The sequence below is a fragment of the Streptomyces sp. P17 genome, assembly GCF_032436805.1.
Taxonomy (GTDB): Bacteria; Actinomycetota; Actinomycetes; order Streptomycetales; family Streptomycetaceae; genus Streptomyces.
This window is the reverse complement of record NZ_JAVRBF010000010.1, coordinates 1-55,792: the sequence shown is the minus strand read 5'-3', so window position 1 is coordinate 55,792 and position 55,792 is coordinate 1. Positions and strand designations below refer to the sequence as shown.

The 55,792-nt window shown below is 70.4% G+C and carries 52 protein-coding genes and 7 pseudogenes (1 of these 59 cut by a window edge); 24 read left to right on the top strand and 35 right to left on the bottom strand.

The window, feature by feature from the left end:
• The 4 genes and pseudogenes from RMT89_RS08765 to RMT89_RS08750 all read right to left on the bottom strand — a co-directional run.
• Positions 1–156 carry the 5' end (the start) of a dihydrodipicolinate synthase family protein gene (locus RMT89_RS08765; RefSeq protein WP_315883221.1) on the bottom strand. 756 nt of this gene lie to the left of the window's left edge, so only the first 156 of its 912 coding nucleotides appear in the window; its start codon is at positions 154–156; its stop codon lies beyond the left edge, outside the window.
• Positions 153–809: a GntR family transcriptional regulator gene (locus RMT89_RS08760; protein ID WP_315883220.1), complete on the bottom strand. Its 657-nt coding sequence runs from the start codon at positions 807–809 to the stop codon at positions 153–155. Before RMT89_RS08760 ends, RMT89_RS08765 begins: the two co-directional genes overlap by 4 nt.
• Positions 810–931: 122 nt before the next feature.
• Positions 932–1,716: pseudogene (locus RMT89_RS08755) on the bottom strand (MBL fold metallo-hydrolase).
• 190 nt (positions 1,717–1,906) lie between these two features.
• Complete coding sequence (locus RMT89_RS08750; RefSeq protein WP_315883219.1) at positions 1,907–2,491, bottom strand: TIGR03086 family metal-binding protein; 585 nt, start codon at positions 2,489–2,491, stop codon at positions 1,907–1,909.
• Positions 2,492–2,627: 136 nt separating this feature from the next.
• Between RMT89_RS08750 and RMT89_RS08745 the strand changes: the two genes are divergently transcribed.
• Complete coding sequence (locus tag RMT89_RS08745) at positions 2,628–3,923, top strand: MFS transporter (RefSeq protein WP_315883218.1); 1,296 nt, start codon at positions 2,628–2,630, stop codon at positions 3,921–3,923.
• Here RMT89_RS08745 and RMT89_RS08740 read toward each other — a convergent pair.
• Positions 3,860–5,017 (bottom strand): hypothetical protein, encoded by a 1,158-nt coding sequence (locus RMT89_RS08740; protein WP_315883217.1) that lies wholly within the window; start codon positions 5,015–5,017, stop codon positions 3,860–3,862. The genes RMT89_RS08745 and RMT89_RS08740 overlap by 64 nt on opposite strands.
• Positions 5,014–5,958 carry a 5-dehydro-4-deoxyglucarate dehydratase gene (locus tag RMT89_RS08735; protein WP_315883216.1) on the bottom strand — a complete coding sequence of 315 codons (945 nt, stop codon included), beginning with the start codon at positions 5,956–5,958 and terminating at the stop codon, positions 5,014–5,016. Before RMT89_RS08735 ends, RMT89_RS08740 begins: the two co-directional genes overlap by 4 nt.
• A gap of 172 nt (positions 5,959–6,130) precedes the next feature.
• On the opposite strand from RMT89_RS08735, the gene RMT89_RS08730 reads away from it, so the two are divergent.
• The 8 genes and pseudogenes from RMT89_RS08730 to RMT89_RS08695 all read left to right on the top strand — a co-directional run bounded on the left by RMT89_RS08730 (position 6,131) and on the right by RMT89_RS08695 (position 13,948).
• Positions 6,131–6,940, top strand: a complete 810-nt coding sequence (locus RMT89_RS08730; RefSeq protein ID WP_315883215.1) for an NAD(P)-dependent oxidoreductase — start codon at positions 6,131–6,133, stop codon at positions 6,938–6,940.
• Between the two features lie 315 nt (positions 6,941–7,255).
• On the top strand, positions 7,256–8,038 hold the full coding sequence (locus RMT89_RS08725; protein ID WP_315883214.1) for a DeoR/GlpR family DNA-binding transcription regulator: 783 nt from the start codon (positions 7,256–7,258) through the stop codon (positions 8,036–8,038).
• A 77-nt stretch (positions 8,039–8,115) separates the two neighbouring features.
• Positions 8,116–9,483, top strand: coding sequence for a sugar ABC transporter substrate-binding protein (locus RMT89_RS08720; RefSeq protein ID WP_315883213.1), 1,368 nt, complete (start codon positions 8,116–8,118; stop codon positions 9,481–9,483).
• Positions 9,480–10,430 (top strand): sugar ABC transporter permease, encoded by a 951-nt coding sequence (locus RMT89_RS08715; RefSeq protein ID WP_315883212.1) that lies wholly within the window; start codon positions 9,480–9,482, stop codon positions 10,428–10,430. The genes RMT89_RS08720 and RMT89_RS08715 overlap by 4 nt, the downstream gene beginning before the upstream one ends.
• Positions 10,430–11,281: a carbohydrate ABC transporter permease gene (locus tag RMT89_RS08710; protein ID WP_315883211.1), complete on the top strand. Its 852-nt coding sequence runs from the start codon at positions 10,430–10,432 to the stop codon at positions 11,279–11,281. The genes RMT89_RS08715 and RMT89_RS08710 overlap by 1 nt, the downstream gene beginning before the upstream one ends.
• Positions 11,278–12,267, top strand: coding sequence for a zinc-dependent alcohol dehydrogenase family protein (locus RMT89_RS08705; protein WP_315883210.1), 990 nt, complete (start codon positions 11,278–11,280; stop codon positions 12,265–12,267). The genes RMT89_RS08710 and RMT89_RS08705 overlap by 4 nt, the downstream gene beginning before the upstream one ends.
• Before the next feature lie 192 nt (positions 12,268–12,459).
• Positions 12,460–12,700, top strand: a pseudogene (locus tag RMT89_RS08700) (hypothetical protein).
• 45 nt (positions 12,701–12,745) lie between these two features.
• Positions 12,746–13,948, top strand: a complete 1,203-nt coding sequence (locus RMT89_RS08695) for a TerD family protein (RefSeq protein WP_315883314.1) — start codon at positions 12,746–12,748, stop codon at positions 13,946–13,948.
• A 60-nt stretch (positions 13,949–14,008) separates the two neighbouring features.
• Here the strand turns inward: RMT89_RS08695 and RMT89_RS08690 are convergent.
• Positions 14,009–14,686 (bottom strand): annotated as a pseudogene (locus tag RMT89_RS08690) (pyridoxal-phosphate dependent enzyme); the annotation flags it as partial.
• A 447-nt stretch (positions 14,687–15,133) separates the two neighbouring features.
• The gene (locus tag RMT89_RS08685) at positions 15,134–16,564 is read right to left on the bottom strand and encodes a hypothetical protein (protein WP_315883209.1); all 1,431 of its coding nucleotides are present in this window, start codon (positions 16,562–16,564) and stop codon (positions 15,134–15,136) included.
• 315 nt (positions 16,565–16,879) lie between these two features.
• Here RMT89_RS08685 and RMT89_RS08680 point away from each other — a divergent pair, with 315 nt between their 5' ends.
• On the top strand, positions 16,880–18,709 hold the full coding sequence (locus RMT89_RS08680) for an endonuclease/exonuclease/phosphatase family protein (protein WP_315883208.1): 1,830 nt from the start codon (positions 16,880–16,882) through the stop codon (positions 18,707–18,709).
• Between the two features lie 11 nt (positions 18,710–18,720).
• Here the strand turns inward: RMT89_RS08680 and RMT89_RS08675 are convergent, their stop codons facing one another.
• The 6 genes and pseudogenes from RMT89_RS08675 to RMT89_RS08650 form a co-directional block, all read right to left on the bottom strand.
• Entirely contained in the window at positions 18,721–19,455 is a 735-nt protein-coding gene (locus tag RMT89_RS08675) for an SRPBCC domain-containing protein (protein WP_315883207.1), read from the bottom strand.
• A gap of 14 nt (positions 19,456–19,469) precedes the next feature.
• Positions 19,470–20,075, bottom strand: coding sequence for a winged helix-turn-helix domain-containing protein (locus tag RMT89_RS08670; RefSeq protein ID WP_315883206.1), 606 nt, complete (start codon positions 20,073–20,075; stop codon positions 19,470–19,472).
• Between the two features lie 242 nt (positions 20,076–20,317).
• Positions 20,318–20,749 carry a DUF3618 domain-containing protein gene (locus tag RMT89_RS08665; protein WP_315883205.1) on the bottom strand — a complete coding sequence of 144 codons (432 nt, stop codon included), beginning with the start codon at positions 20,747–20,749 and terminating at the stop codon, positions 20,318–20,320.
• Entirely contained in the window at positions 20,746–21,165 is a 420-nt protein-coding gene (locus tag RMT89_RS08660) for a phage holin family protein (RefSeq protein ID WP_315883204.1), read from the bottom strand. The genes RMT89_RS08665 and RMT89_RS08660 overlap by 4 nt, the downstream gene beginning before the upstream one ends.
• A 53-nt stretch (positions 21,166–21,218) precedes the next feature.
• Positions 21,219–21,892: pseudogene (locus RMT89_RS08655) on the bottom strand (hypothetical protein).
• Entirely contained in the window at positions 21,889–22,026 is a 138-nt protein-coding gene (locus tag RMT89_RS08650) for a hypothetical protein (protein WP_315883203.1), read from the bottom strand. The pseudogene RMT89_RS08655 and the gene RMT89_RS08650 overlap by 4 nt, the downstream one beginning before the upstream one ends.
• 164 nt (positions 22,027–22,190) lie before the next feature.
• Between RMT89_RS08650 and dapA the strand changes: the two genes are divergently transcribed.
• Positions 22,191–23,081 carry a 4-hydroxy-tetrahydrodipicolinate synthase gene (dapA, locus tag RMT89_RS08645; protein WP_315883202.1) on the top strand — a complete coding sequence of 297 codons (891 nt, stop codon included), beginning with the start codon at positions 22,191–22,193 and terminating at the stop codon, positions 23,079–23,081.
• A gap of 43 nt (positions 23,082–23,124) precedes the next feature.
• Here dapA and RMT89_RS08640 read toward each other — a convergent pair.
• A pseudogene (locus RMT89_RS08640) lies at positions 23,125–23,447 on the bottom strand (sigma-70 family RNA polymerase sigma factor); the annotation flags it as partial.
• A 5-nt stretch (positions 23,448–23,452) separates the two neighbouring features.
• Between RMT89_RS08640 and RMT89_RS08635 the strand changes: the two are divergent.
• Positions 23,453–23,686: pseudogene (locus RMT89_RS08635) on the top strand (hypothetical protein); the annotation flags it as partial.
• 79 nt (positions 23,687–23,765) lie between these two features.
• On the opposite strand, the gene dapD reads toward RMT89_RS08635, so the two are convergent.
• The 4 genes from dapD to RMT89_RS08615 all read right to left on the bottom strand — a co-directional run bounded on the left by dapD (position 23,766) and on the right by RMT89_RS08615 (position 26,561).
• Positions 23,766–24,770: a 2,3,4,5-tetrahydropyridine-2,6-dicarboxylate N-succinyltransferase gene (gene dapD, locus RMT89_RS08630; RefSeq protein ID WP_315883201.1), complete on the bottom strand. Its 1,005-nt coding sequence runs from the start codon at positions 24,768–24,770 to the stop codon at positions 23,766–23,768.
• A 54-nt stretch (positions 24,771–24,824) separates the two neighbouring features.
• Positions 24,825–25,379, bottom strand: coding sequence for a TetR family transcriptional regulator (locus tag RMT89_RS08625; protein WP_315883200.1), 555 nt, complete (start codon positions 25,377–25,379; stop codon positions 24,825–24,827).
• On the bottom strand, positions 25,379–25,699 hold the full coding sequence (locus RMT89_RS08620) for a multidrug efflux SMR transporter (protein WP_315883199.1): 321 nt from the start codon (positions 25,697–25,699) through the stop codon (positions 25,379–25,381). The genes RMT89_RS08625 and RMT89_RS08620 overlap by 1 nt, the downstream gene beginning before the upstream one ends.
• A 307-nt stretch (positions 25,700–26,006) precedes the next feature.
• On the bottom strand, positions 26,007–26,561 hold the full coding sequence (locus tag RMT89_RS08615; protein WP_315883198.1) for a sulfotransferase: 555 nt from the start codon (positions 26,559–26,561) through the stop codon (positions 26,007–26,009).
• A gap of 189 nt (positions 26,562–26,750) precedes the next feature.
• Here RMT89_RS08615 and RMT89_RS08610 point away from each other — a divergent pair, with 189 nt between their 5' ends.
• Positions 26,751–27,518: an AbfB domain-containing protein gene (locus RMT89_RS08610; protein WP_315883197.1), complete on the top strand. Its 768-nt coding sequence runs from the start codon at positions 26,751–26,753 to the stop codon at positions 27,516–27,518.
• A 55-nt stretch (positions 27,519–27,573) separates the two neighbouring features.
• Here RMT89_RS08610 and RMT89_RS08605 read toward each other — a convergent pair whose 3' ends face one another.
• The 8 genes from RMT89_RS08605 to RMT89_RS08570 are packed head-to-tail and all read right to left on the bottom strand — an operon-like array spanning position 27,574 to position 34,096.
• Positions 27,574–27,906 (bottom strand): metal-sulfur cluster assembly factor, encoded by a 333-nt coding sequence (locus tag RMT89_RS08605; RefSeq protein WP_269658583.1) that lies wholly within the window; start codon positions 27,904–27,906, stop codon positions 27,574–27,576.
• The gene (gene sufU / locus RMT89_RS08600; protein ID WP_186281587.1) at positions 27,903–28,370 is read right to left on the bottom strand and encodes a Fe-S cluster assembly sulfur transfer protein SufU; all 468 of its coding nucleotides are present in this window, start codon (positions 28,368–28,370) and stop codon (positions 27,903–27,905) included. The genes RMT89_RS08605 and sufU overlap by 4 nt, the downstream gene beginning before the upstream one ends.
• Before the next feature lie 11 nt (positions 28,371–28,381).
• Positions 28,382–29,638 carry a cysteine desulfurase gene (locus RMT89_RS08595; RefSeq protein ID WP_315883196.1) on the bottom strand — a complete coding sequence of 419 codons (1,257 nt, stop codon included), beginning with the start codon at positions 29,636–29,638 and terminating at the stop codon, positions 28,382–28,384.
• On the bottom strand, positions 29,635–30,399 hold the full coding sequence (gene sufC / locus RMT89_RS08590; protein ID WP_315883195.1) for a Fe-S cluster assembly ATPase SufC: 765 nt from the start codon (positions 30,397–30,399) through the stop codon (positions 29,635–29,637). Before sufC ends, RMT89_RS08595 begins: the two co-directional genes overlap by 4 nt.
• Positions 30,400–30,406: 7 nt before the next feature.
• Positions 30,407–30,727 (bottom strand): non-heme iron oxygenase ferredoxin subunit, encoded by a 321-nt coding sequence (locus RMT89_RS08585; protein ID WP_033527157.1) that lies wholly within the window; start codon positions 30,725–30,727, stop codon positions 30,407–30,409.
• On the bottom strand, positions 30,724–31,908 hold the full coding sequence (gene sufD / locus RMT89_RS08580; protein ID WP_315883194.1) for a Fe-S cluster assembly protein SufD: 1,185 nt from the start codon (positions 31,906–31,908) through the stop codon (positions 30,724–30,726). Before sufD ends, RMT89_RS08585 begins: the two co-directional genes overlap by 4 nt.
• 59 nt (positions 31,909–31,967) lie before the next feature.
• Positions 31,968–33,389, bottom strand: a complete 1,422-nt coding sequence (sufB, locus tag RMT89_RS08575) for a Fe-S cluster assembly protein SufB (RefSeq protein WP_315883193.1) — start codon at positions 33,387–33,389, stop codon at positions 31,968–31,970.
• Positions 33,386–34,096, bottom strand: a complete 711-nt coding sequence (locus RMT89_RS08570) for a metalloregulator ArsR/SmtB family transcription factor (RefSeq protein ID WP_315883192.1) — start codon at positions 34,094–34,096, stop codon at positions 33,386–33,388. Before RMT89_RS08570 ends, sufB begins: the two co-directional genes overlap by 4 nt.
• Before the next feature lie 406 nt (positions 34,097–34,502).
• Here RMT89_RS08570 and RMT89_RS08565 point away from each other — a divergent pair.
• The 4 genes and pseudogenes from RMT89_RS08565 to RMT89_RS08550 all read left to right on the top strand — a co-directional run.
• Positions 34,503–34,990: pseudogene (locus RMT89_RS08565) on the top strand (AAC(3) family N-acetyltransferase); the annotation flags it as partial.
• A 3-nt stretch (positions 34,991–34,993) separates the two neighbouring features.
• Complete coding sequence (locus RMT89_RS08560; protein ID WP_315883191.1) at positions 34,994–35,917, top strand: ABC transporter ATP-binding protein; 924 nt, start codon at positions 34,994–34,996, stop codon at positions 35,915–35,917.
• A gap of 323 nt (positions 35,918–36,240) precedes the next feature.
• Positions 36,241–36,957 carry an ABC transporter permease gene (locus tag RMT89_RS08555; protein ID WP_315883313.1) on the top strand — a complete coding sequence of 239 codons (717 nt, stop codon included), beginning with the start codon at positions 36,241–36,243 and terminating at the stop codon, positions 36,955–36,957.
• Positions 36,958–37,011: 54 nt separating this feature from the next.
• Entirely contained in the window at positions 37,012–38,001 is a 990-nt protein-coding gene (locus tag RMT89_RS08550) for a COX15/CtaA family protein (protein WP_315883312.1), read from the top strand.
• 7 nt (positions 38,002–38,008) lie between these two features.
• Here the strand turns inward: RMT89_RS08550 and RMT89_RS08545 are convergent, their stop codons facing one another.
• From RMT89_RS08545 to RMT89_RS08535, 3 genes are all read right to left on the bottom strand, one after another.
• Positions 38,009–39,115, bottom strand: coding sequence for an amidohydrolase family protein (locus RMT89_RS08545; protein WP_315883190.1), 1,107 nt, complete (start codon positions 39,113–39,115; stop codon positions 38,009–38,011).
• Positions 39,116–39,187: 72 nt separating this feature from the next.
• On the bottom strand, positions 39,188–39,520 hold the full coding sequence (locus RMT89_RS08540; RefSeq protein WP_315883189.1) for a hypothetical protein: 333 nt from the start codon (positions 39,518–39,520) through the stop codon (positions 39,188–39,190).
• Positions 39,521–39,575: 55 nt separating this feature from the next.
• Positions 39,576–40,544: a heme o synthase gene (locus RMT89_RS08535; RefSeq protein ID WP_399497783.1), complete on the bottom strand. Its 969-nt coding sequence runs from the start codon at positions 40,542–40,544 to the stop codon at positions 39,576–39,578.
• A 340-nt stretch (positions 40,545–40,884) separates the two neighbouring features.
• Here RMT89_RS08535 and tkt point away from each other — a divergent pair, with 340 nt between their 5' ends.
• The 5 genes from tkt to pgl are packed head-to-tail and all read left to right on the top strand — an operon-like array spanning position 40,885 to position 47,492.
• Entirely contained in the window at positions 40,885–42,972 is a 2,088-nt protein-coding gene (gene tkt, locus RMT89_RS08530) for a transketolase (protein WP_315883188.1), read from the top strand.
• Positions 42,973–43,005: 33 nt separating this feature from the next.
• Positions 43,006–44,124 (top strand): transaldolase, encoded by a 1,119-nt coding sequence (gene tal, locus RMT89_RS08525; RefSeq protein ID WP_315883187.1) that lies wholly within the window; start codon positions 43,006–43,008, stop codon positions 44,122–44,124.
• Between the two features lie 4 nt (positions 44,125–44,128).
• The gene (gene zwf / locus RMT89_RS08520; protein ID WP_315883186.1) at positions 44,129–45,667 is read left to right on the top strand and encodes a glucose-6-phosphate dehydrogenase; all 1,539 of its coding nucleotides are present in this window, start codon (positions 44,129–44,131) and stop codon (positions 45,665–45,667) included.
• Positions 45,664–46,713, top strand: a complete 1,050-nt coding sequence (opcA, locus tag RMT89_RS08515; RefSeq protein ID WP_315883185.1) for a glucose-6-phosphate dehydrogenase assembly protein OpcA — start codon at positions 45,664–45,666, stop codon at positions 46,711–46,713. Before zwf ends, opcA begins: the two co-directional genes overlap by 4 nt.
• The gene (gene pgl / locus RMT89_RS08510) at positions 46,710–47,492 is read left to right on the top strand and encodes a 6-phosphogluconolactonase (protein ID WP_315883184.1); all 783 of its coding nucleotides are present in this window, start codon (positions 46,710–46,712) and stop codon (positions 47,490–47,492) included. The genes opcA and pgl overlap by 4 nt, the downstream gene beginning before the upstream one ends.
• A gap of 234 nt (positions 47,493–47,726) precedes the next feature.
• On the opposite strand, the gene RMT89_RS08505 is transcribed toward pgl, so the two are convergent.
• The 5 genes from RMT89_RS08505 to RMT89_RS08485 form a co-directional block, all read right to left on the bottom strand.
• Positions 47,727–48,566 (bottom strand): carbohydrate ABC transporter permease, encoded by an 840-nt coding sequence (locus tag RMT89_RS08505; protein WP_315883183.1) that lies wholly within the window; start codon positions 48,564–48,566, stop codon positions 47,727–47,729.
• Positions 48,563–49,918, bottom strand: coding sequence for a sugar ABC transporter permease (locus RMT89_RS08500; protein WP_315883182.1), 1,356 nt, complete (start codon positions 49,916–49,918; stop codon positions 48,563–48,565). Before RMT89_RS08500 ends, RMT89_RS08505 begins: the two co-directional genes overlap by 4 nt.
• Before the next feature lie 6 nt (positions 49,919–49,924).
• Entirely contained in the window at positions 49,925–51,241 is a 1,317-nt protein-coding gene (locus RMT89_RS08495; RefSeq protein ID WP_315883181.1) for an ABC transporter substrate-binding protein, read from the bottom strand.
• A 39-nt stretch (positions 51,242–51,280) separates the two neighbouring features.
• Positions 51,281–52,891 (bottom strand): glycoside hydrolase family 13 protein, encoded by a 1,611-nt coding sequence (locus tag RMT89_RS08490; RefSeq protein WP_315883180.1) that lies wholly within the window; start codon positions 52,889–52,891, stop codon positions 51,281–51,283.
• A gap of 144 nt (positions 52,892–53,035) precedes the next feature.
• Positions 53,036–54,307, bottom strand: coding sequence for an ABC transporter substrate-binding protein (locus RMT89_RS08485; protein ID WP_315883179.1), 1,272 nt, complete (start codon positions 54,305–54,307; stop codon positions 53,036–53,038).
• 132 nt (positions 54,308–54,439) lie between these two features.
• Here RMT89_RS08485 and RMT89_RS08480 point away from each other — a divergent pair, with 132 nt between their 5' ends.
• Both RMT89_RS08480 and RMT89_RS08475 read left to right on the top strand, forming a co-directional pair.
• Positions 54,440–54,955, top strand: coding sequence for a PadR family transcriptional regulator (locus RMT89_RS08480; protein ID WP_315883178.1), 516 nt, complete (start codon positions 54,440–54,442; stop codon positions 54,953–54,955).
• Positions 54,952–55,704: an ABC transporter ATP-binding protein gene (locus RMT89_RS08475; protein ID WP_315883177.1), complete on the top strand. Its 753-nt coding sequence runs from the start codon at positions 54,952–54,954 to the stop codon at positions 55,702–55,704. Before RMT89_RS08480 ends, RMT89_RS08475 begins: the two co-directional genes overlap by 4 nt.
• Positions 55,705–55,792: the final 88 nt, after the last annotated feature.

The window sequence follows — 55,792 nt, the reverse complement described above, 5'->3', positions numbered from 1 at the left end:
GGGGGTGAGGGTGCGGATCCCCCCGTCGAGCAGACGACGCAGCAGGGCCCGGTGGACGTCCTGGTCGACGCTGCCGTCCTCGGCGAAGGGGGTCACCGGGATCGACACCACGTCGGCCAGGGCCGCCCGCTGGGTCTCGAAGCTCTCGCTGCTCATTCCTGACCTTCCTGGTCCCCGGCGCCGGGGAACGCTCGCTCGACGAAGGAGGCGATATGGGCGTGCAGGGCGCGCGCCGCGCCGTCCGCGTCGCCGTCGAGGGCGAGCCGCAGGATCTCCTCGTGCTCGCCGGCCTCCCGCTCCCAGGAGGGCGAGGCGGCCCAGGCGACGGCGGAGACGAGGGCGGCCTGGTCACGGACCTCGTCGAGCATCCGGCCGAGCAGCGGGTTGCCGCAGGGCAGGTAGAGGGCGCGGTGGAACGCCCGGTTGGCGAGGGAGCGTTCAGCGGTGTCGGAGGCCTGGTCGGCCCGGGTCAGCGCGTCACGGGCGGCGTCCAGCGAGGCGCCCCGCCTGACGGCCCGCTTCAGCGCCTCCGGTTCGAGGAGCAGCCGCACGTCGTAGACCTCGCGCGCCATGTCCGCGTCCACCATGCGCACCGTGACGCCCTTGTACTGGCTCATCACGACGAGCCCGGTCCCGGCGAGCGTCTTGAGCGCCTCGCGCACCGGGGTCTTGGACACCCCGAACTGCGCGGCGAGCTCGGTCTCCACCAGGGCCTGTCCGGGCGTCAACTGCCCGGTGAGGATACGGCGTTTGATCTCCTGCAGCACGTACTGCGTGCGGGAGGGGATCGGCGTGGGCACAGAGGTCATGCGCGCCTCTCGGATCTCACATATCGCGTCTCATATATGACGTACGAAGTACGACGCGATGAAGGTAGGAGCGCCCCTGTGTTTCGTCAATGCTTCTGACAAAGGAAGTTGAGGTTGCCCGGTCAGAGGGTGTGGGTCTCCCCGGCGCGCGCGGTGGCGGTGGGCCCGCCGAAGGCCTTGGCGGCACGGGCGGTTGCCTCGTCCGGGGTGAGGGTGGGTCCGACGTGCGTGATGAGCAGCCGTCCGGCGCCCTGGGCGCAGGCTCCGGCGTCCTCCGGGGTGAGATGCACGCGCTGTTCGCCTTCGCGATGCGTGTCTATGTCGGCCTCGCTCAGGAACAGGTCGGCGCCGCGGGCGAGTTCGGTGAGCGCCTCGCACGGTCCGCTGCCTCCGGAGTAGGCGAGCACCCGCCCGGCGCACTCGGCGCGCAGCCCGTACGCCTCCACGTCGTGCACGACTTGACGGGCGGTGAGTGTCAGCTCGCCGTGCCGGCCGACATGCCCGTCGTACAGTGCCCGGAAGTCGAAGACACCGCTGAGGAACGCGCCATCCGGCCGCCCGAAGAACCCGGCGAGGCGCTGGGCGCAGTCGCGGGGGGGCGTACACGGGGATGGGCGCGGGCGGGGTGAGACCGCCGTACGCGAACCCGTAGCAGGCGGCGGTGAGATCGGCGAGGGGGGCACCGCCCGGTCGAGCGAAGCCGAGACTGGGGGAGGTCGGCATGCAGATGGGAGATCCAGATGGCGTCGAGGCGCGCCGGGTCGGTGTGCCGCTGCAACTCCGCGAAGGTCCCGGTACCGGCGTCCACCCACACCTCGGCGCCCCCGCCGCGCAGCAGATAGCCGGAGCAGGGGCGGTCGGGGGCGGGGTGGGGGGCGGTACCGAGGACGGTCAGCGTGATCGACATGCGGGGAGGCCAGTGCCGCGGCAGGCGACGTTTGCCCGTCAGGGAGCGGCGTCCGGTGCGTGCTCTCGGCGTGCCGGCCGGAAGCCCTCGTACTGGATGTACTTGGGCTTCGGCCGGTGCGGCGAGAGTGCGTGCCGGGCGTCGCGACGGGGCGAACGTTGCCTGCCGCGGCACTGGCTCTCACGCTCTTCTACGGCTTCCACTCCGGGTTCCGCCCGCTCAGCCCCACCGCACGGTCGAGCAAGGGCGCGTCCTGCGGTACCGGGACGATCGGACCGAAGATCTCGCCGCGGCTGGGGTCGTCCTTCGAGGCGAGGAGGAAGTCGTGGCAGGCCTGGAGCGCGGTCGGATCGGGGGTGTACGGCTGCCCCGTGGCCCGGGCCAGGTCCCAGCCGTGGATGACCAGTTCGTCGATGGCGACGGCACCGGCGACCGCGCCGGGGAGGTCGAAGCCGCCCGCCCGGGTCATCCCGGTCCAGGCGGCCGGGTCGCGCCAGGCCTCGGCGAGCTCGTCGAGGACCTTGGGGAACTCCTCACGCCAGCCGGGCCCGATATCGGGGACGGTGTCGGTGGGGGCGGTGTCGGTCGTAGCGCCCAGGTCCTTGCGGCCGGCGTCACGGAAGGCGATGGTCAGGCCCAGCAGGTGACCCAGCAGGTTGCGGACCCTCAGGTCCGGGCACGGAGTCGCGTCCGTCAGCTGCTCGTCGGTGACGGCCTCGGAGAGGCGGGCGAGGACTTGGGTCTGGGGTCCCAGGTCGATGATCGAGTCCGTCATGGGCTGCTCCTCAGTGTTCCGGCGGTGGTCTTGGAAGGTAGACCGGCCGCGCCTCGGAAACTCATCGCTCGCGCCCGGACGAATAAGGCACCTGCCCGATCCCCGCCCCACGTCCTTGGACCCACGATGTCCAGGCATGACGAGGACATGGCCGCTTCTGCGCGTACTGCGTGACCGCTCCGCCGGGCTCTCTCTCGCCGGAGTCGTGATCTCCGGCTTCGGGACCTCCGCGCTGTGGCTGGTGTCCGGCGTATGGGTGAAGGACCTCACCGGCTCGGACCGGCTCGCCGCGCTGTGCGTGCTCGCCCTGTGGGCGCCCACCCTGGCGGGCCCCCTGCTCGGCACCCTCGCCGACCGTGTCCGCCGCGCACCCCTGCTGATCGCCACGAACCTGTTGCTCGCCGTCCTCCTGATCAGCCTCGTCGCGGTGGACTCCCGCGACGGCCTGTGGCTGCTCTTCACCGTCCTCTTCGTCTACGGCGCCGCGGGCGTCGTCCACGACGCGGCGGAGTCCGCCCTCGCCGCCGTCGCCGTGCCGGGTCCCCTGCTCGGCGACTTCAACGGGCTGCGCATGACGGCCGGCGAGGGCATGAAGATCCTGGCCCCTCCGGCCGGTGCGGCCCTCTACACGGTGTACGGCGGTGCGAGCGTCGCCCTGCTCGACGCGGCCACCTTCGTCGCCGCCGCCTGTCTGTACGCCTGTCTGCGGGTCAAGGAACCGAGGCCCGGACCCCCCACCGGCGACTGGCGTGCGCGGACCGCTGAAGGCGCCCGTCATGTGTGGTCGCACCCCGGCATGCGGCGGCTCGTCATGGCCGGCGGCACCACCATGCTGTGCGCCGGTGTCAATGGAGCCCTGATCTACCCGGTCGTCGAACACCTCGGCCACTCCCCCGCGTACGCCGGTGTGCTCTACGCCGCCCAGGGCGCCGGCTCGGTGGTCGTGGGCCTGCTCTCCGGCCCCGCCCTGCGCCGCCTCGGCGCCCCTCGCTTCGCCGCGTACGGCATCGCCCTGTTCGGGGTCTCCGTGGCGCTGCGCGCCGTCCCCTCCGACCCCGTGGCCCTGGCGTGCAGCGCGGCGATCGGCGCGGGACTGCCCGCCGTACTGATCGCCGCGCTGACCCACGTCCAGCACGGGACACCGGGCCCGCTGCTGGGCCGGGTCACCGCCACCGCCAACACGCTGGTGTTCGCTCCGAACGTGATCGGCCTCGCAGCGGGCGCCGCACTCGTCGAACCGGTCGATCACCGCGTGCTGTTGGCTGTGATCGGCCTCGCAGCGGGCGCCGCACTCGTCGAACCGGTCGATCACCGCGTGCTGTTGGCTGTCATCGGGCTCGCGCCGCTCGCGACGGCCGCGCCCCTGCTTCAGCCTCCGCCCAGCGCGGACCGCACCGACTCCAGGTCACCGTCGGACGCCAACCCGGCGTGATACAGCCGCAGTTCCGTGGCCCCGAACTCACGCGCGCGTGCCGCGTCCGCCGCCAGTGTGTCCGGGCGTCCCCCCATCCCGGAGACCACGGTGAAGTTGGCGGCGAGCACCCCGCGCCCCTGCTCCGCGAACGGCGTCAGCAATCCGGGGCCGCCCGTACAGGGCACGACCACACCATCGGCGCCCGACAGTATGTGGGCGGGATCCACACCGGCGTTCGCCCCGCAGTGGTACTCCACCGGGTCGGCATGCAGCAGCACCTGGAAGCCGTCCGGCGCCGCGGCACGGACGGCGGCGACGGCCGCCTCCTGGAGCGTACGGGCGGTGGCGTCGCGCCACGCGCGCGTGGCGGCCGCGTTGGCCTCCCCGAGCAGCTTCTCGACGTCCGCCCACCCCTCGCCGGCGGCCGCACCCTGCCACAGCGGCTCCAGCGCGGCCCGCACGACCGCCGCCAGCTCGTCTGCGTCCAGGCCCTGTTCGCCGTACCCCTGTCGGCAGACCGGGCAGAAGCAGAGGGACATGAGGTACTGCCCGGCCTCCCCGAGGCCGACCCCGCCGGTCTTGTCGTGGGCGTGCAGATGGGCGAGTCCGTACCAGCCGAGGGACTCCAGCTCTGTGCCGCGCGCTCCGGGACGCACCGCCGCCTCGGCGGCCAGGTCGATCAGGTACGCGCGGGTGGCGGGCTGGGCGATGCACGGGGCCCATGGGTAGCGGTCGCCGTAGGCGTTGACGACGGAGGTGCCGGGGTGTTCGGCGCCGAGGCGGGAGTTGTGGGCGAGGACGACCCAGGTGTGCACATCAAGGCCCGCCTCGGCGAGCGCGGTCGCCGCCTCGCCGTAGGCGTCCCCGGGCGCCCAGTCACCGGCCGCGTAGGGGCGCAGCTCCCTGCCCTCCCAGCGCGCGTCCGTCGGGTACAGCACGGCCGCGTGTTCGGCCGTGACGATGCGGTGGCGCGGGTGGCGGGGGGTCAACGCGCGCGTGGAGTGGTAGGCGGCGGCGAGCGTCACCTGCCGCACCCCGAGGGCGGCGATCCGCCCGGCCGCCTCCGGGTCCCCGACGACGTCCCAGGGGTAGACGAATGCCGACGCCTTCACTTGCCGTCCTCCTCCAGCAGCGCGTACCCGCGCTCGATCAGCAGCGCGAGGTGCTTGACATGATCCTCGCTCGGTTCGTGCAGCGGCGTCCGGACCTCCCCGACGTCCAGGCCGCGCAGGCGGACGCCCGCTTTGACGAGGGCGACGGCGTAACCGCGGCCCTGGGCGCGCAGTTCGACGAACGGCCGGTAGAAGCCGTCCAGGAGGCGGCGCGCGGTGGCGAGGTCGCCGGTGTGCAGGGCCCGGTGGAAGGTGAGGGCGATCTCGGGGGCGAAGCAGAACACGGCCGACGAGTAGAGCGTGATGCCGATGGCGCGGTACGCGAGCTGGGTCAGCTCGGCGGTGGGCAGTCCGTTGAAGTAGAGGAAGTCGCCGGGGACTTCGGTGCGTACGGCGCTGACGATCCGCTGCATGAGATCCAGGTCGCCGAGGCCGTCCTTGAACCCGATGATCCCGTCCGTGCGGGCGAGGTCGACGACCGTCTGCGGGGTGAACACGGCGTTGTCGCGCTGGTAGACGATCACGGGCAGCGCGGTGGCCGCGGCGACCTCCCGGTAGTGCCGCAGCAGTCCCTCCTGCGCGGCCTGCACGAGATACGGCGGCATGGCGAGCAGCCCGTCGGCGCCGGCCGCCTCGGCGAGCCGCGCGTACCGCACGGCGAGCGCGGTGCCGTATCCGGCGCCCGCGACGACCGGCACCCGGCCCGCCGTCTCCGCCACGGCCACCCGGACGCACTCCTGGTACTCCTCGGCCGTCAGCGCGTGGAACTCCCCGGTGCCGCAGCAGGCGAAGACCGCGGCGGCACCGGCCTCCACTCCCCGGCGCACATGCTCGCGGTAGACGTCGAGGTCGACGGCGCCGTCGGAGGCGTAGGCGGTGACGGGGAAGAACAGCGGCCCGCTGGGGATGCCGAGTCGAGCGGCGAGGTCGGCTGGCGTCACAGGCTCTCCCTAGAACGGGTGCGGTCACGAAGGTGTGCAGGTTTCTGATCGAAGTTTATGTTTATGAACACGCACTCCGCCACCCTTGACGAGCCGGGTCGGTGATCCATAGCTTGTCCACGAATGTGAATACCGTGCAGTCATACGGCCGTCTACTCAAGGAGACCCGAGGATGCCAGCGCCCCGCACCGTTCTGCTCACCGGCGCAGCCGGCGGCCTCGGCACCCTGATGCGGGACCTGCTGCCCGAGTACGGCTACGATCTGCGCCTGCTCGATCTGCGCCCCATCGAGGGCGAGCCGGACGCGATCGTCGCGGACCTCGCCGACAAAGAGGCGCTGCGCGCGGCCGTCCGGGGCGTCGACGCGATCATCCACCTCGCGGGCATCTCCCTGGAAGCCCCGTTCGAGAAGATCCTCAAGGCGAACATCGAGGGCACCTACAACCTGTACGAGGCCGCACGCGAAGAGGGCGTCGCGCGCATCGTCTTCGCCTCGTCCAATCACGCGGTCGGCTTCACCCCGCGCCCCCAGGGCGACGACCCCCTGATCCCGATCGACACCCCGCGCCGCCCGGACACCTTCTACGGCCTGTCCAAGTCCTTCGGCGAGGATCTCGCCCAGTTCTACTGGGACAAGTACGGCCTGGAGACCGTCTCGGTCCGTATCGGCTCCTGCTTCCCGGAGCCCACCAGCGTCCGCATGCTGTCGGTCTGGATGAGCCCGGCCGACGGCGCCCGCCTCTTCCACGCGGCCCTGACCGCCGAGGAGGTCGGCCACAAGGTCGTCTACGGCTCCTCCGCCAACACCCGCCTGTGGTGGGACCTCACCACGGCCCGCTCCCTCGGCTACGCCCCCCAGGACGACTCCGAGCCCTACGCCGAGAAGCTGATCGCGGAGCAGGGCGACCTGGACCCCGCCAACGAGGCCCACACCCACCTGGGCGGCCACTTCGTGAACAACCCCCCGATCTGGCCGTACTGATCCGGCCGGACACGGCGGAAAACCCGCGTTCGCGGGAGCGGGCGGGCACCGAACGGGCCCGCCCGCTCCCGCATTCGGGCATCAGCGCTGCCCGCTCTCACCCTCCCCTGCAAGCCTGCGCAGGTCCGAGGCGGTCACACACAGCCCTGAACGGGCATAAACGGGCAGCATCGGATCGGCAACAGGCCTGTTCAGCACCGCACCCCCGCTGTAGAACTTCCCCCATGGGCCCCACCGGGCCCGAACGGGCAGCTCCGGCTTGATCGGCCGCAGACGATCAAGCCACGCACCACAGCACGGAAGCGGGTGTCGACGATGACGACGGCGAAGGCAGCGAGAACCGCCGAGGAACGCCAGCGCGAGATCGTGCAGGCCGCGCGTTCCACCGGCTCGGTCGACGTCACCGCGCTCGCCGCCGAGCTGGGCGTGGCCAAGGAGACCGTGCGCCGGGACCTGCGGGTCCTGGAGGAGCACGGCCTGCTCCGCCGTACCCATGGCGGTGCCTACCCCGTGGAGAGCGCCGGCTTCGAGACGACGCTCGCCTTCCGGGCCACCAGCCATGTCCCCGAGAAGCGCCGGATCGCGGCCGCCGCTGCGGAGCTGCTCGGGGACGCCGAGACCGTCTTCGTCGACGAGGGCTTCACCCCCCAGCTCATCGCCGAGGCGCTCCCCCGGGACCGGACGCTGACCGTGGTCACCGCGTCCCTGCCGGTCGCCGGCACGCTCGCCGAGGCCGAAGGCATCTCGGTCCTGCTGCTCGGCGGCCGGGTCCGCTCCGGCACGCTGGCCACCGTCGACCACTGGACGACGAAGATGCTCGCCGGCTTCGTCATCGACCTCGCCTTCATCGGCGCCAACGGCATCTCCCGCGAACACGGCCTCACCACCCCCGACCCGGCCGTCAGCGAGGTCAAGGCCCAGGCCGTCCGGTCCGCGCGGCGCACGGTGTTCGCGGGCGTCCACACCAAGTTCGGGGCCGTCAGCTTCTGCCGCTTCGCGGAGGTCGGCGCCCTGGAGGCGATCGTCACCAGCACGCTGCTCCCCGCGGCCGAGGCCCACCGCTACTCCCTCCTCGGGCCGCAGATCATCCGCGTCTGATCCCCACCTGTCCCTCCCTTCAGGGCACCGCACACCCACAACAGTCCTCTTTATCCGCATAAATCCAGGAGCACTTCATGCGAACCCAGAGCCGACGGGCGCCACGCGGTCTCATCGCCGCGGCCGCCGTAGGGACGCTGATCACCTCGCTCGCCGCCTGCTCGGGCGCCGGCGGATCCGGATCCACCGGTGGCGACTCCATCAACGTCCTGATGGTGAACAACCCGCAGATGGTGGAGCTCCAGAAGCTCACCGCCGACAACTTCACCAAGGACACCGGCATCAAGGTGAACTTCACCGTCCTGCCGGAGAACGACGTCCGCGACAAGATCAGCCAGGACTTCGCCAACCAGGCGGGCCAGTACGACGTCGCCACCCTGAGCAACTACGAGATCCCGATCTACGCCAAGAACGGCTGGCTCCACTCCCTGGACTCCTACGTCAAGGGCGACACCGCCTTCGACCAGGACGACATCCTCCCGCCGATGACCCAGGCCCTCACCGCGGAGGACGGCAAGCTCTACGGTGAGCCCTTCTACGGCGAGTCCTCCTTCCTGATGTACCGCAAGGACGTCCTGGAGAAGGCGGGCCTGACCATGCCCGCCAAGCCCACCTGGCAGCAGGTCGCCGGCATAGCCGACAAGGTGGACGGCGCCGAGTCCGGCATGAAGGGCATCTGCCTGCGCGGCCTGCCCGGCTGGGGCGAGGTGATGGCACCGCTCACCACGGTCGTCAACACCTTCGGCGGCACCTGGTTCGACCAGAACTGGCAGGCGCAACTGGACTCCAAGGAGTTCAAGGAGGCCACCCGGTTCTATGTCGACCTGGTCCGCAAGAACGGCGAGTCCGGCGCCGCGCAGTCCGGCTACGCCGAGTGCCTGAACAACATGACCCAGGGCAAGACGGCCATGTGGTACGACGCCACAGCCGGCGCCGGCTCCCTGGAGGCGAGCGGCTCCCCGGTCAAGGGCAAGATCGGCTACGTCCCGGCGCCGGTCGAGAAGACCGACAGCTCCGGCTGGCTCTACACCTGGGCCTGGGGCATCCAGAAGTCCTCCAAGAACGCCGAGAACGCCTGGAAGTTCATCTCCTGGGCCTCCGGCAAGGACTACGAGAAGCTCGTCGGCGAGACGAACGGCTGGGCCAACGTGCCCGCGGGCAAGCGCGCCTCGACCTACGACATCCCCGAGTACCGCAAGGAAGCGGCCGCATTCGCCGACGTCACCCGGGACGCCATCGCGAACGCCAAGCCCGAGGACCCGGGCGTGCAGCCCCGGCCCGCGCCCGGCATCCAGTTCGTCGGCATCCCCGAGTTCACCGACCTGGGCACCAAGGTCTCCCAGGAGATCAGCTCCGCCATCGCGGGCCGCCAGTCCGTGGACAGCGCGCTGCAGAAGTCCCAGGAGCTCGCCGAGGCCGTGGGGAAGAAGTACGAGGGATCATGAGCGTGACCACTCCCCCCACCCGGGTCGCCGCCGCCCCCGTGCGGCCGGCGGCGACCCGGCCGCCGAACCGGATGCGCGCCTGGGCCACCCGGGCGCCCCTGCTGCCCGCGCTGGTCTTCATGATCCTCGTGACGCAGCTGCCCTTCGTGGCCACCCTGGTCATCTCGTTCTTCGACTGGAACGCGCTCTACCCGGACGACCGCCGCTTCGCCGGCTTCGCCAACTACTCGGAGGTGCTGAGCACCCCCGAGCTGCGCGAGTCGGTGGGGACGACCGTCCTGCTGACCGCGACCGTCGTGCTCGTCAGCCTGGTGCTCGGCATGGCGCTGGCGCTGCTGCTCGACCGGAAGTTCCGGGGCCGGGCCGTCGTGCGCACCATGCTCATCGCCCCCTTCCTGCTGGTGCCGGTCGCCGCCGCGCTGCTGTGGAAGCACGTCCTGTTCAACCCGGAGTACGGCCTCTTCAACGGCCTCCTGAACTGGATCGGCGGTGACGGCGCGGCCCAGCCTGACTGGATCTCCGAGATGCCGCTGATGGCGGTCGAGGCCTCGCTGATCTGGCAGTGGACGCCGTTCATGACGCTGATCCTGCTGGCCGGACTGCAGAGCCGTGACCCGCAGTTGCTGGAGGCGGCCCGCATGGACGGCGCGAGCGCCTGGCAGGAGTTCGTCCACATCACGCTGCCGCACATGCGCCGCTACATCGAACTGAGCGTGCTGCTCGGCTCGATCTACATCGTGCAGAACTTCGACGCGGTGTACACCATCACCTCCGGCGGCCTGGGCACCGCGAACCTGCCGTACACGATCTACCAGACCTTCTACCAGGCGCACGAGAACGGCCTCGCCTCGGCGGCCGGCGTCATCGTCGTGATCGGCTCGCTCATCCTCGCGACCTTCGCTCTGCGCGTGGTGTCGTCCCTGTTCCGTGCGGAGGTGTCCCGCTGATGACGACGATCACTTCCACCGCACCGCGCCGCCGGTTCCAGGGAGCAGCACTGGGCATGGCAGCCTGGCTGGCCGGCATCGTGTTCGTGCTGCCGATCCTCTGGATGGTCCTGACCTCCTTCCACTCCGAGGCGGACGCGGCGACCAACCCGCCCTCCGTCGCCGCCTCGCTCACCCTGGACAGCTACCGCGCGTTCTTCGGCGTGGACGGCGGCGCCAGCCCCTGGCCCGCGCTGATCAACTCGATGACGGCCTCGGTCGTCTCGACACTGCTGACCCTGGTCCTCGCACTGCCGGCCGCGTACGCGCTGTCCATCCGGCCGGTGAAGAAGTGGACCGACGTCATGTTCTTCTTCCTGTCCACCAAGATGCTGCCGCTGGTGGCGGGCCTGCTGCCGATCTACCTGTTCGCGAAGAACACCGGTCTGCTCGACAACATCTGGGCCCTGGTCATCCTCTACACCGCCATGAACCTGCCGATCGCGGTGTGGATGATGCAGTCCTTCCTCTCCGAGGTACCGGCCGCGATCATCGAGGCGGCGCAGATCGACGGCGCGAAACTGCCGACGATCCTGTGGCGCGTGGTCGCCCCCATCGCCCTGCCCGGCATCGCGGCGACGTCCCTGATCTGCTTCATCTTCAGCTGGAACGAGCTGCTGTTCGCGAGGGTGTTGACGGGTGTGGTCGCCGAAACGGCCCCCATCTTCCTGACCGGCTTCATCACCAGCCAGGGCCTGTTCCTGGCGAAGGTGTGCGCCGCCTCGCTCGTCATCTCCCTGCCGGTGCTCGCCGCGGGGTTCGCCGCCCAGGACAAGCTGGTCCAGGGCCTGTCGTTGGGAGCCGTGAAATGAAGGCCGCCGTCATCGAGTCCGTGGGCAAGGCCGTCGTCGCCGAGGTCCCGGACCCGACGCCAGGACCGCGCGATGTCGTGGTCGAGGTCGCGGCGTGCGGCCTGTGCGGAACGGATCTGCACATCCTGCAAGGGGAGTTCGCCCCACAGCTGCCGATCGTGCCCGGGCACGAGTTCGCGGGCGAGGTGGTGGGTGTCGGCACCCAGGTCACGGAGCTGTCGGTGGGCGACCGGGTGGCGGTCGACCCGTCGTTGTACTGCTACGAGTGCCGGTACTGCCGTACGGGCCACAACAACATGTGCGAACGCTGGGCCGCGATCGGCGTCACGACGGCGGGAGGCGCGGCGCGCTACGCCGTGGCCCCCGTGGCGAACTGCGTGCAGTTGCCGGAGCACATCCGCACCCAGGACGCGGCCCTGATCGAGCCCCTGTCGTGCGCGGTACGAGGCTACGACGTGCTGAACTCCCGCCTCGGCGCCCATGTCCTGATCTACGGCTCGGGAACGATGGGCCTGATGATGCTGGAGCTGGCGAAGCGGACGGGGGCGGCGCGCGTGGACGTGGTCGACGTGAACCCGGCCCGTCTGGAGACGGCACGGCGACTGGGTGTCTCCTCGTCCGCGGCCAACGCGGACGAGCTGGAACGCCCGCAGGGCTGGGACGTGGTGGTCGACGCGACCGGCAACGCGGCGGCGATCCAGGACGGCCTGGAGAGGGTGGCGAAGGCGGGCACGTTCCTCCAGTTCGGAGTGGCCGACTACGCGACCCGCGTCACGATCGACCCGTACCGCATCTACAACCAGGAGATCACCATCACCGGCTCCATGGCGGTCCTCCACAGCTTCGAACGAGCGGCGGAACTCTTCGCCAACGGCGTCCTGGACCCCGAGATCTTCATCAGCGACCGCATCCCGCTGGACCGGTACCCGGAGGCACTGGACCAGTTCGCGGCGGGGGTGGGCCGAAAGACAGTGGTGGTCCCGTAGCGGCATCCAGCCCGTCCGGCGTTTGAGGACGAGGCCCGTTCAGGGCCGACAAGGGGGTCCAAGGGCGGCAGCCCCTGGGACGGGACGGGACGGGTAGGGGCGGGACGGGTAGGGGCGGGACGGGACGGGTAGGGGCGGCGGGGGCGGAAAACCCTTCGGCCCCGCCGCCCGGCCGGTCGTACGATCCCGCCCATGCCCAAACCCCAAGGCTTCGCCTACGCCGCCCACCCCGACGGCACCGTCCGCATCACCCACGCGGGCCACCCCGCCACCACCCTCCGCGGCACACGAGCGCAACATCCTCGAAGAGGTCGAAGCCACCGACCCCCAGCTCGTCATGGCCCGCTGGACCGGTAACTACAAGCGCGGCAACGAGCGAACCGTCCGCAACCACCCCCCGCAACCGCCCTTGACCCGATCAGTCCCCTGGTAAGGGAACGGTAAAGCGACCTCGGTCGTTCAATGGGGCATGACAGCTATGACCCCCGGCTCGAACATCCCACTCCCCGTCGCCCGCGTGACGGTGGACGTCACCGCCCCGGTGCGGCTAGACGTATCGGGCCTGCTGCTCACCGCCGACGGCAAGGTGCGCTCCGACGACGACTTCATCTTCTACAACCAGCCCACCGGCCCGGGCGTGACCTACCGCTCGGGCGGCGGCACCGCCCCCGACGCGATCACGGTCGACACCACCGCCGTCCCCCCGGGCATCGAGAAGGTCGTCGTCACCGCCAGCCCGGACGCCCCCGGCCAGACCTTCCAGGGCATCGAACCGACGGCGACCATCCGCAGCGCCGACGACAACAACGTCCTGGCCACCTTCACACCCCCACAGCTCGGCACCGAGACCGCGCTCGTCATCGTGGAGATCTACCTCCGCAACGGCGCCTGGAAGGCCCGAGCGGTGGGCCAGGGCTACTCCAACGGCCTCGCCGGCATCGCCACCGACTTCGGCGTGACCGTCGAGGAACCGGCGCCGACCCCCGTGACCCCGCCCCAGCCCACCATGCAGCCGCCGGTCACCCCGCCCGCCCCGCCGATGTCCACTCCCCCGGCGCCGGCGGCACCCCCCGCCCCGCCCGCGCCCCCGGCCCCCGGTGCCGGGAAGATCAACCTCGACAAGGGCCGCGTCAGCCTTCAGAAGAACCAGACCGTCTCGCTCATCAAGGGCGGCCGCCCCCTGCTCTCCCAGGTCAAGATGGGCCTCGGTTGGGAGCCGGCGTACCGCGGCAAGGACATCGACCTGGACGCCTCGGTCATCGCCTACGGCCCGCAGCGCAACCACATCGACAGCTGCTACTTCGGCAAGCTCCAGATCGTGAACGGCGCGATCAAGCACTCCGGCGACAACCTCACCGGCGAGGGCGGAGGCGACGACGAGGTGATCACCGTCGACCTCGGCCGGCTCCCCCAGGACGTCACCGGCCTGGTCTTCACCGTGAACTCCTTCTCCGGCCAGAAGTTCACCGAGATCGCCAAGGCCTACTGCCGTCTCCTCGACGGCACCACCGGCGAGGAACTCGTCCGCTTCGACCTGACCTCCGCCGAACCGCAGACCGGCGTGATGATGGCCAAGCTGATCAAGCAGTTCTCCGGTGAGTGGGAGATGACAGCCATGGGCGACTTCGTCAAGTCGCGTACCGTCCGCGGCATGGTCAAGCCCGCGGCCCAGGCACTGTAAGCGGCCCCGACAGCTCCGGGACGCCCCCGACCCAGGGGGCGCCCGGCGCCGGGAACCCGTCTAAAACAGCGCGCTGTACGCGTTCAGCGCCGGCTGCCCGCCCAGATGCGCGTACAGCACGGTCGACTCCCGCCCGATCTCGCCCCGAGTCACCATGTCGACAAGCCCGGCCATCGCCTTCCCCTCGTACACGGGATCCGTGACCATCCCTCGGTCCGCGCCGCCAGCCGCATCGCAGCCAGCGTCGTCTCGTCAGGTATCCCGTACGTCCCCGCGTGGTACCGATCGTCCAACTCGACGTCCGCCTCGGTCAGTTCACTCCGTACGCCGATCAGCCGCCCGGTGCCCTGCGCGATCCGCGCGATCTGCTCCCGGGTCCGAGCCGGAGCCGCCGACGCGTCCACGCCGATCACGCGCCGCGTCCGCCCTCCGGCCTCCTCCAACGCCCGGAACCCGGCGATCATGCCCGCCTGCGTCGACCCGGTCACCGAACAGACGATCACGGTGTCGGAGAAGACCCCCAACTCCCGCTCTTGTTCGACGACTTCATGAGCCCAGCCGACGAAGCCAAGTCCGCCGAGCGGATGGTCGCAGGCGCCGGCGGGAATGGCGTACGGCTTGCCGCCCCCCCTCCTCGACCTCCCTGAGCGCCTGCTCCAAGCTCTCCTTGAACCCGATCCCGAACCCGGCCCGCACCCACCGCACATCGGCTCCCGCGAGCCGGCTGACCAGGATGTTGACATCGGACCCGAGGTCACCTTCGGAGATGAGGGGTGCGCCGCGCGGAAAGGAGACCAACTCCCCCCGCACAGCAAGCGCCCCCCTAGGGGGTGTTTTGAAAGTCCTGTGCGGTGCCCGCGGTGTTCGGTGCGTGCCCTCGGCGTGCCGGACGAAGGCCCTCGTACTGGACGTACTTGGGTCTTTGGCCGGTGCGGCGAGGGTGCGTGCCGGGCGCCGCGGGTGCTGTGCGGGACTTTCAAAACACCCCCTAGCAGCGCTCCCCAACCCACCGAGGAAACTAGTGCCGCGACAGGCAACGTTCGCCCCGTCGCGGCACTAGAGGCGCGCACCCCAACCCCCCAAGGGGCGCGGGGCTGTATCGATTTGCGGCTCCGCCGCGGGGCGCGACCAGCCACAACGAACCCGCAGCCGCCAACGCCCCCCCCCCCACCACCAGCACCCCCCTCAGGCCTGCGACCGAGCCTTGAACGCAGCCTTCCGCGCTTCCTTCGCAATCCGCTTGTCCGGATGCAACCGCCCCATCGCCTCCAACACCTCCGCGGTAGCGGGATGATCCACCCGCCACACCGCCGCGAAGAACCCACTGTGCTGCTCGGCGAGCCCGGACACCAGAGCCCGGAGCTCCTCGGAGTTCCCTTCGGCCGCAAGCTGCGCGGCAACCGTGTCGATGGTCAGCCAGAACACCATCGCCTCTGAGGGCGCCGGTACATCCGACGCCCCCCGTTCGGTCAGCCAGACACGAGCCAGCCCACCCAGCTCGGGGTCGTCCAGAACCTCCCGCAAGGCGGGCTCCGCTTCAGCACCCACCAGCGACAAGGCCTGCTGACACCGCAGCCGCCGCAAGGGCGCCCCGGAGTCCGACCCGCGGGCCGCCGCCAGCAACTCCCGTGCCGCGGGCAGTGACTGACGGCGCGTCAGCCACTGCTCGGTCTCGGCCTGCGCGGCACCCGGCGGATAGACGGCCGTGCCGTCGAGCAGCGCATCGGCCCCCTTGTCCGCGAGATCCCCGACGGCCGGCGCCGTGAACCCGGCCTCCAACAGCCGCGCACGCAGGCCGTACAGCCCGAGCGGGGTCAGCCGCACCATGCCGTAGCGGGCGACATCCGTCTCGTTGACCGGCGCGGACGGCTCCTCCTCGGCGTCCGCCATCAGCGCCTCGTCGACCGGCTGGTACTCCACGAGCCCGGCCGGCTCCAGCATCCGGAACTGGTCGTCGAGACGCATCATCGCGTCGGACACCTGCTCCAGTACGTCGTTGGTCGGCTCCCCCATGTCGCTGGGCACGATCATCGACGCGGCGAGGGCCGGCAGCGGCACCGGGGCCTCGCCGGGCCCGTCCTCGCCGACCGTCAGCAGGTACAGGTTGCCGAGCACCCCGTCGAGGAACTCCGCCTCGGCCCCGGGGTCCCAGTCCAGCCGGGAGAGGTCGATCTCACCGGCCCCCTCTTCGAAGTTCATGGCCTCGACCAGGTCGTCGAGGTCCGGCACGCCCGCGTCCGCGAGCACCGTCTCCAGCGCCGTCTGCCACACCGCGAGCACATCGTGCGGGGAGCCGCCGGTGAGCAGTGCCAGGTCCTCGCCCGCCGTGACGGTGCCCTCCTCCTCGTCGACGATCTCGACGAGCCCGGCGTCGACGGCGACGCGCCAGGCCTCACTGGCGTAGGCGGCGGCCTCGTCGCCGGTCAGGCCGAGGAGCTCGGCGGCCGCGGGGAGCTGCTCCTCGACCAGCCCGCCGCCGGCGTCGATGCGGGTGTCGGGGCCGGCCCAGCGGGCGAGCCGGGCGGCCCGGGAGAGCAGGGGCGTGGACAGCGCGTCCCGCGCCAGCTCCGCTTCGGGACGCAGCCGCACCGGCGGGAGGGGGGAGCTGTCTGACATCGGCTGGTTCTCCTAGGACGCGTCGTACCACTCAGCCGCTCAGCCTAGACGGATTTGGCCCCATGCCGCCCGGTTCATCTACCCGTTGACCGGTGTACATGGCCGAAACCTTGACAAGTGGCCTGACCAAGCAGGAGATTACGCGCGTAGAAATTCATAGGACATCTGTTCACCGAAGTGGATATCCATTCACCGGAGCCGGACGCATGTGCACCGAATCTCTACGCGCGTCGCGCCGCCCCACCGGGCGCGGCTCCCAACCTTCCACGCACCACCCTCGTCCCGGCGCCCACGCACGTCCCCGGAGGGATCCCGTTGCCGAGCAAGTCGTCAGCGCGCCTAGCCGCGCTCACCGTCGCCGCCGTCTGTTCCGCGGCGTCCACTGTTGTCCTCACCTCTCCCGCGCACGCCGACTCGGTGCGCATCCATGACATCCAGGGCAGCACCCGCATATCCCCGTACGCCGGCAAGCAGGTCACGGACGTGACCGGCATCGTCACCGGTATCCGCACCTACGGCTCGTCCCGCGGCTTCTGGATCCAGGACCCGGACGCGGACGCCGACCCGGCCACCAGTGAGGGCGTCTTCGTCTTCACCAGCTCCACGCCCAAGGGCGTGGCCGTCGGCGACCTGGTGTCGGTCTCCGGCACGGTCTCGGAGTACGTGCCCGGCGGCACCTCCTCCGGCAACCAGGCGCTGACCGAGATCACCAGGCCGACGACCACCGTGCTCTCCAGCGGCAACGCCGTCCCGGCCGCGACCGTCATCGACGCCAAGTCGGTGCCGAGCGCCTACGCCCCGGCGGGCGACAGCGCCGCGAACAACTCGATCAACGGCCTGCCCCTCCGGCCGTCGACGTACGCCCTGGACCTGTACGAGTCCCTGGAGGGCATGAACGTCCAGGTCTCCGACACCCGGGTAGTCGGCGCCACCGACCCGTACAGCGAGCTGTGGGTCACGGTGAAGCCGTGGGAGAACCGCAACCGCCGCGGCGGCACGGTGTACGGCTCCTACGAGTCGCAGAACACCGGCCGCATCCAGATCCAGTCGCTCGGCGCGGTCGCCGACTTCCCGAAGGCGAACGTCGGTGACACCCTCACCGGCACCACCGCGGGCCCGCTGGACTACAACCAGTTCGGCGGTTACACGCTGATCGCGAACCAGCTCGGCACCCTGAAGAGCGCCGATCTGAAGCGGGAGACCACCGAGAAGCAGAAGAACGGCGAGCTGGCGGTCGCGACGTACAACGTCGAGAACCTCGACCCGTCCGACACCACGTTCGAGGAGCACGCCTCCGCGATCGTGAACAACCTCAAGTCGCCCGACATCGTCTCCCTGGAGGAGATCCAGGACAACAACGGCGCGAAGAACGACGGCACGGTCGCCGCCGACCAGACGATCCAGAAGCTGATCGACACGATCGTCGCCGCGGGCGGCCCGACGTACGACTGGCGCTCCATCGACCCGGCCGACAAGGCCGACGGCGGCGAGCCGGGCGGCAACATCCGCCAGGCGTTCCTCTTCAACCCGGAGCGGGTCTCCTTCACGGACCGCGCGGGCGGCGACGCCACCACGGCCGTGGGTGTCACCGAGGAGGACGGCAAGGCGGCGCTGACGGTCTCCCCGGGCCGTATCGACCCGGCGAACACGGCGTTCGCCAACAGCCGCAAGCCGCTGGCCGGCGAGTTCGTCTTCCGTGGCCGCACGGTCTTCGTGATCGCCAACCACTTCAACTCCAAGGGCGGCGACCAGGGTCTGACCTCGCAGTACCAGCCGGTGCCGCGCAGCTCGGAGACCCAGCGGCACCAGCAGGCGGGCCTGGTGAACGCCTTCGTCAAGGACATCCTCGACACTCAGAAGAACGCGGACGTCGTCGCGCTCGGCGACTTCAACGACTTCGAGTTCTCCGAGACCACCAAGATCCTGGAGAGGGACGGCGCCCTGTGGGCGGCGGTCAAGTCACTGCCGCGCAGCGAGCGTTACTCGTACGTCTACCAGGGCAACAGCCAGGTCCTGGATCAGATCCTGGTCAGCCCGTCGATCCGGCGCGGCTGTGACTTCGAGTACGACAGCGTGCACATGAACGCCGAGTTCAACGACCAGATCAGCGACCACGACCCGCAGGTCATGCGCTTCAAGCCGTAACTCCCCTTCGGTCAGGGCTGGTTGAACACGCCGTTCAGCCAGCCCTGCCATTCGGTCTCGCACTCCTCGATCTCCGCGCCCGGTGTGAAGTCGTGCAAGGAGATGCCGACCGGGTAACCCCAGTGGTTGCGTCCGAAGATCCGGGTGAGGCCCCGGTCGGTGCGCAGCCCGATGAAGTACGGGTTGCGGAAGTCGACCACGGCGTCGAACTCGTCGGGCCCGTGGACCCGCACCTCGGTGCCGGCGGCCACGTCCGCGCCGACACCCAGCGCCCGCCCGACGACTTCGAGGGCGTCGGCGGCCTTGGACGCCTCGGGCCCGTCGAAGGTGGCGAAGGCGGCCGGACGGGGCGCGAAGTGCGTGAGGTACTCGCGCAGGGTGTGCAGGTAGAAGTCGGTGTGCTTGGCGGCGCCGTCGTACTGGTTGTCCCAGTCGTCGACGAAGATCCCGCTGTGCACGTACCGCACCCAGGCCCGCTTGCCCTCGTCACGCGGCTCGATGGTGTAGTCGAGCTGATTACGGGTCTGCTCGGAGATGCCCTCGACGTCCTCCACGAGGACGCTGTACCGGTGCGGCGGGTCCCATGCGGTGACCGTCGACCCGGAGGGCCCCTCCCCTCCGACCCGGGGCTCCGGCGGCTCCATGGGCCACAGATAGCCGCCCGTTCCGGCGGTGACGGCCTCGAAGACCTCCTCCGGAGAGGCGTCGACCTCGAACTCGCGGGCGATCTCGAATTCCTTGGGCATGGTGAGCTCCTGAACTATTCCGACTTTTCTGGCTCGTCTTGTTTGAGGGTGGGATGGACCGCCACGACGATCCGGTGGTCCCGTCCGCCCTCGGCGTCCGGGGCGTCGTACTTGCGGATCAGGCCGGTGACGCCGACCGTCAACTCCTGGATGAACGCGGCGCGTTCGGCCGCCGAGGCGAACCGCACCTCGCCGTCCAGCGCATAGGTCGCAAGTCCCTTGCGGGCCTTGGCCGCGCCGGTGATCAGTGAGCCGACGTCCCGCACCAGACGCGCGCCGAGCGCCAGTAGCCAGCGCGCGGAGAGCTGGTCCCGGAAGCGCTCCGGGTCCGGCTGCACGGCGGCGAGGGCGAGCGGCGAGATGACGTACGACGCTGCGGTCGCCCGCATCAGCCGCTCGGTGACATTGCCCTTGCGGCGCTCCCCGGCCAGCTCGACCAGGCCGTGCCGCTCCAGCGCCTTCAGGTGGTAGTTCACCTTCTGCCGGGACAGCCCGACCTTGCCGGCCAGCATGGCGGCCGACGCGGGTCCGGCCGCCAGCTCGGCGAGCAGCCGGGCCCTTATGGGGTCCAGGGAGACGGCCGCCGCCTCGGGGTCCTCGATCACGGTCACGTCCAACATGAGTCCACGGTCTCACCGAAAACTTTTTTTGTCCAGGAGGGTAGAATTGCCGGTCCGGCTCAGGTCAGGCTGAGGTCAGGCTCAGGTCAGGGCACGAGCCCGAGCGCGTGGCGGTACCGGCTGCCGGTCAACCTTGCCTGAGGTCAAGTGTGAGGCGCATGACGGCTGTTGGGCCGTGCACGGCAAAGGGCGGCGCGGGTCCGGTCGCCCGGTCCCGCGCCGCCGTGCCGCTCACGTTCGTCTCAGCGATGTCCGCTGTGCCGCCGTCGCATCGCCTCCGCGGCGACCACCGCGCCCACCGCCGCACCGGCCAGCAGCACCGGCCGCGGGTGCCGCAGTCCGGCCTGTACGACGGTGCGGACGGGACGCGGCACGCTCTGCTCGACGACGTGACCCGCCTGGGCCGCCTTGTCGTGGACGGTGTTACCCGCGTCGGTCGCCTTGTCGTGCACGGTGTGTCCCGCCTGGGCCGCGCTGCTGCGCAGTTGTACGGTCATCGCGCCCGCCCGGTCCCTGAGGTCGGCGGCGCGGGCCATGGCCCGGCCCTTCACGTCCGTCTTGCCCGCCAGCTCCTCGACGGTGTCGCCGAGCCGGCCCCTCGTCTCCTCGATCTGCCGGCGCAGCTCCTCGGGGCCCTTGGCCCCTTCGCCCACGCCCGCTGCCTTGTCCGTCATCGGTGCGCCCTTTCCCTGATCTCCTCGACATCGGCCCTGACGCTGCCGAGGGTCTCCTCGGGCGTGGGGGGTGCGGCGCGCCTGAGCTGGGCACGACCGGTCGCGCCCAGCACGCCCGCGACGACGAACAGCACCGCCGTCACGATGAGCGCCGCCGCCCAGACGGACAGCGTCAGCGAGAGGGCGGCGACGGCGGTGCCGGCCAGGGCGAGCAGCCCGGCGTAGGCGACGGCGCCGGCCGCGCCCAGCAGCCCGCCGCCCCGGCCCGCGCGCCGGCCCTTCTCGGCGAGCTCCTCCTTGGCGAGGGCCAGCTCCTGTCGTACGAGCAGGGAGAGCTGTTCGGTCGCCTGCCCGACGAGTTCACCCACCGAATGGTGTTCGTCATGTACCGGCCTCGGGGCCGTGGTCCCGGTCACGGTGTCCGCCTCCTCTCGGTTCGGAACACCCCGGGTACCCGCACCGGCCCGCGCTACCCCTGCGGTTCGCCGCCAGGTCCGCGCTCCCCGAGCCGCGCCAGCTCGCTCTGGAACCAGTCCAGGCGCGCCTGCAACAGGGCGGCCTCGGCGGCGAGTTCCGGCACGCCGAGTTCGGCCGCCGGTACGGCGGCCCCCTTCCCGGCGATCACCCGCAGTCCCTCCCCGGCCAGCCGCGCGAATCCGGCGAGCGAGGCGGACGTACGGCCGCGCAGACAGCCCGCGCAGGAGGGGGCCAGGGCCCGCCAGCCGGTCTGCCCCAGCCGGCGTCGGCCAGCGCCACGGCGGCCGTGCCACAGGCGCAGGGGCCGACGGTGGCGGTGCGCACCCGCTGACGGGCGTAGCGGAAGCCGAGCTCGAAGCGGAGGTAGCGGCCCAGCAGCGTGACCTCCAGCAGTACGGCCGCCCGGTGCTCGGCCGTGCACAGCAGCGCCTCGGCGGCCGTACGGTCGTGCACGCAGTGGAAGCCGCAGTCGCAGCGCCGGTGCGGTGCCCGGTGTCCGAGGCCGTAGACGCAGGACGCGTCGGCCAGGACTCCGTACGGCAGCGCGCCGCCGAGCGACACACCGGTGAAGCCGGCCCGGGTGCCGTCGTGGGACAGCACCGGCTGGGCGATCTTGTATCCGGTCGGCGGCTCCGTCGGGCGTTCCTCCGGAAGCCGCAGCCTCATCGGGCCGCCGGGACCTCTTCGGGGGCCTTCAGTTCCTTGATCTTTTCGAGGTTCTCGGGGAGTTCGGGCTCTTCGTCGTGGATCAGCGGCTGCTCTTCAGCGACTCCGGTGGCGAGTGCCTTGCCGAGTTTCATGACGCCTCCAGGACCAGGGGTCGTTGACCGTCTGGGCCACACAGTGACCCACGGCGCCCCGGTTTGGACATAGGGCCTCCGCCACCCATACGACAGTGATGCTTAGCGATACCTCGTAGGAAATTTAAGTGGAGCTTCACGGTCGCGCTGCCGAGACTACCGGCATGACGACCACGAACTCCCCCTTCGGCCGCGCCCTCTGCGCCATGATCACGCCCTTCACCGAGGAGGGCGCGCTCGATCTCGCCGGGGCACAGCGGCTCGCGGACCGGCTGGTGTCCGAGGGCTGTGACGGACTGGTGCTGTCCGGCACCACGGGCGAGTCGCCGACCACGACGGACGAGGAGAAGTCCCGGCTCGTCGGCGCGGTGCGGGAGGCGGTGGGAGAGCGGGCGTCGGTGGTGGCCGGGGTCGGCACCTTCGGCACCCGGCACACCGTGGAGCTGGCGCTGGCGGCCGAAAAGGCGGGCGCAGACGGGCTGTTGGTGGTGTCGCCGTACTACAGCAGGCCGCCGCAGGACGCGCTGGAGAGACACTTCCGGGAGATCGCCGACGCCTCGGGACTCCCGCTCGCGGTCTACGACATCCCGGGCCGCACCGGCGTCCGTATCGAGCCGGACACCATGCTCCGGCTCGCCGAGCACCCGAGGATCGTCGCGGTGAAGGACTGCTCCTACGACTTCCTCGCCGCCCAGAAGGTCATCTCCCGCACGGAGTTGGCGTACTACGCGGGCTGCGAGGAGCACAACCTCGCGCTGTACGCGGTGGGCGGCGCGGGCTACATCAGTACGGTGGCCAACGTGGCCCCCGCCCGACTCCGCGCTGTACTCGACGCGTTCGACGCGGGCGAGACCGCGGAGGCGGCCCGCCTCCAGCAGCGGGCCACCCCGCTCATCGAGGCGATGATGGCGGCGGGCCTGCCCGGTACGGTCACCGCCAAGGCCCTGCTGAACGAACTCGGCCTTCCCGCGGGCCCGGTCCGCGCCCCGCTGCGGCCCGCCGGCCGCGAGGCGACCGACGACCTGCTGACGGCGTACCGGAGCCTCACGGGCTGATCAGCGGCCTCCCGCAGGGCGTCACGCACGAGTTCCTCGACGTTCATGGACGTACCTCCGCAGGAGAGAGGGCGGGCACGCGCTCCATGGCCGTGAGGGCGGCCAGTTCGGGTGCGAGAGCACGCAGACGGGCGAGGGAGCGGTGAGTGGTGGACCGTACGGTGCCGACGGAACAGCCGAGGATCGCGGCCGCCTCGGCCTCGGGCAGGTCCTCGAAGTAGCGCAGCACCAGCACGGTCCGCTGCCGGGCGGTGAGCCGGGCGAGCGCGCCGCGCATCACGAGCCGCAGCTCGGCAGCGGCTGCGGAGTCGCGTCGGACTCGGCGCCGGTGTCGGGCGGCTCGGCGACACTCACCTCGCGCCGCCGCCGGCCTGTTCGCGGAACGCCCGGACGGAGTCCACTGGAAGACGGCGGCGATCGTGGAGTACGCGAAGGGCCGGCCGTTCGCGTGGGTGGACGACGAGCAGAGCGCGGCGGACGAGGCGTATGTGGCGGAACACCATCCGGGGCCGGCACTGCTGCAACACGTAGACCCACGGATCGGTCTGCGGGAGCCCGATTTCAGAGCACTGGAGGAATGGGCGGCGAGGGCGAGCGCCCCGTAGGGGCGCGGGGCTGTATCAATGTGCGGCTCCGCCGCGCGGGCGCGACCGGCCCCCACCGGCCCGCCGCTCCCACAACGACTCAGTTGTGGCTGTGAAGGATCTCGTTCAAGCCACCCCACACCGCATTGTTCGGCCGAGCCTCCACCGTCCCCGTGACCGAGTTACGCCGGAACAGAATGTTGGAAGCCCCCGACAGCTCACGAGCCTTCACGATCTGCCCGTCAGGCATGGTGACGCGCGTACCGGCGGTGACGTACAGCCCCGCCTCCACCACGCACTCATCACCCAGCGCGATCCCGACACCGGCCTCGGCGCCGATCAGGCACCGCTCCCCGATGGAGATGATCACGTTGCCGCCACCCGACAGCGTGCCCATCGTCGACGCACCGCCACCGATGTCCGAGCCGTCGCCGACGACAACACCGGCGGAGATACGGCCCTCCACCATCGACGTACCGAGCGTGCCGGCGTTGAAGTTGACGAACCCCTCGTGCATCACCGTCGTGCCCTCGGAGAGGTGCGCGCCCAGGCGGACCCGGTCGGCGTCGGCGATGCGGACGCCCTTCGGCGCCACGTAGTCCGTCATACGCGGGAACTTGTCGATGGACGTCACCTGGAGGTGCAGCCCCTCGGCGCGGGCGTTGAGGCGGACCTTCTCGACGTCGTCGACCGCGACCGGGCCGAGCGAGGTCCAGGCGACGTTGGCGAGGAAGCCGAACATGCCCTCCAGGCTCTGGCCGTGCGGCTTGACCAGGCGGTGGGAGAGCAGGTGCAGCCGGAGGTAGACGTCGTGCGCGTCGATCGGCTTGTCGTCGAGGGACGCGATGACCGTACGGACCGCGACGACCTCGACGCCGCGCCGGGCGTCCGGACCGATCGCCTTCGCGGCACCCTCGCCGAGCAGCTCGACGGCCTTCTCGGCGGACAGCCGCTGCGTGCCGGACGGGCCAGGGCCGTCCTCTGCAGTCGCAGCGGAGAGCTCGGGCGCGGGGAACCAGGTGTCGAGGACGGTGCCGTCGGCGGCGATCGTGGCGAGGCCGGCGGCAACGGCGCCGGTGGTGCGAGGTGCAGTCGTGTCGGTCATGAGGGCAACCTAACTTGGCGGGGGCCGCCGGGGCGAACCGGTGCGCCCCGTATCTCACGTGCCGGGCGCCGGTTCACCGATGACCCTCCGCAGCATCTCCCGCGCGTACTCCTCGTCGTACGGCACGCCCGTGAGCAGCACCTGGAGGCAGATCCCGTCCATCAGCGCGACCAGCGCCCGGGCGGTGACGGGATCCGTGCGGCGGCCGAGCAGCTCGGCGAGGTCCGTCGCCCACTCGGCGGCGACCGGGCGCAGGGCGGGGCGGCGGAGTGCCGCCAGGTAGAGCTCGCACTCCAGCTCCACGCCCGTGCGGTCCCCGGCGAGCCATTCGCCGATCCAGCCCGCGAGCTCGTCCGCCAGGTCGGCCGCCGGGTCCGTGAGACCTCCGCGCGCGGCGACGACCTTGGCGAAGCCCTCGTTCGCCTGGCGCAGGGCGGCGACCATCAGCTCGTCGAGGGTCGCGAAGTGGTACGTCGTCGAGCCGAGCGGGACATCGGCCTCGGCCGCGACCGAGCGGTGGGTGAGCCCCGCGAGGCCCTTCGCGCCGACGACGCGGATCGCGGCGTCGATGATCCGCTGCCGTCGCTCCGGATCGTAGCGCCGGGCCATCAGTGCGCCCCTCCCAGGTTCAGGACCACGACCCCCGCGACTATCAGCAGGATCCCCGTGACCTTGGTGAAGGTGAGCGCCTCACCGAAGGCCAGGAGGCCGATGACGGCGATGCTCGCGGTGCCGACGCCGGCCCAGATCGCGTAGGCGGCGCCGATGCCGACCGTCTTCAGGGTCTGCGCGAGCAGCGTGAAGGAGACGACGTAACCGAGCGCGGTCAGCAGCGAGGGCCAGAACCTGCTGAAACCGGCGCTGTACTTCATGGCGGTGGTCGCGGCCACCTCGGCGGCGATGGCGCCGGCGAGCGTCAGGTATCCCATGTGTACAAGCGTACACAACGAACGGGTACGTGCGCACACAACGGCGGGCGATCCCCTCGCAACCGCGGCCACGGGGCCCGGTTCGCGCACCCGGGCCACGCGGTCGGCCATCCGCCGCTTGGCGTGAGCCGCGCGCCGCAGCGCCGACGGTGGCGTCCCGCCGAGTGTCCGCCGAGTGGTGTAGGCGGTCAGCCTTCGCGGCTTCGCAGGTCGCGGCCGGGTTGGGTCCGGCACCCCAGGACCGGGCGGCCCCCGGCCGTGCTGACCGGCTCGCGCAGCGGCGCGGAGCTTCGGCCGGGCCGGCCGATCACAGGCCGTCCGGGCCGGCGTGGTCCGGATGGCTACACCACTCGGCGGACCACTCGGCGGGACGCCGCAGCGCCGACACCTTCCGGTACCGCAGCAGTTCGGCGGGATCGGGGCGGACGGCCCCCGTGAGCTCGTAGCCATGACGGGCGAGCCGCTGCCCCAGTACGGCATCGCACAGCCGTATCTGATCCGGCGTCAGCCGCTGCTGCCAACTGGCCGCCCGCGAGACGTCCAGCGCTCCGCTTGAGCGGGATGCCGAGCGCCGAGCCGAGGGTCGGCGGGCCGTCCGCGATCCGTTCGACAACGGTGTCGGCGTCCAGCCCCAGCCATGGAACCGCGTCTCCTTCCGCCCCGTGATCCAGCGGGCGAGCCCGGCCCGGCTCCCGGCGTCCCGCAGATCGCCGAAGGCGAGGCGGCCCTCGTAGGCGGGCAGCACGAAGCTCGTCTCGGGCGGAAGCGCTGTCCGCGGATGCGCGTGCAGCATGAGCTGGAGCAGGGTCGTCCCGGACCGGGGACACCCGAGGACGAACACGGGACGAGCACGGGTAACCACGGTCCCACGCTGCCGTCGGCGGATGAGACGCCCCTGGGACAGTCCCTGAGAAAGCGATGTGGAAAGCGCTCGCTTCACATCCTTCAAACGCCTGCTCGATCGCACCGCCCTCCGCTACTGTTTCACCGTTCACATACCGGGCCATCGCAGCCGCGGCTGTCTCCTCGTGACGCCGCCGAAGGAACGCGCATGCCACAAGACAAGTCCCGGCCCCCTCAGGACCGTCCCTGGGAGAGCGGCTGGGCACCGGACACCTCCCGGACCCCGGGCACGCGCCGCCTCTGGCTGGCCGGAGCCCTGGCGCTGGCCACGATCGCCGCGTGTGTGACGGCGATAGCCGTGACCCGCAGGCCTGCTGACGATCTGTCACGCTCGGCGACCCCGACGACGAGCGCCTCCCCACCCGGCCTGATCTCCTTCGCGAGCCCGTCGCCGAGCACGGCACCCGCTCCCCCGCTGGCCAAGCCGAACCCCCCGTCCCCGCACCCGAGGACCACCGCACCCCGCCCCGGCCCAGCCCCCACCCGGGCCGAACCGCCGTCCCCCTCGCCGTCCCCGAAGCCGAGCCCCACCTCTCGCTCGGTCCGCTCGGTCAACTACCCGGACCGCTACTGGCAGGTGAGCGGAGACCGCGTCGCCCTCACCCCGGCCCCCACCCCCTTCAGGGTGCTCAAGGGCCTGGCCAAGCCGTCCTGTTACTCCTTCGCCACGGCCGACGGCACGTATCTCCGCCACCGCGAGTTCGTCCTGCGCGCGGAACGGACCGACGGCTCCGCGCTCTTCGCCCAGGACGCCACCTTCTGCCCCCGCCCCGCGTCCCACCCGGGCGCGATCATGCTGGAGTCGGTGAACTACCCGGGCCGCTATCTGCGCCACCAGAACTTCCAACTCCGCCTGGACCCGTACCAGTCGAGCGATCTCTACCGCGCGGACTCGGCGTTCCGACTGGTGACGTGAACGCAGAGAAGCGGCGACACCCCTCAGGGCATCGCCGCTTCCGCAAGCAGGTCGGTCAGACGTTGAACCCGAGCGCCCGAAGCTGCTCGCGGCCGTCGTCCGTGATCTTGTCCGGGCCCCACGGCGGCATCCAGACCCAGTTGATGCGCAGCTCGTTGACAAGGCCGTCCGTGGCGGACTTGGCCTGGTCCTCGATGACATCCGTCAGCGGACAGGCCGCCGAGGTCAGGGTCATGTCGATGGTCGCGATGTTCGCGTCGTCGATGTGGATGCCGTAGATCAGGCCGAGGTTGACGACGTCGATGCCCAGCTCGGGGTCGACGACGTCGTACAGCGCCTCGCGGATCTCCTCTTCCGAGGCCGGCTTCATCTCAACGGTGTCGGTCATGCCGTCTTCCTTTCGGCGTCGGCTCCGCCCAGGGCCTGGGCCGTCGCGTCCTTCCACGCCATCCAGCTCAGGAGAGCGCACTTGACCCGGGCCGGGTACTTGGAGACTCCGGCGAACGCGACCGCGTCCTCCAGGACCTCCTCCATCGCGTCATCGGGCTCGATCCTGCCCTTGGACTGCATCAGCTCCAGGAAGGTCTCCTGGATCTTCTGAGCGTCGGACAGGTCCTTGCCGACCAGCAGTTCGTTCAGCACGGACGCGCTCGCCTGGCTGATCGAGCAGCCCTGGCCCTCGTACGAGACGTCCGCGATCTTCGTGCCGTCGTACTTCACGCGCAGGGTGATCTCGTCGCCGCACGTCGGGTTCACATGGTGCACCTCGGCATCGCCATCCCGCAGACCACGCCCATGGGGGTTCTTGTAGTGGTCCAGGATGACTTCCTGGTACATGGAGTCCAGCTTCACCGATCAGCCCTTCAGCCGAAGAAGTTCCGTACGTGCTCCAGGCCGTCCACCAGAGCGTCGATCTCGGCCGGCGTGGAGTACAGATAGAACGACGCTCGCGTGGTCGCAGGAATTCCGTACCGCAGGCAGACCGGGCGGGCGCAGTGGTGGCCCACCCGGACCGCGATGCCCTGCTCGTCCAGTACCTGGCCGACGTCGTGCGGGTGGATGTCCCCGAGCGTGAAGGAGATCGCCGCGCCCCGGTCCTCGGCCGTGGTGGGGCCGATGATCCTGAGGTCGGGTACCTCTTGCAGACGCTGCACCGCGTACTCGGTGAGCGCGTGCTCATGGGCGAGGATCTTGTCCATGCCGATCGCGCTCAGGTAGTCGATCGCCGCGCCCAGACCGACCGCCTGCGCGACCGGCGGGGTGCCCGCCTCGAACTTGTGCGGGGCGGGAGCGTACGTCGACGAGTGCATCGACACCGTCTCGATCATCTCGCCGCCGCCGAGGAACGGGGGCAGGTCTTCGAGCAGCTCCTGGCGGCCCCAGAGGACGCCGATGCCGGTCGGGCCGCACATCTTGTGGCCGGTGAAGGCCACGAAGTCGGCCTGGAGGGCCTGCACGTCCATCGGCATGTGCGGCGCGGCCTGCGAGGCGTCGATGCAGACCAGCGCGCCGACCTCCTGCGCCCGGCGCACGATCGCCTCGACCGGGTTGACCGTGCCCAGGATGTTGGAGACCAGCACGAAGGAGACGATCTTCGTCTTCTCGGTGATGATCTCGTCGATGTTGGACAGGTCGAGCCTGCCGTCGTCGGTCAGGCCGAACCACTTCAGCTTCGCGCCCGTGCGCTGCGCGAGCAGCTGCCACGGCACGATGTTGGAGTGGTGCTCCATCTCCGTGATGACGATCTCGGTCTCGGCGTCCACGCGGTAGGGCTCGTCGGCCCAGCCCAGCATGTTCGCCACGAGGTTCAGCGACTCCGAGGCGTTCTTGGTGAAGATCACCTCGTCGCGGCTGGGCGCGTTGATGAACTCGGCGACCTTGTCGCGCGCGCCCTCGTACAGCGCCGTGGCCTCCTCGGCGAGCACATGCACACCGCGGTGGACGTTGGCGTTGTAGCGCTCGTAGTACTCACTCAGGGCGTCCAGCACCTGGCGCGGCTTCTGCGAGGTCGCCGCGTTGTCCAGGTACACGAGCTTCCGTCCGTCGTGGACCTGGCGGTCCAGGATGGGGAAGTCTTTTCGGATCGCCTCGGTGTCGAGGAGGCCCGGCAGCTGTGTCACGCGGATACGCCACCCTTCGTGTAAGCCTCGTAGCCCTCGTTCTCCAGCTTGTCGGCGAGCTCGGCGCCGCCGGACTCGACGATGCGACCGGCCGAGAAGACGTGGACGTAGTCCGGCTTGATGTAGCGCAGGATGCGCGTGTAGTGCGTGATCAGCAGGGTGCCGACCTCGCCGGTCTCACGGACGCGGTTGACGCCCTCGGAGACGACGCGCAGGGCGTCGACGTCGAGGCCGGAGTCGGTCTCGTCGAGGATCGCGACCTTCGGCTTGAGCAGCTCCAGCTGGAGGATCTCGTGGCGCTTCTTCTCACCGCCGGAGAAGCCCTCGTTGACGTTGCGCTCGGCGAAGGCGGGGTCCATGTTGAGGCGCTCCATGGCCTCCTTGACCTCCTTCACCCAGGTGCGCAGCTTGGGGGCCTCGCCGCGGACGGCGGTGGCGGAGGTGCGGAGGAAGTTCGACACGGACACACCGGGAACCTCGACCGGGTACTGCATCGCGAGGAACAGGCCGGCACGGGCGCGCTCGTCGACGGACATCTCCAGGACGTCCTCGCCGTCGAGGGTGACGGTGCCGCCGGTGATCGTGTACTTCGGGTGACCCGCGAGGGAGTAGGCGAGCGTCGACTTGCCGGAGCCGTTGGGGCCCATGATGGCGTGCGTCTCGCCCTGCTTCACGGTGAGGTCGACGCCCTTGAGGATCTCCTTCGTGGCGTTGTCGGCCTCGACGGTGACGTGCAGGTCTCGGATTTCAAGCGTAGCCATGGGTGCCTCAGGACTCCTGGGTGAGGGAGACGAGCACGTCGTCCCCTTCGATCTTTACGGGGTATACGGGGACGGGGCGCGTCGCGGGAAGGCCGGACGGCTTGCCGGTGCGGAGGTCGAACGCGGAGCCGTGCAGCCAGCACTCGATCTGGCAGTCCTCCACCTCGCCCTCGGAGAGCGAGACGTTCGCGTGGGAGCAGATGTCGTGAATGGCGAACACCTCCCCCTCGGTACGGACGACCGAGACCGGCGTGCCGTCGAGTTCCACCCGCTTCGGGGTGTCCTCCTCCAGCTCGCTCAGCCCACAGGCGCGTACGTAGGTCGTCATGCGACCGAAGCCTCCAGCTCCTCCTCGATCTTCGCGATGAGCCGCTCCTCGATGTCGTCGACACCGATCTGCTGGACCAGCTCGGCGAAGAAGCCGCGGACGACGAGACGGCGCGCCTCGTGCTCCGGGATGCCGCGGGCCATCAGGTAGAAGAGCTGCTCGTCGTCGAAGCGGCCGGTGGCGGAGGCGTGGCCGGCGCCGACGATCTCGCCGGTCTCGATCTCCAGGTTCGGCACCGAGTCGACGCGGGCGCCGTCGGTGAGGACCAGGTTGCGGTTCATCTCGTAGGTGTCGGTGCCCTCGGCCCTGGCCTCGATGAGCACGTCACCGATCCACACCGCGTGGGCCTGCTCGCCCTGGAGCGCGCCCTTGTAGACGACGTTGGACTTGCAGTGCGGGACGTTGTGGTCGACCAGGAGGCGGTGCTCCTGGTGCTGGCCGGCGTCCGTGAAGTACAGGCCGAGCAGCTCCGCCTCGCCGCCGGTACCGGCGTACTGGACGCGCGGGTGGAGGCGTACGAGATCGCCGCCGAAGGTGACGACCACGGACTTCAGGGAGGCGTCGCGGCCGATCAGCGCGTTGTGCTGGGCCACGTGCACGGCCTTCTCGTCCCAGTCCTGGACGGAGACGACGGTCAGCTTGGCGCCGTCGCCCAGGAGGAAGTCGACATTGGCGGCGAGCACGGCGTCACCGGTGTGGTCGATGACGACGACGGCCTCGGCGAACGCGCCCAGCTCCACGACCTGGTGGGCGAAGGCGACCCCGCCCTCGCCGTGCACGGCGATACGGATCGGCTCGGTGAGGACCGTCTCCTTGGGGACGGTGACCACACCGGCCTTCTCGAACGCCGAGTACGCCTGGGCGGCGATGCGGTCCACCGGGGTGCCCGCCCTGCCGAGCCGTGCGTCGTCGCGGCCGACGGTCTCGACGACGACACCCGCGGGCGCCTCGACGGTGACCTTCACGCCGTCGCCGGTGGCGACGGCGGTGCCGTCGTGCAGCCCGCGCAGGCGCTCCAGCGGAGTGAACCGCCACTCCTCCTCGCGGCCGTGCGGGACCGGGAAGTCCGCCACGTCGAAGGACGGGGGCGCGCTCATGCGCGTGGCGACGGTCGACTCGGCGGCCACCGCGATCTGGCCCGCGGTGGTGGAGCCCACAGGGGTGTTCTGAGCCTCAGCCATGGCTGTCGGTCTGCTCTCTTCCTACGTCAGAAATTGCTGGCTGCTGTCCGGGGCGGGTCTTAACCGACCGCGCCTTCCATCTGCAGCTCGATCAGCCGGTTGAGCTCAAGGGCGTACTCCATGGGCAGCTCCTTGGCGATCGGCTCGACGAAGCCGCGCACGATCATCGCCATCGCCTCGAACTCGCTCAGACCGCGGCTCATCAGGTAGAAGAGCTGGTCCTCGGAGACCTTGGAGACGGTCGCCTCGTGGCCCATGGACACGTCATCCTCGCGGACGTCGACGTACGGGTATGTGTCGGAGCGGGAGATGGTGTCCACGAGCAGCGCGTCGCACAGCACGTTGGACTTGGAGCCGTGGGCGCCCTCGCCGATCTCGACGAGACCACGGTAGGAAGTACGGCCGCCGCCACGCGCCACGGACTTCGACACGATGTTGGAGGAGGTGTTCGGCGCCATGTGGACCATCTTGGAGCCGGCGTCCTGGTGCTGCCCCTCGCCCGCGAAGGCGATGGACAGGGTCTCGCCCTTGGCGTGCTCGCCCATCAGGTAGACGGCCGGGTACTTCATCGTCACCTTGGAGCCGATGTTGCCGTCGATCCACTCCATGGTCGCGCCCTCGTACGCCACGGCGCGCTTGGTGACCAGGTTGTAGACGTTGTTCGACCAGTTCTGGATGGTCGTGTAACGGCAGCGGGCGTTCTTCTTGACGATGATCTCGACGACCGCGGAGTGCAGCGAGTCCGACTTGTAGATCGGGGCGGTGCAGCCCTCGACGTAGTGCACGTAGGCACCCTCGTCGACGATGATCAGGGTCCGCTCGAACTGGCCCATGTTCTCCGTGTTGATACGGAAGTAGGCCTGGAGCGGGATCTCCACGTGGACGCCCGGCGGGACGTAGATGAAGGAGCCGCCCGACCACACGGCGGTGTTCAGGGAGGCGAACTTGTTGTCACCGACCGGGATGACGGTGCCGAAGTACTCCTTGAAGAGCTCCGGGTGCTCCTTCAGAGCCGTGTCGGTGTCGAGGAAGATGACGCCCTGCTCCTCCAGGTCCTCACGGATCTGGTGGTAGACGACCTCCGACTCGTACTGGGCGGCGACACCGGCGACGAGGCGCTGCTTCTCCGCCTCCGGGATGCCCAGCTTGTCGTAGGTGTTCTTGATGTCCTCGGGCAGGTCCTCCCAGGACTCCGCCTGCTTCTCCGTGGAGCGTACGAAGTACTTGATGTTGTCGAAGTCGATGCCCGAGAGGTCCGAGCCCCAGTTGGGCATGGGCTTCTTGTCGAACAGGCGCAGGCCCTTGAGGCGGAGCTTGGTCATCCACTCCGGCTCGGACTTCTTCGCGGAGATGTCCTTGACGACATCCTCGCTCAGACCGCGCTTGGCAGAGGCGCCGGCCTCGTCGGAGTCGGCCCAGCCGTATTCGTACGTGCCCAGACCCTCAAGTTCGGGGTGAGCAGTCTCCGTGGGGAGAGTCATGCGGGGTTCCTCCCGGCCGTGCTTGCAGATGCGTTGTGGGAAATCTTGGGGATGAACGTCGTGCAGACGCCGTCGCCGTGCGCGATGGTCGCCAGTCGCTGGACGTGGGTTCCGAGCAGCTGGGAGAAGATCTCGGTCTCCGCCTCGCAGAGCTGCGGGAACTTTTCCGCCACGTGGGCGACGGGGCAGTGGTGCTGGCACAGCTGTTCGCCGACCGGGGCGCTACGCGCGGTAGCAGCGTACCCGTCCGCGCTCAAGGCCCTGGCAAGGGCTTCGGTCCGCTCGTCGGGGGCGGCGGCCGCGATGGCCTCGCGGTACGCGGTCGCCTGCTCGGCGATCCTCGCGCGCGCGAAGGCGACGACGGCCTCGTCCCCGCCGAACCGCTCCTGGATGAAGCGCAGGGCGTCCGCGGCGAGCTTGTCGTACGACTGGTCGAAGGCATCGCGTCCGCAGTCGGTGAGCGCGAAGACCTTGGCGGGGCGGCCGCGGGTGCGGGCGCCGTACACACGCTGCTCGCGCGCCTCCACGACCTCGTCGGCGACGAGCGCGTCGAGATGACGTCGTACGGCCGCCTGCGTGAGCCCCAGGCGTCCGGCGAGCTCGGCGACGGTCGACGGGCCGTGGTCCAGGATGGACCGCGCGACCCGGTTGCGGGTGGACCGCTCACCGGTCGCGAGCTCCTCAGGGGCCTCGCCGACGTTTTTCACAACGCCATTGTTGCGTAATTCCTCAGACTCGGGCAAGCGGCGCCCGAACCCATGGACGGTGCCCTGCGTCACTTAGGTTTACCTAATCCGACCTGCGAAAACGATCTTTGATCGATCAAACGCGGGCGCAATTCAGTGGCGCCCTGAGGCATGTCGGCACCCCCTCCGACCGGCCCACTTGTCACGCCGGGGCCTGTCGGCGGACGTAATGCGGGCGGTACATTTCAACCCGTCCGGCAGGGGGCCACTGGCGCAGGGATTCCTCTCGACGCCAGTCGGCAATCTCAGCCCGTCCGGCGTTTGAGGACGAGGCCCGTTCAGGGCCCAAGCGGGATCTGGGGGCGCAGCCCCCAGCGGGGGTCCGGGGCAGCGCCCCGGGATGGGACGGGTAGGGGCGGCGGGGACGACAACCGTTGGCGCCCTGCGCAGCGCGCATCCGCAGACGTCGTTCGCCGCCATCGGCCCGCGCGCCGCGGAGGGTGCTGGACGGACACGAACCCGACTGCCGCCTCGGCGAGCGGATTCCGCTGGCCCGCCTTGAGGCGCTCCAGGCGCGCCTGCTGTTGCTCGGCGCCGGCTACGACGCCTGCACCAGCTTCCACCTGGCCGAGTACCGCATCCCCTCTCCCCTCGTGAAGGTGGGCCGGCCCGGCCCGGACGGCTGGGAGACCGTGACCGAGGTGTCCATCAGCTCGGACCGCTTCGACGAGCTTGGGCCACGACTTCGAGCGCGACCGTCCCGTCGTACGGGGCAAGGTGGGCGCGGCCGAGGTGCGGCTGTTCCCCGTGGCCGACGCGGTGGCCTACGCGCTGCGGTGGCTGGAGATACACCGGCCCGGCCGCCCCGGCCGCCCCGGCGGTCCGGGCGGCCGGGGCGGCTGCCTAGACTCTTGAGCCATGCGAACTGAGCCCGTGGTCCAGGTCCAGGCCCTGGTGAAGCGGTACGGCACGAAGACCGCGGTGAACGGCCTCGACCTGGTGGCCCGAGCGGGGGTGACCGCCGTACTCGGACCCAACGGCGCGGGCAAGACGACCACGGTCGAGACCTGCGAGGGCTACCGCAAGCCGGACTCGGGGACAGTGCGCGTCCTGGGCCTCGACCCGGTGCGACAGTCCGCTGAGCTCCGCCCCCGGATCGGCGTGATGCTGCAGTCCGGTGGCGTGTACTCGGGCGCCCGGGCCGACGAGATGCTCCGCCACGTGGCCAAGCTGCACGCCCACCCCCTCGCCGTGGACGCCCTCGTCGAGCGCCTCGGCCTCGGCAGCTGCGGCCGGACCACCTACCGCCGTCTCTCCGGCGGCCAGCAGCAGCGGCTCGCGCTGGCGATGGCCGTCATCGGCCGTCCGGAGCTGGTGTTCCTGGACGAGCCGACCGCCGGGCTCGACCCGCAGGCCCGCCGCGCCACCTGGGACCTGATCCGGGACCTGCGCGCGGACGGCGTCTCGGTCATCCTCACGACCCACTACATGGACGAGGCCGAGCAGCTCGCCGAAGACGTCGCGATCATCGACGCGGGCCGGGTCATCGCCCAGGGCTCACCCGAGGAACTGTGCCGCGGCGGAGCCGAGAACACCCTGCGCTTCACCGGCCGCCCCGGCCTGGACGTCGGCTCCCTGCTCAAGGCCCTGCCCGCCGACTGCACGGCCGCCGAACTGACCCCGGGCTCCTACCGGGTGGGCGGCAAGGTCGACCCCCAACTGCTCGCGACGGTCACCTCCTGGTGCGCGCAGCACGGGGTGATGCCGGAGAAGATCTCGGTGGAACGTCACACCCTCGAAGACGTCTTTCTGGAGCTGACCGGCAAGGAGCTGCGCCCGTGATTCAGGCCCGCACAAGCACCTGCTGGGGGTCCGGGGGTCATCCCCCGGGAAGACACAGCCTGGAGCTGACCGGCAAGGAGCTGCGCCCGTGATTCAGGCCCGCACAAGCACCTGCTGGGGGTCCGGGGGTCACCCCCCGGGAAGACACAGCCTGGAACTGACCGGCAAGGAGCTGCGCCCGTGATTCAGGCCCGCACAACCACCTGCTGGGGGTCCGGGGGTCACCCCCCGGGAAGACACAGCCTGGAACTGACCGGCAAGGAGCTGCGCCCGTGAGTGTGGGTACGTACGCCCCGAGGCCCGGGGCCGCCCCGCTGCCCCGCATGATCATGGCGCAGGCGGCGCTGGAGACGAAGATGCTCCTGCGCAACGGCGAGCAACTGCTGCTCACGGTCGTCATCCCGACCCTGCTGCTGGTCCTGTTCAGCACGGTCGACGTCGTCGACACCGGCGAGGGCGAGGCCGTGGACTTCCTCGCCCCCGGCATCCTCGCGCTCGCGGTGATGTCGACGGCGTTCACGGGCCAGGCCATCGCGACGGGCTTCGAGCGCCGGTACGGCGTCCTGAAGCGCCTCGCCTCCTCCCCGCTCCCCCGCTGGGGCCTGATGACGGCGAAGACCCTGTCGGTCCTGGTCACCGAGGTCCTCCAGGTCCTGCTGGTGACGGTGATCGCCTTCGCGCTCGGCTGGGACCCGCAGGGCAACCCGCTGGCCGTGATCCTGCTCCTGATCCTCGGCACGGCCGCCTTCTCGGGCCTCGGTCTGCTGATGGCGGGCACACTCAAGGCGGAGGCCACGCTCGCCGCCGCCAACCTGGTCTTCCTGCTGCTGCTCGTCGGCGGCGGGGTCATCGTGCCGCTGGACAAGTTCCCGGACGCGGCACAGGACGTGCTCGGGCTGCTGCCGATCTCGGCGCTGTCGGACGGCCTGCGGGACGTCTTGCAGCACGGGGCCGGGATGCCGTGGGCCGACCTGGGGATTCTGGCCGTCTGGTCCGTCGTGGGGCTGGCGGCCGCCGGGAGGTTCTTCCGCTGGGAGTAACCCCCTCGTGAAAGCGTGCACAAGCCCGGCCCTACGATAGGTCGCGTGCCGAATCTGACCCGCGCCGACGCCGTAGCGGCCGTGCGCAACCCGCTCGCCTTCATCGCCGCACGCTGGACCCCGGATCCGAAGACGGTTCAGCGGGCGGCCCTCGCCGCGCTCGTCATGTCGGTGGTCATCGTGGTCACCGGCGGTGCGGTGCGGCTGACCGGCTCCGGCCTGGGCTGCCCGACCTGGCCCAAGTGCACCGAGGACTCGATCAGCAACACCGCCGAGATGGGCATCCACGGCTACATCGAGTTCGGCAACCGCATGCTGACGTACGTGCTGTGCGCCGCCGTCGGCTGGGCGATCATCGCCGCGCGCTCCGAGAAGCCGTACCGGCGCAGCCTGACCCGTCTCGGCTGGGCGCAGTTCTGGGTGGTGATGGGCAACGCGATCCTCGGCGGGATCGTCGTGCTGGTCGGCCTGAACCCGTACACGGTCGCCGCGCACTTCCTGCTCTCCACGGCGCTGATCGCGATCGCCACGGCGATGTGGCAGCGCACCCGGGAGGGCGACGAAGCGCCCCGCCCGCTGGTCGGCAAGGCCGTGCAGCAACTGGTCTGGGTGCTGGTCGTGGCCACCGTGCTGCTGATCGCGGTCGGCACGGTCGTCACCGGCGCGGGCCCGCACGCGGGCGACTCCAGCGAGGTCGAGCGCATGCCGCTGGCCTGGGAGAGCGTGAGCAAGCTGCACGCGGTCCTGGCCTGGATCGTGGTGACCCTGACCTTCGCCCTGTGGTTCGTCCTCAAGGCGGTGGAGGCCCCTCGCGGCCCACTGACCCGCACCCGCGACCTGTTCCTGATCCTGCTGGCCCAGGGCGCCATCGGCTACGTCCAGTACTTCACCGACCTCCCCGAGATCCTGGTCGGCGCCCACATGTTCGGCTCCTGCCTGGTGTGGATCGCGACGCTACGGGTCCTGCTGTCGCTGCGGGAACGCCCGTCGACGGAGGTCGAGCTCCCGGGTCCGGCCGCCGAGACGTCGCTGACCAGGGCCTGAGTCCGGCTCACTCCAGCCCGTACACCCGCCGGGCGTTCCCCGCCGCGATCAGCCCCGCCACGCGCTGCGCGTCCGCCGGCGACCACGCCCCCTCGGCGACCCAGGTGCCCAGCACGCGTCCGAGGGCGTCGCGGAAGAGGCGGGCGCCCACGACGTGGAGTTCCGGGAGTTCCTGGCCGCCGCTGGAGAAAAGGATCTTGCCGAAGGGGGCGAGTTCCAAGATCTCCGCGAGGACGGTCGCGGCGCGGGCGCCGGTGCGGACCAGGGCGGCGCCGGAGTCGGCGTAGACGTGCGGGAAGACGCCGGCCAGGTGGGCGGCGTGGCGGTGGTACGGGTAGCTGTGCAGCAGGATCAGGTCCGTGCCGAGGCCCGCCGTGGCGCGGACGAAGTCCGTGAGCAGCACCGGATCCGTACGGTCGATGCGCAGGCCCGGTTCGCCGAGGCCCGCGTGCAGTTGGAGCGGCAGGCCCGAGGCGACCGCGCTCCACAGCAGATGCCGGAGCAGCACCGGGTCGGTCAGCTCGCCGCCCACCCGGCGCCCGGCCAGCCAGCGCCCCGCCGCGCCCCGCACCTCGCCGGGTCCCGGCGGCTCGGGCGCCAGCGCGAGGCCGTGCCGTACGCCCGCGACCGAGGTGAAGGCGACCGCGTGCGCGGCGGCGCCGTGGACCGATTCGGCGAGGTTGGCCAGGAAGGACTCGACGGTTCCCGAGGTGTCGGCGACCTGTTCCGCGAGGAGTTCCAGCCGCACGATCTCATGGGCCTGCGCGGCTCCGGCGCAGGCCAGCTCGTCTGGTCCGGTGAGGTCGCCGGGCAGTCCGGTGTCGACCAGGTAGGTGGTGATGCCGCTGCCCCGCAACAGCCGCCGGCCCGACTCCAGTACGCCGAGTTCACGGCGCCGGGCGAGATAGCGGGCGGGCGGGCAGTGCGGTTCAAGGCCCAGCAGCGGGGGGCACCAGCGCCGTACGGCGAAACCCGTCTGGGTGTCGAAGAGGGTCGTGCCGGGGGCCGGCGGGCCCTCGGTGCGGGCGAGGCGGGCCTCGAAGGTGCCGAGGCCCAGCTCCGTACGCAGCACGCCGTGGCAGTACTGGTCCACGAGGGACGGCGTTTCGATCATCCGGACTCCCGTGGGTGGACCCTTTACAGGGCTTAACGGGTGAACCGGGGTCGGGGGTGCGGCCGGGAGGCGTCAGCCGTTGCTCGGGCCGCCGACCTGAATTCCGGCCATCCGCGTCCACTCGTACGGGCCGGTCTTCACCTTCGCCGCGAACTCGCCGTCGAATTCTTCGTGAACAGTGATGCCCGCCTTCTGCACCGCCTGTTCGGCGATCGGGTACGTCGGGGCCACCAGGCTGCCCCAGTTGCCGTCCTCGCCGACGAGGGCGATCCGGGCGCCGCGCTCGCCGAGGTAGGCCACCTGGGCCTCGGCGCCGCCGTGTGCCTTGGAGAAGGCGCTGATCTGCTTGGCCAGCTTGGCCGCCCGGCGCTCGGCCTTCGCGTCAACCGCTTGCGTGTCTGCCATGGTCAGGATGCTACCGACGAGTAGATCAAACGGCGACGGGGGGACCGAGTGACGCTTACCTCAGGAAGGGGTCCACCGCGACCGCGACGAACAGCAGCGAGACATAGGTGATGGACCAGTGGAACAGCCGCATCTCCTTCAGCTTCGTGCCCGTCACCTCGGCCTTCGCCCGGTTCTGCAGGGCGTGCGCCTCCCACAGCCACCAGCCGCCCGCCACCAGCGCGACCAGTGTGTAGAACCAGCCCGTGTAGCCGAGGGGGGTGAGGAGGAGCGAGACCGCCACCATCACCCAGCTGTAGAGCACGATCTGCTTGGCGACGGTCTTGTTGGAGGCGACGACCGGGAGCATCGGCACGCCCACACGCGCGTAGTCCTCCCGCACCTTCATGGACAGCGGCCAGTAGTGCGGCGGCGTCCAGAAGAACATGACGAGGAAGAGGATGACCGGCGCCCAGGACAGGGAGTTCGTGACCGAGGACCAGCCGATCAGCACCGGCATACAGCCCGCGATGCCGCCCCACACGATGTTCTGCGAGGTGCGGCGCTTGAGGATCATCGTGTAGACGACGACGTAGAAGAGGAGCGCGCCGAGGGAGAGCCAGGCCGACAGCCAGTTGACGGTGAGGCCGAACAGCAGGGTGGACACGATCGCCAGGGTGATGCCGAAGGCCAGGCACTCGCGCGGGCTCACCATGCCGGTGACCAGCGGGCGCTGCGAGGTGCGGTCCATGAGCGCGTCGATGTCACGGTCGATGTACATGTTCAGCGCGTTGGCGCCGCCCGCGGAGAGATAGCCGCCGAGGCAGGTGAGGAGGACGAGGCCGAGATCGGGTACGCCCTGCTGCGCCAGGAACATCACCGGAACGGTGGTGATCAGCAGCAGTTCGATGATCCGCGGCTTGGTCAGCGCCACGAACGCCTTGACCCGGGCCCCGATCGGCCGCCGGCTCGGGCTCTGGCTCGTCCCGATAATCCCCGCTGGACGGGATTCAACGGCCGTCACGCACACCCCTGACAGAGACATCCCAGCAAGCCTCCCGGTGTGAAGCCCCGGTAAAGGCTCGCGCGTACCACGCCACTGTAGACGTTGCCCAGACCCGGGCATTCGCGGGGGTGGCCTCGTGTTGGTGAGCGCCGCCGGAAGAGCCGATCGGGACTCGATTGAGCACTCGTTCGAGCGGCTTCGTATTCACTTGCCGAACGCGGTACGGACCAGTCGGGAGGCGGATACCGGCGAGTCCCGGCAGTCTGGAATGACTCGAAAAAACGCACGTACATACGGGGGTAGGCTCGACAACGGCCGGGGCGCCCCGTGCACCGGCAATTCGACATGCGTGACATGTGGAGAGGAGCCCTGACCCAGGGTGAGCACCAAGCCGACCACCACAGACATCGAGTGGACCGAACTGGACCAGCGGGCCGTGGACACCGCCCGCGTCCTGGCCGCCGACGCCGTACAGAAGGTCGGCAACGGCCATCCCGGTACGGCGATGAGCCTTGCGCCTGCCGCGTACACCCTCTTCCAGAAGGTGATGCGGCACGACCCGGCCGATGCCGACTGGGTCGCCCGCGACCGCTTCGTGCTGTCCGCGGGCCACTCGTCCCTGACCCTCTACACCCAGCTGTACCTGGCCGGCTTCGGCCTGGAGCTGGACGACCTGAAGTCGTTCCGGACGTGGGGCTCGAAGACCCCGGGTCACCCGGAGTACGGCCACACCACGGGTGTGGAGACCACCACGGGCCCGCTGGGCCAAGGTGTCGCCAACGCGGTGGGCATGGCGATGGCCGCCCGCTACGAGCGCGGTCTGTTCGACCCGGAGGCTCCCGTCGGTGAGTCCCCGTTCGACCACTTCATCTACTGCATCGCCGGTGACGGCTGCCTCCAGGAGGGCATCTCCGCCGAGGCCTCCTCACTCGCCGGCCACCAGCAGCTCGGCAACCTGATCCTGCTGTGGGACGACAACCACATCTCGATCGAGGGCGACACCGAGACGGCCGTCTCCGAGGACACGGTCAAGCGGTACGAGTCGTACGGCTGGCATGTGCAGCGCGTCGAGCCGCAGGCCAACGGCGACCTCGACCCGGTCGCCATCTACGAGGCCATCCAGCAGGCCAAGGCCGTCACGGACAAGCCGTCGTTCATCGCGATGCGCTCGATCATCGCCTGGCCGGCCCCCAACGCCCAGAACACCGAGGCCGCGCACGGCTCGGCGCTCGGCGACGACGAGGTAGCGGCCACCAAGCGCGTCCTCGGCTTCGACCCGGAGCAGAGCTTCGAGGTCGCCGACGAGGTGATCAACCACACCCGCCAGGCGCTGGAGCGCGGCCGTCAGGCCAAGGCGGAGTGGGAGAAGTCCTTCCAGGAGTGGCGCAACAACAACGCCGAGCGCGCGGCCGAGTTCGACCGCATCGCCGCGGGCGAGCTGCCCAAGGGCTGGGAGTCGGCCATCCCGGTGTTCGAGCCCGGCAAGGGCGTCGCCACCCGCGCCGCGTCCGGCAAGGTGCTCCAGGCGCTCGGCCCGGTCGTCCCGGAGCTGTGGGGCGGCTCGGCCGACCTGGCGGGCTCCAACAACACGACGATCGACAAGACGTCGTCGTTCCTCCCGGCGGACAACCCGCTTCCGGAGGCGAACCCGTACGGCCGCACGATCCACTTCGGTATCCGCGAGCACTCCATGGCCGCGGAGATGAACGGCATCACGCTGCACGGCAACACCCGTGTCTACGGCGGCACCTTCCTGGTGTTCTCCGACTACATGCGCAATGCCGTGCGTCTGTCGGCCCTGATGCACCTGCCGGTGACGTACGTGTGGACGCACGACTCCATCGGTCTCGGTGAGGACGGCCCCACCCACCAGCCGGTCGAGCACCTCGCCTCGCTGCGCGCCATCCCGGGTCTGAACGTGGTCCGCCCGGCCGACGCCAACGAGACCGCCATCGCCTGGCGCGAGATCCTCAAGCGGTACACGAAGGTCTTCGGCAAGGGTGCCCCGCACGGCCTCGCGCTGACCCGTCAGGGCGTGCCGACGTACGAGCCCAACGAGGACGCCGCCAAGGGTGGTTACGTCCTGTTCGAGGCCTCGACGGGGACGCCCGAGGTGATCCTGATCGCCACCGGTTCCGAGGTGCACGTGGCCGTCGCGGCGCGCGAGCAGCTGGAGGCCGACGGGGTGCCGACGCGGGTCGTGTCCATGCCGTCCGTGGAGTGGTTCGAGGAGCAGGACCAGGGGTACCGGGACAGCGTCCTGCCGCCCGCGGTCAAGGCGCGTGTCGCGGTGGAGGCCGGCATCGGGCTCACCTGGCACAAGTACGTCGGGGACGCCGGTCGCATCGTTTCCCTGGAGCACTTCGGTGCTTCGGCCGACGGCAAGGTCCTTTTCCAGGAGTACGGCTTCACTGCGGAGAACGTGGCCGCCGAGGCGCGGGAATCCCTCGCCGCCGCCCGGCGCTGACGCTCACATACGACACGTAGGAGATGTAATTCCATGACAGACGCACTCAAGCGCCTCTCCGAGGAGGGCGTGGCGATCTGGCTGGACGACCTGTCGCGCAAGCGGATCACGTCCGGCAACCTCGCCGAGCTGATCGACCAGCAGCACGTCGTGGGCGTCACCACCAACCCGACCATCTTCCAGAAGGCGATCTCGTCGGGCGACGGTTACGAGCAGCAGCTCGCCGACCTCGCCGCCCGCAAGGTCACCGTCGACGAGGCGGTCCGCATGATCACCACGGCGGACGTCCGGGACGCCGCCGACATCCTGCACCCGGTCTTCGAGGCGACCGGCGGCAAGGACGGCCGGGTGTCGATCGAGGTCGACCCGCGGCTCGCGCACAACACCAAGGCGACGATCGCCGAGGCCAAGCAGCTGGCCTGGCTGGTCGACCGCCCCAACACGCTGATCAAGATCCCGGCCACCAAGGCGGGCCTGCCGGCCATCACCGAGGTGATCGGCAACGGCATCAGCGTCAACGTCACGCTGATCTTCTCGCTGGAGCGCTACCGCGAGGTCATGGACGCCTACCAGGCGGGCCTGGAGAAGGCCAAGGAGAAGGGTCTCGACCTCTCTCTGATCCACTCGGTGGCGTCCTTCTTCGTGTCCCGAGTGGACACCGAGATCGACAAGCGGATCGACGCGCTCGGCACCGACGAGGCCAAGGCCGCCCGCGGCAAGGCCGGCGTCGCCAACGCGCGCCTGGCCTACCAGGCGTACGAGGAGGTGTTCGGCACCGACCGCTGGAGCGCGCTGGAGAAGGCGGGCGCCAACAAGCAGCGTCCGCTGTGGGCCTCCACCGGCGTGAAGGACCCGGCCTACAAGCCGACCCTGTACGTCGACGAGCTGGTCGCGCCGAACACGGTGAACACCATGCCCGAGGCCACCCTGCAGGCCACCGAGGAAGGTGGCCGGATCCGCGGCAACGCGGTCGCCGATACCTACGAGCAGGCCCGCGCCGAGCTCGACGCCGTCGAGAAGCTCGGGATCTCGTACGACGACGTGGTGCGGCTGCTGGAGGACGAGGGCGTCGAGAAGTTCGAGGCTTCGTGGAACGACCTGCTCAAGTCGACCGAGGCGGAGCTCAACCGCCTCGCCCCCGCGGAGGGCTGACATCTTGTCCCCCCTTTCCGGTTCCGGAGCGAACCCGCTTCGTGACCCCGCCGACCGACGGCTCCCGCGTATCGCGGGGCCGTCGGGCCTGGTCATCTTCGGCGTCACGGGCGATTTGTCACGAAAGAAGCTCATGCCCGCCGTGTACGACCTCGCGAACCGGGGTCTGCTGCCGCCGGGTTTCTCGCTGGTCGGCTTCGCCCGGCGTGAGTGGCAGAACGAGGACTTCGCCCAGGAGGTCCACGACGCGGTCAAGGAGCACGCCCGGACCCCCTTCCGCGAGGAGGTCTGGCACCAGCTCATCCAGGGCATGCGGTTCGTCCAGGGCACCTTCGACGACGACGAGGCCTTCGAGCGGCTGCGCGACACCATCGACGAGCTGGACAAGGCACAGGGCACGGGCGGCAACTTCGCCTTCTATCTGTCCGTGCCGCCGCGCTCCTTCCCGGTGGTCATCCAGCAGCTGAAGAAGCACGGCCTCGCCGACCAGACGGGCGGCTCCTGGCGCCGCGCGGTCATCGAGAAGCCCTTCGGCCACGACCTGAAGTCGGCCGAGGAGCTCAACAAGGTCGTGCACGAGGTGTTCGCCCCGGACCAGGTCTTCCGGATCGACCACTACCTGGGCAAGGAGACCGTCCAGAACATCCTGGCGCTGCGCTTCGCCAACACGATGTTCGAGCCGATCTGGAACCGGTCCTTCGTGGACCACGTCCAGATCACGATGGCCGAGGACATCGGCATCGGCGGCCGGGCCGGCTACTACGACGGCATCGGCGCCGCCCGTGACGTCATCCAGAACCACCTGCTCCAGCTGATGGCCCTCACGGCCATGGAGGAGCCCGCCTCCTTCGACGCGGACGCGCTGGCCGCGGAGAAGACCAAGGTGCTCGGTGCCGTACGGCTGCCGAGGGACCTGGGGCGGGACACCGTGTTCGCGCAGTACTCGGCCGGCTGGCAGGGCGGCGAGAAGGCGGTCGGCTACCTCCAGGAGGAGGGCATCGACCCCAAGTCGAAGACCGACACCTACGCCGCGATCAAGCTGGAGGTCGACAACCGCCGCTGGGCGGGCGTCCCCTTCTATCTGCGCACCGGCAAGCGGCTCGGCCGCCGGGTCACCGAGATCGCGGTGGTCCTGCAGCGGGCGCCGCACTCCCCCTTCGACCACACGGCGACGGAGGAACTCGGCAAGAACGCGATCGTGATCCGCGTCCAGCCGGACGAGGGCGTCACGGTCCGCTTCGGCTCCAAGGTGCCCGGCACCTCGATGGAGATCCGGGACGTGTCCATGGACTTCGCCTACGGCGAGTCCTTCACGGAGTCCAGTCCGGAGGCGTACGAGCGCCTCATCCTGGACGTCCTGCTCGGCGACTCGAACCTCTTCCCGCGTACCGAGGAGGTCGAGCTGTCCTGGAAGATCCTCGACCCGATCGAGGAGTACTGGGACAAGAGCGGCACTCCGGCCCAGTACCCGGCCGGCAGCTGGGGTCCCGGCGAGGCGGACGACATGCTTGAGCGAGACGGACGGAGCTGGCGCCGGCCATGAAGACAGACCTCACGGACACCACGGCCAGCAAGATCAACAAGGCCCTTGTCCAGGGCCGCCGGGCCATCGGCACCCCTGCCGTCGGCATGGTGCTCACGCTGGTCATCGTGACGGACGAGGAGAACGCGTACGACGCGCTCAGGGCCGCGAACGACGCCTCGCGCGAGCACCCCTCGCGCACGCTCGTGGTCATCAAGCGCGTCTCGCGCTCGCCCCGCGACCGGACGAAGTCCCGCCTGGACGCCGATGTGCGGGTGGGCGCGGACGCGGGCACCGGCGAGACCATCGTGCTGCGGCTGTACGGCGATGTCGTCAACCACGCCCAGTCGGTGGTCCTGCCGCTGCTGCTGCCGGACGCCCCGGTCGTGGTCTGGTGGCCGGTGAACGCGCCGCTGGACCCGGCCAGCGACCCGCTGGGCGCACTGGCCCAGCGCCGGGTGACCGACACCTACGCCTCCGAGCAGCCGGTACGGGACCTGGAAGCCCGCGCCGGCACCTACACCCCCGGCGACACGGACCTGTCGTGGACCCGCATCACGCCCTGGCGCTCGATGCTGGCCGCCGCTCTGGACCAGGTCGTGTGCGAGGTCAAGGGCGTGGAGGTGGAGGGCGAGGAGTTCAACCCGAGCTGTGAGCTGCTGGCGATGTGGCTCGCGGACCGGTTGGACGTCCCCGTCAAGCGCTCCCTGTCGTCGGGCCCCGGCCTGACGGCGGTCCGCATGTCCACCGACTGCGGCCCGATCGTGCTGGACCGGGCGGACGGCTCGCTGGCGACCCTGTCCATCCAGGGCCAGCCGGACCGTGCGGTGGCGCTCAAGCGGCGTGAGACGGCCGAGCTGATCGCGGAGGAGTTGCGACGGCTCGACCCGGACGACACGTACGCGTCCGCGCTGCGGTTCGGGGTGGAGCGGCTGCACTCGGTCGCCGAGGAGCCGGAGCCCGCGGAGGAGCCCGTCGCCGTGGAGACGCCGGTGGAGGAGGCCGCGAAGGCTCCCGCCAAGAAGGCGGCCAAGAAGGCCCCCGTGAAGAAGGCGGCGGCGAAGTGAGCACTCCGCAGCTGGTCGTGCACCGCGACAAGGAGCTGATGGCGCAGGCCGCGGCGGCCCGGCTGATCACGAAGATCGTGGACGCGCAGGCCTCACGGAGCTATGCGTCCGTGGTCCTCACCGGTGGGCGCAACGGCAACGGCCTGCTGGCCGCGCTGGCGGCGGCCCCCGCCCGGGACGCCATCGACTGGGCGCGGCTCGACCTGTGGTGGGGCGACGAACGCTTCCTCCCCGAGGGGGATCCGGAGCGCAATGTCACGCAGGCCCGCGAGGCCCTGCTGGACGCGGTGCCCCTGGACCCCAAGCGGGTGCACGCCATGCCCGCATCGGACGGCCCCTACGGCACCGACGCGGACGCGGCGGCGGCCGCCTACGCCGCTGAACTGGCCCGCGCGGCAGGCCCCGAGAACCACGGCGCGGTACCGACCTTCGACGTCCTGATGCTGGGCGTCGGACCGGACACGCATGTGGCGTCGCTGTTCCCGGAGCTCCCGGCGGTCCGCGAGACCGAGCGGACGGTGGTCGGCGTACACGGCGCGCCCAAGCCCCCGCCCACCCGGGTCACCCTCACCCTCCCGGCGATCCGGGCGGCCCGCGAGGTCTGGCTCCTGGCCGCGGGCGAGGACAAGGCCCGGGCCGCGGCGATCGCCCTCTCGGGCGCGGGCGAGGTCCAGGCCCCGGCGGCGGGCGCGCACGGCAGGCAGCGCACGCTGTGGCTGCTGGACGCGGCGGCGGCCTCGCAATTGCCGCGGTCGCTGTATCCGCCGGCTTCGGCGTGAGTGGGGGCGGCGGGGATCGTTTTCGCCCCCGCCGCCCCTGCCCGTCCCATCCCAGGGGGCTCTGCCCCCTGGACCCCCGCTCCTCAAACGCCGGAGGGGCTGATTATTCAGCCCGTCCGGCGTTTGAGGACGAGGCCCCTTCAGGGCCGAAGCGGGGGTCTGGGGGCGGCAGCCCCCAGGGGACGGTGGGGGTCCCCCTCTGGGGGAGGGCAGGGGCGGCGGGGGCGAGAAACCCTACTTGACCGACCCCGCCATAACCCCCTGCACAAAGTGCCGCTGGAACGCGAAGAACACCACAACCGGCACCACCAACGACACAAACGCCCCCGGCGCCAGCACATCGATGTTGCTGCCGAACTGCCGTATCTGCGACTGGAGTTCCACCGTCAGCGGCTGCGACGAGCTGTCCGCGAAGAGCAGGGCGACCAGCATGTCGTTCCACACCCACAGGAACTGGAAGATCGCGAGGCTGGCGATCGCGGGCCGCCCGACCGGCAGCACGAGCCGCGTGAAGATCCGCCACTCCCCGCCGCCGTCCATCCGCGCGGCCTCCAGCATCTCCTTGGGCATCTCGGCGAAGTAGTTCCGCAACAGGAACACCGCGAACGGCAGGCCGTAGGCGACGTGGAAGAGCACCACACCCGGGATCGTGCCGAACAGCCCCAACTGGCCGAAGAGTTTGGCCACCGGCAGCAGTCCGACCTGCACCGGAACCACCAACAGCGCCACCACGACCAGGAAGATCGCCTCCCGGCCGGGGAAATCCAGCCAGGCGAAGGCGTATCCGGCGAGCGCCGCGAGGACCACGACCAGCACGGTCGTCGGCACCGAGATCAGCACGGTGTTCCAGAACGCCTGGGTGATCCCCGCGTTCTCCAGCAGCGCCGAGTAGTTGTCCAGGGACAGCTGACCCGGGCTGGTGAACACCGTCCACCAGCCGCCTGTCGCGGTGTCCTCGGCCGATCTGAGCGAGGACAGCAGCAGCCCGGCGAGCGGGGTGACCCAGACCAGACCGACCAGGACGAGAAAGGCCTGCACCACACTGCTGCCGAGGGTCCGGCGGACGGCGTTCATCGCTGACTCCTTCGGAAGCGGCGGAGGTTGAAGACCATGGCGGGGACGACCAGGAGCAGCAGAAGCACGCCGAGCGCGCTGCCCAGCCCCTGGTTGTTGCCGCCGCCGAACGACACCAGCCACATCTGGGTGGCGAGGACAGTCGCGTCCTCCTGCACCGGCCCCGGCGCGATGATGTAGACGAGATCGAAGACCTTCATCACATTGATCACCAGCGTCACGAAGACCACGGTCAGCACGGGCGCGAGCAGCGGCACCGTGATCTTCCGGAAGATCTGCCACTCGTTGGCACCGTCCATCCGCGCCGCCTCCAACGCGTCACGCGGCAACGTGGCGAGCCCGGCACCGATCAGCACCATCGCGAACCCGGTCCAGATCCACAGGTACGCCCCGATGATCGCGGGCGTCACCAGCACAGGACCGAGCCAGGAGATCCCCTCATAAGGCGCGGCGAAGTTCGAGGCCGGCAGCCGTATCTCATAGGCGCCATCGGCCAGTTCGGGGAAGCGGAACGAACCGTCGGACCCGGTCGTCGTCGTAGCGGCCGTACGCCCGTTGCGCACCGCCTCGACCGTGATCTCCGGCAGCCCGCTCTCCCGCCGGTCGACCTTGCCCTGTTTCCCTCCCCCGCCGGGCGTGAAGTCCAGGTAGACGACTCCGCTCAGTTCGCCGGGGGCGGCCTCGCGGGCGGCGGCCCGGTAGGCGGGTTCGGCGTCCGCGGGAAGTTCCTTGGGCGGGACGCCGACCAGGCCGAGCGTCACCGACTCCCCGGTCGAGGCGCTCGTACGATACGAGCCGTCCGCGGACTTGGTCAGTCCCTGCCCCTCCCTGCCACGCGCCGTCGGGTACGCCGACGTGCCCTTGATCGCGTCGTGGACGGAGACCACGGCGGCGTTGAGGACGCCCTTGTCGGGGTCCTCGTCGTAGGCGAGCCGGAAGATGATGCCGGCGGCGAGGAAGGACACCGCCATCGGCATGAACAGCAGCAGCTTGAAGGCGGTCGCCCAGCGGACCTTCTCCACCAGCACGGCCAGGATCAGGCCGAGCCCGGTGAGCAGGGCCGGGGCCACCACCACCCAGATCGCGGTGTTGCGGACGGCCTTGAGGGTGGCCGGGTCGCGGAACATCTCGGAGTAGTTCTCGCCGCCCACGAACCGGGTGCCGGAGGCGTCGAAGAAGCTGCGGCCGACGGAGAACAGCACGGGGTAGACGACGAGCGCGCCGAGCAGCAGCAGCGCCGGGAGGACGAAGAGGAGGGCGATGATCCGCCCCCGCCGCCGCAGGCGCCGGGCCCGCTCGGGGAGCGCGACGGGCGGCGGGGGGTTCGTCTCCTTGACGAGGGTCGCGGTCATGGCGCGTCAGCCCTTGTACGCCTTGGCCGCGGCGGCCTCCAGCTTCGCCGCGGTCCCCTTCGGGTCGGACGGGTCGCGCAGGAAGTCCTGGAGGATCTTCCACTCGCCGGTGCCCTTGGTGCCGCCGAAGGCCGCGGGCGCCTGGTCGGACATGTCGAAGCGGACCGAATCCCCGGCGGCGATCAGGGACTTGGCGGTGGCCCGGGTGACCCCGTCGCTGTACGCGGCCGGGTCCAGCGACTTGTTCGGGGACAGGAAACCGCCCGCCTCGGCCCACACCGCGGCCGCCTCCGGGGTCGCCAGGTACTCCACGAGCGCCTGGGCGGCCTTCTGGTTCTTGCCGTCCTTCAGTACGACGGCCGCGTCGCCGCCGCTGACGACGGGTGCCTCGCCGCCGTCGACCGCCGGGAACGGGAAGAAGTTGGCGTCGTCGCCGATGGACTTGCCGAACTGGTCCTTGGCGACGCCCGCGACGAAGTCGCCCTCGTAGACCATGCCGGCCTCCGCCTTCGGCCCGAAGACCTTCTCCACCGAGCCGGGGAAGTCGGTGTTGAGGGCGCCGTCCTGGCCGCCGGCTATCAGCTGCTCGTCCTTGAAGAGCGTGCCGAGGGTGGTGAGCGCCTCGACCACGCTGGCGTCGGTCCACTTCAGCTCGTGCGCGGCGAGCGCGTCGTACTTCTCGGGTCCGGCCTGGGAGAGATAGACGTTCTCGAACCAGTCGGTGAGCGTCCAGCCGTCCTGGCCCGCGACGGAGAAGGCGGCGAGCCCGGAGTCGGAGACGGTCTGCCCGGCCTTGAGCATCGCCTCGAAGGTCCGCGGCGGCTCCACCCCGGCCTGGTCGAGGGCGTCGGGGCTGTACCAGACGGTCGACTTGTGGGCGGCCTTGAAGTAGAGGCCGTAGAAGGTGCCGTCGACGCTGCCGTACGTCTTCCAGACGCTCGCGAAGTTGGCGTCGACCGCGCTCTCGGTCTTCTGGGACAGCGGCTTGAGCCAGCCCTGTCCGGCGAACTGCTTCAGGACGCCGACCTGGGGCACGAGGACGACGTCGGGGGCGTTGCCGCCCTCGATCTTGCTGCCGACGACGGTGGAGACGTTGTCGCCGGTGGACATGAACTGCGTCTTGGCGCCGGTCTTCTCGGCGAAGGCGTCCAGCACCTTCTGGAAGTTCTTCTGTTCGCTGCCGGACCAGACACCGGCCACGGTGACCGTCTGGCCGCTGAGCGCCTGGTCGCCGCCGCCGGCTGTGACGGGGCCGCCGCCGCAGGCGGTCGCGCCGAGGGCCAGGGTGAGGGCGGTGCAGCCCACGAGCAGTCGTCGCATCATCGTTGATGTCCCTTCAAAAGGTTGGGAGTTGACGGAAAATCAGAGGTCGCCGATCCACCAGGCGGCCGTGGCGCCGGGGAGGACCCCGGCCGGGCAGGGGCCGCTGGACAGCAGCGGGGTGCCGGAGACCGGGGCGGGGGCGGGGGCCGTACCGAAGTTGACGGCGCAGACCACCCCGTCGCCGCGGGTGAAGGCGAGGACGCCGGGCGCGCTGTCCAGCCAGCGCAGCTCGCCCTCGCCCAACTGGGGCAGTGAGGCGCGCAGTTGGAGGCCGTCGCGGTACAGGTGCCAGAAGGAGCGGGTGTCGGCGAGGGCGCGGTCGGTGGCGTACTCGGCGAAGTACGACGGCTGCGGCAGCCAGGGCTTGGCGCCCTCGACACCGGAGGTGAAGCCGAACGGCGAGGCCTGTCCCGACCAGGGCAGCGGCACCCGGCAGCCGTCCCGGATCCGGGCGCGGCTTCCGGTGCGCCGGAAGATGGGGTCGGTGAGCACGTCGTCGGGCAGATCGACGACCTCGGGCAGGCCCAGCTCCTCGCCCTGGTAGATGTACGCGGCTCCCGGCAGCGCCAGCATCAGCAGCGCGGCGGCGCGGGCGCGGGCGGCGCCGAGCCCGCTGCCCTCGGTGGCGGGTTCGCCGTAGCGGGTGACGGTGCGGACCTGGTCGTGGTTGTTGAGGACCCAGGTCACCGTCGAACCCGTGCCGGCTATGTCCTGCATCGCCTCGGAGATGACCTTGCGGAAGGCGTCGGCGTCCCAGGGGGCGCCGAGCAGGTCGAAGAAGAAGGCCTGGTGGAGTTCGTCGGGGCGGACGTACAGGGCGTGTTCGCGTGCCGTCGGCACGGAGACCTCGCCGACCAGGAGCCGTTCACGGCCGTCGCGGGCGGTGTACTCCTCGCAGACGGCCCGCCACCGGCGCCACACGTCGTGCACCTCGGGCTGGTTCCAGGCGAGCGGGTTGACCGAGTCCCGGGTGCGGGCGTCGGCCTCGGGGTCGTCCGAGTCGGGCAGGTCCGGGTGCTTGAAGAGACCGGCGGCGACGTCGATACGGAAGCCGTCGACGCCCCGGTCGAGCCAGAAGCGGAGCACCTGGTCGAACTCGGCGCCGATCTCGGGGTTGCGCCAGTTCCAGTCGGGCTGCTCGGGCGCGAACATGTGCAGGTACCACTGGCCGTCCTCGACGCGGGTCCAGGCCGGGCCGCCGAACATCGAGTGCCAGTTGTTGGGCGGCTCGGCGCCGTCCGGGCCACGGCCGTCGGCGAAGTGGAAGCGGGCGCGGGCCACGCTGCCGGGCTCCGCCGCAAGGGCCTCGCGGAACCACGGGTGCTCGCTGGAGCAGTGGTTCGGGACGATGTCCAGCAGCACCTTGACGCCGAGCCGCCGGGCGGCCGCCATCAGCAGGCCGAACTCGGCGAGGTCGCCGAACAGGGGGTCGACATCGCGGTAGTCGGCGACGTCGTAACCGTGGTCGTGCTGCGGCGAGGGATAGAAGGGGCTCAGCCAGATCCCGTCGACGCCGAGCTTCTTCAGATACGGCAGTCCGGCCCGGACGCCTGCGAGATCGCCGACGCCGTCGCCGGTGCTGTCCAGGAAGCTGCGGACGTACACCTGGTAGATCACCGCGTCCCGCCACCAGCGGTACTTACTCAACATGTATGCATGTTAGGTAGGCGTATCCTGAGGGTGTCAATGAAAAGAACGCAGGCTACTGGCGAGTTGTGATCTCAAATCCGGACTTACTAGGCCACACTGAGGCCAGATGAAATATCCGCGTTACCTAACAGGTAACTAGGGGGCTCAGCGACCGGAGACCGCGGCCAGCTCGCGCGCCAGTCTCCGTACCGCTGCCTCGGGCGTCATGCGCCCGGTCATCGCGTCCCGCACGACGGCCTGCACCACCAGGCTGACCTGGTCGTAGCGCGGGCTCTTGGGGCGCGGCGCGGCCGTGAGCACGCTCTCGCGCAGGGTCGGCAGGTACGGGAACTCCCTGATGAGTTCGGCATCCCCGTAGAGACCGGCCCGCACCGGCGGCAGCGCGCCGCGCGTGAGGACCTGGCGCTGGACGCGCTCACTGGTCAGATACGCCATCAGACGCGCGGCGGAGTCGGGGTACCGGGCATGCGTACTGACGGCCAGATTGGAGCCGCCGAGCACACTCGTGCCCGGCCCGTCCGGCCCCGGCAACGGCGCTGCGCCGATCTTCCCGGCGGCCGGCGACCCCTCGGCGTCGGCGACGACATAGGCGTAGGGCCAGTTGCGGAGGAAGAGCAGGCGTCCGTCCTGGAAGGCCTGCTTGGACTCCTCCTCCTTGTAGGCCAGAGCCCGTTGCGGAATCCAGCCCTCGCGCACCCCGCGCGCCAGGAACCCGATGCCCTCGCGGGCGGCCGCCGAGTCGACGGTGACCCGCTCGCCCTCGCCGCCGAGGATGGACCCGCCCGCCGAGTAGACGGCCTCGGCCGCGTTGACGGTGAGCCCCTCGTACGGCAGGAACTGGCCCGCGTAGCCGTCGAGTCCGTGCTTCGGCGCGATCGTCTTCGCCAGCTGCTCCAACTCGGCCCAGGTGCGCGGCGGTTCGACCCCTTCCTCGGCGAGGATGTCCTTGCGGTAGAGGAGCAGGCCGGCGTTGGTCACGTACGGGACGGCGTAGAGCCGGCCGTCGTAGGTCGCCGTGTCGACGACCGGGGGCAGGAAGGTCTCCAGCGGGAAGCGGTCCCGCGGCAGCGGCCGGATCCAGCCCGCCGCCGCGAACTCGGAGGTCCAGTTCACGTCGATGTTGAGCACGTCGAACCGGCCCCGACCGTCGTCCCGCAGGTCGGTGGCCATCTGGGCATGGCTCTCGTCGGCGGAGTCCGGCAGCTCGACGAGGGTGACCCGCTCACCGGGGTGGGTGCGGTTCCAGCCTTCCAGGAGGGGGCCGAGGTAGCCGGTGAGGTCACCGGCCGTGGCCAGGGTGAGCGGACCGCGCCCACCGTCGTCCGCCCCACCGGAGCGCACACCGGAGGCTGCGTAACCGGTCAGGACCACCAGCAGAACGAGAAGGCCCCTACCGGCGGCGTGTATCCACCGCATAGGTTCCTCCTTGTACACCGGCACGGGCGTCGTCGCCAGAGGCCATGTATACCTGTTAGGTATGCGCGATACTAGGGTCTGTCGCACATTACGCCTGTCGCACATGGCGAGGACCCGAGGAGGACAGCACGAGTGCGCCTGCCCCTCCTGGCACTCCTCGCGCGCGGCCCCGCCCACGGCTACGAGCTCAAGCAGGACCTTGAGCAACTGCTGGGCTCGGCGTACCCTCAGCCGAACGTCGGCCAGATCTATGTCACCCTCGGCCGCCTCGAAAAGTCGGGACTGATCGAGGGCGAGGACGTCGAACAGTCCAGCCGGCCCAACAAGAAGGTCTACCACCTCACCGACGCCGGGCGGGAGGCGCTGAGCGCCTGGTTCGAGGAGACCGAGGACGAGCCGCGGGTGCGGGACGAGTTCTTCATGAAGCTGGCCCTCGCTCCCCGGACCGGCCTCGCCGACCAGATCGCCCTCATCAACAAACAGCGGCGCCAGTACCTCACCACCATGCGCAACCTCTCGAAGCTGGCCGCCGCCGAAGACCGCGACAACCGCATCGCCCATCTGCTCATCGAGGGCGCGATGCTGCATCTCCAGGCCGATCTCGACTGGCTGGAGCGCTGCCAGGAAGAGCTGGAGGAGCTGGAATGAGCGACGGTCCCGCTCCCGTGCTGCACGCCGAGAGCCTGGTCAAGACGCACTACGGCGAGGGCGCCCCGGCGCACGCCGTGCGCGGGGTCGACCTGCGGGTGGCACCCGGCGAGTTCGTGGCGATCACCGGCCCCTCCGGCGCCGGGAAGTCGACGCTGCTGCATCTGCTGGGCGGTCTGCAGCGACCGGACAGCGGCAGCATCCGCCTGGACGGCGTGCCCACGGACGCGTGGAGCGAGGGGCGCTGGGCCGTGGAGCGCAGAAAGCGCATCGGGATCGTCTTCCAGTTCTTCAACCTGGTGTCCAACCTGTCCGTGGCGGACAACGTCGAGCTGCCCGCCCTCCTCGCCGGTGTCCCGCCCAGGAAGGCGCGCGCCGAGCGGGAGGAGCTGCTGGCCGAGCTGGGCCTCGCGGGCAAGGAGCGCAGCATGCCGGGCGAGCTGTCCGGCGGTGAGCAGCAGCGGGTCGCGCTGGCCCGCGCCCTGGTCAACCAGCCCCCGCTGCTGCTGGCCGACGAGCCCGCGGGCAGCCTGGACAGCAAGGGCACCCGCGAGGTGATGCGGCTGCTGTCCCGCTTCCACCAGCGCGGCCAGACCATCCTGCTGGTCACCCATGACGCCCGTCTCGCGAGCGCCGCGGACCGGGTGATCAGCTTCTTCGACGGCCGCATAGCCGACGACGCGACCCTCGACGACGGCACCCCGCCGCGCCGCGCCGGCATATCCGGCGTACTGGAGCTCAGGGACTGACATGCGGCCGTACGACGATCCCCGGGACCTGAGCCGGATACGTGCCACTGCGGTGTGCTGGAGCTCACGGACTGCCCTGCGGCCCAAC

Bases quoted from the DNA above. Each gene is read 5' to 3' on its own strand.
- RMT89_RS08760 (WP_315883220.1), bottom strand. From the start codon at position 809: ATGACCTCTGTGCCCACGCCGATCCCCTCCCGCACGCAGTACGTGCTG.
- RMT89_RS08750 (WP_315883219.1), bottom strand. From the start codon at position 2,491: ATGACGGACTCGATCATCGACCTGGGACCCCAGACCCAAGTCCTCGCC.
- RMT89_RS08745 (WP_315883218.1), top strand. From the start codon at position 2,628: ATGACGAGGACATGGCCGCTTCTGCGCGTACTGCGTGACCGCTCCGCC.
- RMT89_RS08730 (WP_315883215.1), top strand. From the start codon at position 6,131: ATGCCAGCGCCCCGCACCGTTCTGCTCACCGGCGCAGCCGGCGGCCTC.
- RMT89_RS08725 (WP_315883214.1), top strand. From the start codon at position 7,256: ATGACGACGGCGAAGGCAGCGAGAACCGCCGAGGAACGCCAGCGCGAG.
- RMT89_RS08720 (WP_315883213.1), top strand. From the start codon at position 8,116: ATGCGAACCCAGAGCCGACGGGCGCCACGCGGTCTCATCGCCGCGGCC.
- RMT89_RS08715 (WP_315883212.1), top strand. From the start codon at position 9,480: ATGAGCGTGACCACTCCCCCCACCCGGGTCGCCGCCGCCCCCGTGCGG.
- RMT89_RS08710 (WP_315883211.1), top strand. From the start codon at position 10,430: ATGACGACGATCACTTCCACCGCACCGCGCCGCCGGTTCCAGGGAGCA.
- RMT89_RS08705 (WP_315883210.1), top strand. From the start codon at position 11,278: ATGAAGGCCGCCGTCATCGAGTCCGTGGGCAAGGCCGTCGTCGCCGAG.
- RMT89_RS08695 (WP_315883314.1), top strand. From the start codon at position 12,746: ATGACCCCCGGCTCGAACATCCCACTCCCCGTCGCCCGCGTGACGGTG.
- RMT89_RS08685 (WP_315883209.1), bottom strand. From the start codon at position 16,564: ATGTCAGACAGCTCCCCCCTCCCGCCGGTGCGGCTGCGTCCCGAAGCG.
- RMT89_RS08675 (WP_315883207.1), bottom strand. From the start codon at position 19,455: ATGCCCAAGGAATTCGAGATCGCCCGCGAGTTCGAGGTCGACGCCTCT.
- RMT89_RS08670 (WP_315883206.1), bottom strand. From the start codon at position 20,075: ATGTTGGACGTGACCGTGATCGAGGACCCCGAGGCGGCGGCCGTCTCC.
- RMT89_RS08665 (WP_315883205.1), bottom strand. From the start codon at position 20,749: ATGACGGACAAGGCAGCGGGCGTGGGCGAAGGGGCCAAGGGCCCCGAG.
- RMT89_RS08650 (WP_315883203.1), bottom strand. From the start codon at position 22,026: ATGAAACTCGGCAAGGCACTCGCCACCGGAGTCGCTGAAGAGCAGCCG.
- dapA (WP_315883202.1), top strand. From the start codon at position 22,191: ATGACGACCACGAACTCCCCCTTCGGCCGCGCCCTCTGCGCCATGATC.
- dapD (WP_315883201.1), bottom strand. From the start codon at position 24,770: ATGACCGACACGACTGCACCTCGCACCACCGGCGCCGTTGCCGCCGGC.
- RMT89_RS08625 (WP_315883200.1), bottom strand. From the start codon at position 25,379: ATGGCCCGGCGCTACGATCCGGAGCGACGGCAGCGGATCATCGACGCC.
- RMT89_RS08620 (WP_315883199.1), bottom strand. From the start codon at position 25,699: ATGGGATACCTGACGCTCGCCGGCGCCATCGCCGCCGAGGTGGCCGCG.
- RMT89_RS08610 (WP_315883197.1), top strand. From the start codon at position 26,751: ATGCCACAAGACAAGTCCCGGCCCCCTCAGGACCGTCCCTGGGAGAGC.
- RMT89_RS08605 (WP_269658583.1), bottom strand. From the start codon at position 27,906: ATGACCGACACCGTTGAGATGAAGCCGGCCTCGGAAGAGGAGATCCGC.
- sufC (WP_315883195.1), bottom strand. From the start codon at position 30,399: ATGGCTACGCTTGAAATCCGAGACCTGCACGTCACCGTCGAGGCCGAC.
- RMT89_RS08585 (WP_033527157.1), bottom strand. From the start codon at position 30,727: ATGACGACCTACGTACGCGCCTGTGGGCTGAGCGAGCTGGAGGAGGAC.
- sufD (WP_315883194.1), bottom strand. From the start codon at position 31,908: ATGGCTGAGGCTCAGAACACCCCTGTGGGCTCCACCACCGCGGGCCAG.
- sufB (WP_315883193.1), bottom strand. From the start codon at position 33,389: ATGACTCTCCCCACGGAGACTGCTCACCCCGAACTTGAGGGTCTGGGC.
- RMT89_RS08560 (WP_315883191.1), top strand. From the start codon at position 34,994: ATGCGAACTGAGCCCGTGGTCCAGGTCCAGGCCCTGGTGAAGCGGTAC.
- RMT89_RS08555 (WP_315883313.1), top strand. From the start codon at position 36,241: ATGATCATGGCGCAGGCGGCGCTGGAGACGAAGATGCTCCTGCGCAAC.
- RMT89_RS08545 (WP_315883190.1), bottom strand. From the start codon at position 39,115: ATGATCGAAACGCCGTCCCTCGTGGACCAGTACTGCCACGGCGTGCTG.
- RMT89_RS08540 (WP_315883189.1), bottom strand. From the start codon at position 39,520: ATGGCAGACACGCAAGCGGTTGACGCGAAGGCCGAGCGCCGGGCGGCC.
- RMT89_RS08535 (WP_399497783.1), bottom strand. From the start codon at position 40,544: ATGTCTCTGTCAGGGGTGTGCGTGACGGCCGTTGAATCCCGTCCAGCG.
- tal (WP_315883187.1), top strand. From the start codon at position 43,006: ATGACAGACGCACTCAAGCGCCTCTCCGAGGAGGGCGTGGCGATCTGG.
- opcA (WP_315883185.1), top strand. From the start codon at position 45,664: ATGAAGACAGACCTCACGGACACCACGGCCAGCAAGATCAACAAGGCC.
- RMT89_RS08505 (WP_315883183.1), bottom strand. From the start codon at position 48,566: ATGAACGCCGTCCGCCGGACCCTCGGCAGCAGTGTGGTGCAGGCCTTT.
- RMT89_RS08500 (WP_315883182.1), bottom strand. From the start codon at position 49,918: ATGACCGCGACCCTCGTCAAGGAGACGAACCCCCCGCCGCCCGTCGCG.
- RMT89_RS08495 (WP_315883181.1), bottom strand. From the start codon at position 51,241: ATGATGCGACGACTGCTCGTGGGCTGCACCGCCCTCACCCTGGCCCTC.
- RMT89_RS08490 (WP_315883180.1), bottom strand. From the start codon at position 52,891: ATGTTGAGTAAGTACCGCTGGTGGCGGGACGCGGTGATCTACCAGGTG.
- RMT89_RS08485 (WP_315883179.1), bottom strand. From the start codon at position 54,307: ATGCGGTGGATACACGCCGCCGGTAGGGGCCTTCTCGTTCTGCTGGTG.
- RMT89_RS08475 (WP_315883177.1), top strand. From the start codon at position 54,952: ATGAGCGACGGTCCCGCTCCCGTGCTGCACGCCGAGAGCCTGGTCAAG.